The organism is Pseudomonas sp. R5-89-07 (assembly GCF_003851685.1).
Lineage (GTDB): Bacteria > Pseudomonadota > Gammaproteobacteria > Pseudomonadales > Pseudomonadaceae > Aquipseudomonas.
This window is the reverse complement of record NZ_CP027727.1, coordinates 3,084,914-3,137,963: the sequence shown is the minus strand read 5'-3', so window position 1 is coordinate 3,137,963 and position 53,050 is coordinate 3,084,914. Positions and strand designations below refer to the sequence as shown.

The window sequence follows — 53,050 nt, the reverse complement described above, 5'->3', positions numbered from 1 at the left end:
GCCCAGATGGTTCTGGCCAAACGCCAAGCAGGTGACCGTAATGAATACCTTTGAAATGAATGACCAGCAGGTTGCCGGGCTGGCCGCCGCCATCTGCGCCACCGCGGAGGCCATGGGCCAGGAAATGAACCCGGGCACTGCCGCGATGATGGCTGAAGACCTCTGTGCGTATCCGGTGCCTGTCGTGAAAGCCGCACTGAAGGCGTGTCGCTTCGAAGTGAAGGGAAAGCTGGCGATGGCCGACATCCTGCAACGGGTCCAATCCTCCGATGGCCGGCCGGGCAAGGACGAGGCCTGGGCCATCGCCATGACTACCAACGACGAATTCGAAACCGTGGTGCTGACCGACGAGATCCAGCTGGCCCTGGCTGCTGCGAAACCCATCTTGGATGGCGGCGACAAGATCGGTGCACGCATGGCGTTCATCGATGCCTACCAAAGGTTCGTGGGCCAGGCCCGCGAGGATGCGAAACCGGTCAACTGGCACGTGTCCGTGGGCTTCGACGCCAACCGGCGCATCCAGGCAGTCACCAAGGCTGTGGAGCTGAAACGCATTCCCCAAGATCACGGCCAGAAGTACTTGGCTGACCTGAGCATTGTTCCAGTTACCGAGGATGGCCGCGCCATTGCCGGTTTGCTCACCGGCGCCGTCACCCAGCCTGCACCAGTGCTGCGCCAGAAGCTGGAACTGGTCAAAAACTCGATGCTGGAAATGCGCAAGGCCAGTGCCGAACGGAAAACCGAAATGCGGATTGAAGCGGCCAATGAGTTGGCGAACCGCCGGGCGCTGCTGATCAAGCAGGCCCAGGAATTGGAGGCACGGGCATGACCATCGACAAGCAGAAACTTCAGAAGCTGCTGTGGAGTGAAGTCGCCTCTTGGAAGGCTGACTGCGGGGAATGGAAGCAGAACGCTGAAGCGCTTGGTGAATTCCTTGGCGAGAAGACCGTGGGGGAGGTGGCGGTGGAGCTGCTGGCCGAGAACGAGCGGCTTACTGCCAACGTGAAGCTGAATCTGTGTGACCACCCCGCAGTTCACTGGGGCGACGTCGATCTTCTGGTCGCCTCGGTCTCTGGAACGTCGCAGATTGAACTGGCAAAAGTCCACGGCTGCACGCCTCCCAACATCAGCCGAAAAATTCGTCGGGTGAAAGGGCGCCTTGGATGGCGTGAAGGGATGTCCGTGGTGGAGATCCGCGCCCGCGCCGAGCAGTTGCGTGCCCTGGCGTCTCAAGGAGCGGTCGTGACCGCCGACCTCATGGCTGAGCGCGACCAGCTCAAGGCCGAGAACGAGGCGCTGCGGTCCGATATTCAATCCTGGCGCCTCAGCATCGAGGCCGAGCGCAACGTGCATAAATTGTCGCTGAAAGGCATCCAGGATGAGCTTGACCGCCTGAAGGGGCTTGGCTTCGCCGAAGAACTGGCGGTGCTGTGCAAGAGTGCCGCTCGGTATCAGTGGTTGCGCGAGGCTCGTAGCGGCTACATCGAGGTCGTGGAATGGATCGGCCCGCACGCGACAGGGATGACTGGCGAAGACCTTGACTCGCTGCTCGACGCTGCCATGGGCATGGGAGGGCGGTCATGACTGACAAGATCAGCGTCAACTGCCAGGCGAAGCTCTCTGAGGCTATCACCAAGTTGAGCGCCATGTACCGGGACAAGAAGTTTGTGGTGGTCTCCCTGCGCCCTGGTAAGGACAGGACACTCGACCAGAACCGGCTGTGGTTCGGGATGTACAAGCGAATCGCCGATATGACACAGATCGGTGACCCGGCCGACGCCCGCCGGTACTGCAAGCTTCACTTCGGTGTGCAGATTCTGCTGAACGAGGACGCTGGGTTCCAGGCCGAGTGGTACCGGGTGATGCGTCATCTGCCATACGAAACGAAGCTGGCCATGATGGGTGAGTGCCATTTGTTCGGGCCGGACGGCTTCCCGGTGACCAGCCTGTTCAATCGCGCCCAAGGCATCAATTACACCGACCGCATCGCCGCCTATTTCACCGGCCAAGGTGTGGTTTTCACTGATCTACTCAGCAAGGAGGCTGCATGATCGCCAAGCAACCCAAACCGAAGAAGTGCAAGAACCCCGCATGCGGCAACAGCTTCCCGCCGCAGCGCCTGGGCCAAGCTGTATGTAGCCCGAAGTGCGGCCTAGCCATCAAGGACGTGAACCAGGCGAAGGCGCGTAAGTCACTGGCCCAAGTTGAGCGCCGCGAGATCAAAGTCCGCAAGGAGAAGTTGAAGAGCAGGGCGGATCACCTGCGGGAGGCCCAGGCCGCAGTGAATGCGTACGTGCGCCTTCGCGACGCGTACTTACCGTGCATCAGTTGCGACTCGACGCCCAACGACAATGACCTCATGACCGGCAGCCGCTGGGACGCGGGACATTACCGTTCCGTGGGCGCCTGCCCAGAGCTGCGTTTCGAGCCGCTAAACATCCACCGGCAATGCGTGAAATGCAACCGCAACCTGTCCGGCAACGCCGTGGAGTACCGGATTCGCCTGGTGTCGCGCATTGGCGCCGAGAAGGTCGCCTGGCTGGAAGGTCTGCACCCAGCCTACAAGTACACCATCGAAGAGATCAAGGCCATCAAGGCCGAATACCGGGCAATGACCAGAGAACTGAAAAAGGGGATCGCGGCATGAAACTGATCAACGCAAGGCAGGTATGGACCGAAGCACAGCACGAATCGAACGCGTCGATCAGCGCTGTGGCTATCGACAAGGCCCAATCGGCACCTTTAAAGAAGGGGCAGCGTATGCGCCGCGCCGAGGCCGTGTTCGCTGCGCTGGGGGATGACAAGGAAGAGCGCATTCAGGTTGTGCGCCAGAAGATCAGCATCAGCGAGACACGCGGTACGCCCGCCGGCCGCTCCACCGCCCGCGCCGCGCACCTGGCAACCATCGGCAAGGTGCTTCGAGCCATCGACACACTCCCGTTCCAGGTGCAGCAGTTCGGGCACTACCTGTACCACCCGACGATGAACTTGAAGCACCTGTTGAACGCGGTGCTGCTGATCACCGCCAAAGCGGCGCTGCCTGACCTGACTTCGGCCAAGCGAGTGAAGGCGCAGTACCTGGTTACCCTGGCCCTGCAATCGTACAAAGGGGAGGTGGCCGGATCTGCCGAGTGGGGACCGGCGCGAGTTGCTGCCGAGATGAATGCCTTCTTTGGCGTCACCATAGACCCCAAGAACTGGACGCGTGACTGGCTCGACTTGTGGGAATCCCTGAAAGAAGCGATCAAAGAAGTGGATATTCAGGCACAACAGCCATTGTGGCAGGTGATTCACGCAGAAAAAGATCAAGAGGCGGCATAATCATATTGACATGACGGGGTTTTGAGCGTACTTTTCCCATAGTGCACAAGTGACGCGAAACGCACACGAAACCTTAAACCCGGCCAAGCGCCGGGTTTTTATTGCTTGTTCGGCCGGCTCTGTTATTTAATCCAGTTATATTTTGGCTGCCGGATCGAATCGAGAATAATGCGCTCACTCAATGTTTTGATGCTGCTGTTAGTTTTCTCGACCGCCAATGCTGCCAGTGATAGGCCAGGGCCGTACGATGTGTATCAGTACAAAAGTGAAAAAGACGCTGAATTTCTTGACACAATGAAGGCTTGCTTTATTGATGGCCGCCCTTACTCGGATGGCATGATTGCCGTGATCGACGGTAGGCACTTTAAGTGCCTGCGCAAGGTTAATTCTTTTGGTGATCGCTCCGGCAGTCAAGCGCTGGAGTGGGTAGAAGAGGGGAAAGCGCCATAGCTCATATCTGTTGTTGTCCATGTCGGCGGCACGGAACAGAATCAGTCCCCGCGCTGCAAATGGCCGGGCAAGGAAACGAGTACTGTAGGACGCAAAGCAACGCGGGATCAACCCAGCTCATAAGGCTGGGTTTTTTATTGCCTAAGTTTCCCAAAGCCCTCAGAGCCTCTGACTTGTCACGCTGATGAGGGACCTATTCAGGGCCTCTGCACTCGCAGGGGCTTTTTCGTTTGAGGAGGTTCGGTATGGGCCTTAAAAGACTCGAAGATACGAAGGCGTTCGTCGTGGCAGATGCCATCGTTTGCATTAACTGGGCGCGCGTTGATCCCGCCATCATCGAAAATGCAAAGCCGGCCGACCCGATTACGCCAGAGCAAAGTCTGTTCCTGAAGGGGCTCACGTTCGGCCCTATCAATCGTTAATTCATGGCCTCGGCATTGGACGAGGCCTTTTCGTTTTCGGCCCCGCCACACCCTTCGCTTTGAGCAGGGAGTGCCGCCGGGGCTGACCTATTTCAAACATGCCCCACGGAGTCGAGCGCATGGAGTACCTACAGCGCCTGCTCGACAAGATCGACAGGTTCGAATTGTTGATTGCGGGCCTCATTGGGGCCGTTGTTGCGAGCTGGTGGCACAAGGACGACTTGTCCGACTGGCGAGCCTGGATGGTGTTCTTGGTTACCGGTGTGGCCTGCTCGCTGTATTTGACGAGCATGGTCAGCGCGTACCTGAATGTCACCGAGCCCAAGATCGTCGCCGGCATTGGCTTCTTGCTGGGCACGTTCGGCGGCTCGCTCCTGGCAGCAATTAACCGAGCCATCAAAGCCGCTGACCTTTGGGCGCTTATTCGCCAGCGGTTCGGGGGAGGCAATCCACCATGAATCTTGAACTGATCAACTCCATTGCCTGCGGCCTTATCGCGCTGTGGGCAGCCTGGTGCGTACTGAGCGGAAAGGTGAGGGACGGCATTCTCGGGAAGCTGATCTATTCGGCTATCGCGATCAGCGGCTTTGTTCTGATGGTGCGTAGCCAAAACATCTTCTTCGGCCCGACCACTGCTGGGCTGACGTTTCACTTCGCTCTGGCTCTGGCCGGTGTACGGCACGTCTTCATGGTCACGTACTGGCAGCGGGTGAAGGTCTGGTTGTGCCGGATGCTGAACTGCGAGCACTGCATGGGCTGTCCGGAGGCGCCGGAAGGCATTGAGCGCCGGAAGCAGTAATCCGCGCCACGTTTTCGAATGTGCCAAATCGTGGCGCGAGGTTTTGCAGATGAGCAACGTCACCCGCCTGCGTCATGCGCTTCCGTTGGGGCAAGACATCAACGCAGCCGTGACTGCGCTCGACAAGGCCATTGCCGATGCTGTGGATGCTGCCAAGACCGCCGGACTGCCTCAGGGCCTAGTCGTCAGCCTGCTCCACGGCCACGCCCATGCACAAACACATCAGATGGTGACCGTATGACGACCATTGCCTACAAAAACGGCGTGATTGCTTATGACTCCCGAGTCACACGTGGCTCGCTCATCGACCACGACGACTACGAGAAGCTGATACATAGGAGTGGGCATCAGTTTCTGTTTACGGGATGCGGTGCAGACTTTGCCGCCCTGATGGACGAGTTCTTCGGTATGAAGTCCAACGATAAGCCGCTCGACGCGAACGGGCTGGTCGTCACCAATGGCAGGCTTTGCCAGATTGGTCGTGATACCGAGAGCGGGTTCTGGCTGGACGAGGTGTGGATGGATCGTCCGTTTGCCATCGGTAGCGGGCGCGACTTCGCACTCGCCGCGATGGATATGGGCGCAACCGCTAAGGAAGCTGTCGAGGCAGCGGCCAAGCGAGATGTCTACACCGGCGGCACGATCCGCACATTGATCATTGACGAGGGTATGGCTGATGCAAAGACCATTACCCCCGGCGTCACTGCTTGAGCTGTCCGACCTGAGCGACTTCGGCATCCGCCTTGTTCCTGCGCCTGAGGTGTGGGAATGGCTCCAAGCCGAGATCCTTGCCGACACCGGCACCATCCACAACGAAGACCATGCACACTTGTTGGATGCAGACATCCGTGTCATGTGGGCGTCGTCGAGCTTCGAGAAGCAGGGTAGGACAGTACTAGGCCAGGCCGAACAGGTAGCGTTCCGCGCCGGCGGCTGGCAGAAAGCCCGGATGGAGCAACAGATGCGTGATTGGTTCGGCGACGTGCCGGCCTTCATCATCACGCTGGCTGCCGACTACTGCGCCCAGTGCAGCGACCTTGAGTTCTGCGCCCTGATTGAACACGAGCTGTACCACCTGGCTCACGCGACCGACAAGTACGGTCAACCAGCATTCACCCAAGACGGTGCGCCGAAGATCAAGCTGCAGGGCCACGACGTGGAAGAGTTCGTCGGTGTCGTCCGCCGCTACGGCGCAAGCCCTGACGTTCAAGCGTTGGTGGATGCAGCAAACAAACCCGCCGAGGTGGGGAAATTGAACATTGCGAGGGCCTGCGGAACCTGTCTGCTCAGATTGGCCTGACCCCTGACAGACCTAAGACGGAATTTACCCTATGGCAGCCCTGAACAATGAGGTGAAAGGCTTCATGGTTCAGGCCTTGGCGTGCTTCGACACACCATCCCAGGTTGCGGCAGCTGTCAGAGAGGAATTCGGTCTAGAAGTGACCCGTCAACAGTGCGAGGCTCAAGACCCTACCAAGCGCGCTGGGCGAGATCTGGCGAAGAAGTGGGTGACCCTGTTCCACGATACCCGGAAGCGGTTTCGCGAAGAGACAGCTGATATCCCGATTGCCAACCGCGCCGTCCGCCTTCGCGCCATGAACCGTTTCGTGGAGAGGGCCGAGTCGATGAAGAACATCGGCTTGGCGATGCAGATCCTCGAGCAGGCTGCGAAGGAAACCGGCGACATCTACGTCAACCGGGCCAGGAAGGAAGAAGCCGGCGACGAGCCAGTGATCCCGACCCGCATCCAGGTCGATGTAGTGGATGCGAGGAAGTCGAATGCCGAGCCTTAATGTTCCACAGGCTCAGTTCCTCACGCTACCCCACAAGTTCCGTGCGTTCGTTGCCGGGTTCGGCTCAGGCAAGACCTGGGTGGGATGCTCGGCGCTGAGCAAGCACTTCATGGAGTGGCCTGGCGTCAACGCTGGCTACTTCGCACCGACTTACCCGCAGATTCGGGACATCTTCTATCCGACGATGGATGAGGTGGCCTACGACTGGGGACTGAAGACCAAGATCAACCAGGCGAACCATGAGGTTCACATCTACAGCGGCCGGCAGCACCGCGGCACTGTGATTTGCCGATCTATGGAGAAGCCGCAGACGATTGTCGGTTTCAAGATTGGCCATGCCCTGGTGGATGAGCTGGACGTGCTGACCGCCATCAAGGCACAGCAGGCCTGGCGCAAGATCATCGCCCGGATGCGCTACAACCTGCCCGGGCTGAAGAACGGGGTAGACGTCACCACGACGCCGGAAGGCTTCAAGTTCGTCTTCCTGCAGTTCGTGAAGCAGCTTCGCGACAAGCCTTCGCTCAAGGAGATGTATGGCCTGGTGCAGGCCAGCACTTTCGACAACGAGCTGAACCTGCCGGATGACTACATCGCTTCGCTGATGGAGTCGTATCCGCCACAGCTGATCATGGCGTATCTCAAAGGCCAGTTCGTCAACCTGACGTCCGGCACGATCTACACGGCCTACGACCGCAAGCTCAACGGATGCTTCGATACCGTGCAGCCCGGCGAGCCGCTATTCATCGGGATGGACTTCAACGTCGGCAAGATGGCGGCGATCACTCACGTCAAACGCGACCAGGGGTTGCCCAGGGCGGTGGATGAGCTCATCGACGGCTACGACACTCCCGACATGATCCGCCGCATCAAAGAGCGGTACTGGCAGCACGATGGAAACGACTTCAAGAAGACGTGCGAGATCAGGATCTACCCGGATGCCTCGGGCGACTCTCGCAAGTCTGTGAACGCCAGCATCACCGACCTTGCCATGCTCAAGCAGGCCGGGTTCGCGGTCATCGCTCCCGCGGCAAACCCGCCAGTGAAGGACAGAATCAACGCAATGAACGCCGTCTTCTGCAATGCGCAGGGCGAGCGCCGCTACCTGGTCAACCCGTTCACATGCCCAACCTACGCCGACGGCCTGGAGCAGCAGGTGTGGGGGGCGAACGGGGAGCCAGACAAGACCGCCGGCATCGATCACGCGAACGACGCTGGCGGCTACTTCATCCACCGCGAGTACCCGATCATCAAACCGGTCACCGCTATCAAAATGGGATACGCCCGATGAGCAACGACGTCTCCTTCAAGCGGGCGGAATACACGGCAGTGCTGGACCGCTGGGCGACCGTTCGCGACGTCTGCGCCGGCCAGCACCGGGTTGTCGATCGGCTGCCGTACATCAATGCGCACGACAAGTCGCCGGAAAATCAGGACCGGAATCGGGCTTACCGCGAGCGCGCGGTGTTCAAGAACGCCACAGGCCACACCCGAAACGGTTTGCTCGGCCTGGCGTTCCACAAAGATCCGACACTTAAGGTGCCGAAGAAGCTGGAGTACCTGCAGGACAACGCCAACGGCTCCGGGGTGAGCATTTATCAGCACTCCCAGGGCACGCTGGAGAAGGTGCTCGAGGCTGGCCGGCATGGCCTGTACGTCGACTATCACCAAGATGATGGTATCGGCGGGCACGCGGTGATCCTCACTTACTGCGCCGAAGAAATCATCAACTGGCGCACAGGCATGGTTAACGGTCACAGCGTGCTAACGCTGGTGGTGCTGAAGGAATCGCCGGAAATCCCTGATGGCTTCGGTTTCAAGACGGTTGAGCAGTACCGGGAACTGGCCTTGGAGGAAGACGGCTTCGTTTGTCGAGTATGGCGCCGGTCAGGGCCAGAGACTGGCGGGCCACTGGCGGTTACCGAAGAATTCCGGCCTACGGGTGCCGGCGGCCGGCTGAAGGAGATTCCGTTTACCTTCGTTGGTGCCCAGAACAACGACCCGAGCATCGACGAATCGCCGCTTTACGATATCGCCATGATCAACCTGGGCCATTACCGGAACAGCGCTGACTACGAAGACAGCGTGTTCTGGTGCGGGCAGACTCAGCCTTGGATCAGTGGACTCGACGAGTCCTGGCGCGACTGGATGGAGAAAAACGGCATTTACGTCGGCTCCAGGGCCCCGATGATGCTGCCCGTTGGTGGCGCGTTTGGTTACGCGCAGCCCACGCCAAACACGCTGGTCAAGGAGGCCATGGCCGACAAGAACCAGATGATGATTGAGCTGGGCGCGCGGATGGTTGTGGCTTCACTTGCCACCAAGACAGCTACCGAGTCGCGCGGCGATCAGTCGGCATCGACATCAGTTCTTGCCGGGTGCGTGGCGAACGTCAGCGAAGCCTACACACGAGCCATCATGTGGTGCTGCACCTACATGGGCATCACCGACAACAAGGTCGCCTACCAGGTGAATCAGGAGTTCGTCGAACTGACTGCAGATCCGCAGATGATCACGGCCTTGGTTGGCTTGTGGCAGAACGGCGGATTCGCCAAGGCGGACTTGCGGGCTTACCTGCGAAAGCTTGGGCTGATCGCACCAGAGCGCACAGACAAGCAGATCGACGGCGAGCTGGAAGAGCAGGGCGATGGCCTAGGCCTGGACGATGAGGAAAAACCAAATGGCGGTAAATCCGGCAGTACTTGATGCCACGATCCGGCACGCGGTCTTCCTCGAAAAGCTGAAGGCTGGGGAGGTTGGCAAGTTCGCTCCCTTCCTCAAGGAGATTGACCGCTCGATCCGGGATCGGCTCACCCAGTCGGACCTCACTGAGTACAACGTCAAGCGCCTTGAAGCGTTGCTGAAGGAAGTGGATAGCCTGCTGCTGGGCATCTTCGATCGCTACAGCGCGCAACTGAATCTCGACCTGGTGGATATCGCCAACTACGAGGCTGAGTTCGAGGCGACCAGCCTTGCCAGGTCGGCGCCGGTTGGCGTTTCGCTGGATGTGGTCGCGCCGACGGCCGCTGCAATCCGTACCGCAGTGCTGACAAATCCGCTCAGCGTGCGCGGCACCGGTGGTGGGAAGCTGCTGAAGGCTTTCATCAAGGGTTGGACCAGCGCTGAGCGTGAACGCGTCACCGGCACCATCCGGCAGGGCTTCTTCGAAGGGCAGACGAACTTCCAGATCATCCGCAACATTCGCGGCACCAAGGCGGCAGTGTACAAAGACGGCATCCTGGCGACCACCAACCGCAATGCCAGTACGGTCGTGCACACCGCGATTCAGCATGTGTCGTCCCAGGCACGCATGGAGGTCGCCAAGGCGAACACGGATATCGTGCGAGAGATCCAGATGGTGGCCACGCTGGACAGCAAGACTAGCCAGCCATGCCGCTCGATGGACAAGCGAAAGTTTCCGGTGGATACCGGCCCACGACCGCCGTTCCATCCAAACTGCCGCACCACCTTCATTCTGTTGACCAAGCTGAGTGCGATGTTCGCCAAGGGCGCAACGCGTGCCTCGGTGGGTGCTGATGGCGGACAGCAGGTCAGCGCTGACCTTGATTACTACCACTGGCTTCAGCAGCAGCCAGCCGCGTTCCAGGACGAGGCTATCGGTCCTATGCGGGCCAAGCTGTTTCGCGAGGGTGGCTTGAGTGTTCAACGCTTCGCGGAACTGCAGCTTGATCGCAACTTTGCGCCATTGACTCTGGCGCAGATGAAAATACTGGAACCATTAGCATTCCAGAGGGCAGGTGTCGGCCCGAATTGATACTAAGGCGTCTGATATCAAGCCCCACGCCTCTCTGTACTGTTCAAGCTCGGGTAAGTGCTTCAGATCCACCTTGTTCCAACCCTCCGAGCGAGGAAGCGCCTGGATCGTTGCTACTGGCAAGACATAGTAATGCGGTGGGATAGGTTGCTTTTTGCCATCTGGAGATCCGCGATTGAGGAATACCGCGACCACAAACTCACAATCGAAGTTTTTGATGGGGAATCCAGTCGCACCTGTTCTCCAGCGGCTTTTTACTTGAACTCTAACGGAAGAGTTTTGCTCAGCGTCGGTAGCCACGATGTCGTATCCAGGCATGTTGGTATAAGTCTTGTAAGCGGCGATTTTGTGAATCAGCAATTGCCCTAGAACAAGAAATTCAGCTCCTTCGCTTTCCAGTCTTGTGTCCATCCGCGCCATAACTTTCACCATTTTTTATCGCCCCTGAAATAGGGACGCGATTTCATTCGCCTGCGAGGCAGGCTAATCCAAACCCAAGGGGTGTATCAACGTGGCAGAACAAAACGAAATCGACCTGGAAAACCCGGCAATCAAGGCCGCTATCGCGACTGCCGTTGAAGCATCCGTTTCCGGATTGAAAACCAAGAACTCGGAGCTGCTGGGCAAGCTGAAGGAAACCTCCGGCAAGCTGACTCAGTTCGAAACTCAGTTTGAAGGTATCGACATCGACGCAGTCAAAGGTCTTCTCAGTCGGGCTGGCCAGGACGAGGAAACCAAGCTGCTGACTGAGGGCAAGGTTGACGAGGTCTTCAATAAGCGCACCGAGCGCTTGCGTGGAGAGCATGACAAGCAGTTGAAGACGCTCGCCGGTCGCGCTGAAAAGGCTGAAGCCTTCGCCGCCAAGTTCCAGGGCAAAGTCCTGGGCGACTCGGTGCGCGGTGCAGCACTGAAAGCCGGCGCACTGCCGGAAGCAACCGACGACATCATCTTGCGCGCCAAAGGCGTGTTCTCACTGAACGAAGAGGGCGAAGCCGTCGCTGTTGACGAGAATGGCCAGACCATCCTCGGCAAAGACGGCAAGACCCCTCTGACTCCGCTCGAATGGGCCGAGTCTCTGCGCGAAAGTGCACCCCACCTGTGGCCAAGGGCTTCAGGGACACATGCCCCGGGCGGGGGCGGCGGCCAGGCTGCATCGAAGCGCTCCGAAATGACCTCCGAGCAGAAGCGCAATTTTCAGCGCAAGCACGGCCAAACCGCATATCTCGCATTGCCCAAGTAAGGGGAAAGACCCATGGCTACAACTGTCAACAGCGACCTGATCATCTACAACGATGAGGCGCAAACTGCTTACCTGGAGCGCATCCAGGATAATCTGGACGTGTTCAACGCCTCGTCCAACGGCGCGATCGTCCTCGACAACGAACTGATCCAAGGCGACTTCCGAAAACGTGCTTTCTACAAGCTCGGCGGGGGTCTTGAGCATCGCGATGTCAACTCCGACGGCAAGGTCACCGCCAAGAAAATCGGCGCTGGTGAAGCTGTAGGCGTCAAGGCACCGTGGAAGTACGGCCCGTACCAGACCACTGAAGAGGCGTTCAAGCGTCGCGGCCGTGCCGTAGATGAGTTCTCCCAGATCATCGGCGCCGACGTAGCTGATGCAACAATCGAGGGCTTCATCGAGTACGCCACCGGCGCGCTCAAGGCTGCCATCGGTTCGAACGCCGCAATGGTGGTGTCTGCCAACATCGAAACCGACGGCAAGAAGACCCTGACCCGCGGCATGCGCAAATTCGGCGACAAATTTGGCCGCATTGCGCTGTGGGTCATGCACTCGTCTGCCTATTTCGACATCGTTGATGAAGCGATCGCGAACAAGGTCTACGAAGAAGCGGGCGTCGTGATCTACGGCGGCCTGCCTGGCACTCTGGGCAAGCCGGTGCTGGTGACCGACAAGGCGCCAGTGGATGCGATCTTCGGCCTGCTGCCGAATGCCGTGGTGATCACCGAGTCCCAGGCTCCGGGTTTCCGTTCTTACGACGTGAACGACGAGGAAAACCTGGCTATCGGTTACCGCGCCGAGGGCACCGTCAACATCGACGTGCTGGGTTACAGCTGGAAGGAAACCACGGGCGGTACCAACCCGACTCTGGCCGCCGTCGGCTCTGCTGCGAACTGGGTCAAGCACTCGGACAGCAACAAGGTCACCGCTGGCGTGATGATCAATCTCACCACCACGCCACCAGTCGGCGGCTGATAATCAACCCAGGAAGCGGCCAGCGATGGCCGCTACGGAGATTCCGATGGAACTCGTTTATACAAACCAGCTTGACGGCTTTGAGCCTGGTAAGCGTTACCGCGTCCCGGGCCTGTTCCGCAGTATTGAACGCGATGCAACGGCAGTGACCGTGGTAGGTGACTATCCCGAGATCGTCACGGCATACGAAGATGCCGGTGTCGACGTTGAGATTGTCGAGTTACCGGCGCCTGTTGTTGTCGGCACGCAGGCGATCGCATCTGGTGAACTGTCCAAAGTGCTTGCCGATCTGCAAAGCGAGAGTGGCGCAATGGTTCTGCTGATCGATGGCCTAGAGGCTGGCGAAATCCACCGCCCAGAGTCAGGCGAACTGGCACTGCGCTTGTTTGAAGTGCTGGGCACCATCCATGCCTCGGTTGGAGAGCTGACCACTGAGCGTGACGGCCTGGCCTTGACTGTCGACGCACTGCGCGGCGAGGTTGAAGCGCTGAAGAAGGCGGCCCTCGCGCCGCCGACGGACGAGGCTGGTGAAATCGCAGCGCTGAAAGCAAAGCTCGACGACGCCAAGGTCCAGTATCGGGCAAACGCCTCCAAAGAATCCCTGGAAAAGCTCCTCGCCGAGCTGACCAAGGAGTAATACTGCTGGCTGTCGGTGATCCGGCGGCCAATCTTCAAACCATACCAGCGAGTTGAAGCATGATGCTCATCATTGAGGACGGCACCGGCAAGCCAGACGCCGAAAGCTACGCGAGCGCTGAGGACCTGGCCATATATGCCGTGAAATTCGGAACGGTCCTCCCTGCAGGCGTCCCGGAGCAGGAAGCGTTGCTGCGCCGGGCCGCCTTGGTGATGGATGGCATGACCTGGAAGGGTCGCAAGTCGAATAGCGAGCAGGCCCTGTCCTGGCCGCGCCGGGAAGTGCTGCTGGATCAGGAGATCAAGCCGAACAACTATCTGCCGGCGCGGATCCAGTACGGGCAGATGGCCCTGGCCGCTGAGATTCATCAGGACGATATCGACCCGGTGGAGAAGCGCAAGGGTGCAGTGTTGCTAGACCGTGTTGAGGGAGCTGTAACGCGGCAGTACGCCGCCATCCCCAGCACCAGTAACCGGCTGCTGCCAGCGGCTCCGGATCGACCGAGTGCTACGCAGTTTGCCGACTACCTACAAAAGCGCGGGTTGTTTGCTGTTCGGGTCTGAGTTAGCGTTGATCACTTATCCAAAGGAGTATCAACATGACACAGATGGAAGCTTGGGCGCATTTTGCCGGACAGGCATTGTCGGGAATTCTCGCTGGCAAGGAAGGGTCATCTTCTCCAGGTTACGCTTCGGCACGGGCTGCTGAGCATGCCGATGCATTGCTGGAGTTTTACATTGCTAAGTGCCAGGAAATTGCGGGGCAGGATCCAAAACAACTTTGATTAAATGGGGACATCATGGCCACCTTCTACGACGAAATGGCCGTGATGGCTCTGGAGCTGATCACAGAGTTCGGCAAGCCCGTGACCATCAGCAAGACCGGGCCGGGCGAGTATGACCCGGAGACGGGTGGTGAAGCTCCAGGCGCAACCGTCGAGCAAACCGCCCAAGGCATCCTGCTCGACTTTACCGGCCAAGAATTCCAGAACAACAGCCTCATCAAGCAGGGCGACAAGAAGCTCAAGATCGCCGCGCAGGGCTTGGTCTGGGTGCCGGGCCTGCTCGACAAAGTCGTGGCCCAGGGCCGCACCTGGTCAATCGTCCCGCCGCTGAAAGAGGTGAACCCCGCCGGCACGCCTATCCTGTATGAATTACAGGTGCGGTCGTGAGCCGGGCAGGCGCCGGACAGTCTGGCAGGTTCGCCATGAGCCTGGCTGAGTTCGCCGCGCAGACCAGCGAAGCCATCGACGCCAGCGTCCGTGAAATCATCATCGAGGTCGGCAGCAGCCTGATTCGCATGTCTCCCGTGGGTAACCCGGAGATCTGGGCGCAGAACGCCGTGGCGACCCAGTACAACAAGGCCGTCGACGATCACAACAGCCCGCTGCGTAGCGATCCTGCCAACCTCACAAAGGCGGGCAGGTTGAAGCCGGGCCGCAAGCTCAACGACGGCATGGACATCAAGGCGCCTGATGGCTATGTCGGCGGCCGGTTCCGTGCGAACTGGCACATCTCGCTCGGCGTGATTGAGAACGTCACCTTTGACGAGCTAGACCCGAGCGGCGCCGAAACCACTGCATCGCTGGTTGCTGCGATGAGCGACTTCACCGCCGGCCAGATGGCCTACATCATCAACAATTTGCCCTACGCGATCCCGCTGGAGTTCGGTCATTCCACCCAGGCTCCCGGCGGTATGGTCCGGGTAACCGTGGCTCGCTTCCAGCAGATCGTGCTGGAGGCCATTAGGAACAACCAGGTATGAGTCACGCAATCATCGCCTCGATCTACGAGGCCAAGCTCATCGCCTGGAACGCTGCCAGGTCGGAGAAGCTGAAGATCGTTTTCGAAAACACGGCCTACACGCCGGCGGCGGGCGAGACCTACCTGCGAGCCTTCACTATCCCGGGCGATACGGCGAGCAACACGCTTGGCGGCGATCACCGGCTGTTCACCGGCGTGTTTCAGGTCAGCATCATCGCGCCGGCGGGTACCGGGAAGGCCAAGACGAACCCAATCGCCGCCGAGATCATCGCGCTATTCCCGCTGTATGTGCGCGACGTGAAAAACGGCTTCGTTGTCACGCCGATGACTCCCGTAGATGTCGGCCCAGGCATTACTGGCGATTCAGCCTATACGGTACCTCTGTCGTTCTCTTACCGGTCCGACACCACGCCATAATCCGCCCGTTGGGCAAATCCTAACCCGCCATCGAGCGGGTTTTGTCATTTCTGCATAGAGGAAAACCCATGTCTGTCTATTTCCCCAACGGGGCAACGCTTTCGATTTCCAGCGGGTTCGCTGCCGCCAAGCTGATCTCCGCAATCAGCAACGCGAACCCCGGTGTCGCCACCAGCGCCGCAAACGGCTTTGCGAATGGCGACATTCTGCTCGTCACGTCCGGCTGGGAGGACATCAACGAGCGCGCTGTGCGGGTATCCAACGCCGCCGCTGGCGCATTTACCCTGGAAGGCATCGACACATCCAATGTTGCTTTCTTCCCGGACGGCATCAGCGGCGGCACTGCCAAGAAAGTTACCGGCTGGGTAGCGGTCAACCAGGTGATCGGCAACTCCATGTCTGGCGGCGAGCAGCAATATTGGACTTACGCGCCGCTCGAAGCGCGCCGCGACAAGCAGATCCCGACCACCAAGAACGCGCAAGCCTTCGCCTTCCAGCTGGCCGATGATGACAGCCTGGCTTGGTACGAAGAGCTCGATAAGGCTGACCGCGAGAAGGAAGTACGCATCCTGCGTATGTCGCTGCCCAACGGCAAAACGATCTACTACGCCGGTTATGCTTCCTTTAACAAGACGCCGACGCTGGTGCGCAACGAAGGCGCGGCCGTCTCCTTCGGCTTCACCATCAACGCCGAGATCACCGCGTATCGCGCGCCTGTTGCTGCAGGCGGCGGAGCTTAATCATGGCGAAATTCAAGATTGCCCAGGCGCCGACGTTTCTGGGCGCGGTAATGATCCCCGTCGTTGGCCAGGAGCCAGTGAAGGTTGAATTCACGTTCAAGTATCGAAACCGTATCGAATTGGCAGCCCTGTTCGATGAGTGGAATCAGCGGCGCAAGGACGGCCATGAGCGCTTTGGTGAAAAGCCAACGGTATCGGAAATTATTGCCGTGGATACCGAAAACCAGATGCAGCAAATCAAGGATCTGGTAGTAGGCTGGGAGTTCGACGACAAGTTCGATGACGAGAGCATCAAGGCTTTGGTGACTTCGTGTCATGGGACGACCGAGGCCGTCGTGGATGCTTACCAGGCAGCTTTCGCCAAGGCTCGCACGGGAAACTGATCCGCGCCGCCCGCGCCCTGTATGAGTCCCCGCCGGATGCCGAGCAGATCGCGGCTTTCGGCTGGGACGCAGAGGACATGGAAGAAGAGTTTGATGTTTGGCCGTGCCTTTGGCCAGCCTTCCTGCTGTTCAATCGCATGTCCACCCAATGGCGGGCAGGTGCCGGCGGCGCGATCGGTCTCGACTACAGCTGCATCCGCGACGTGGCCGGCTTCCTCGGCATTAAGAAAAAGAAACTCGCCGAAATCTTCCCAGACCTTCAGGTGCTGGAAGGCGAAGCCCTGCGCGTCATGGCGGAGGAAAGGGAAAACAGCCCGTAACCACGGGCACTTATTCAAGGTGAGTCGATGAACATTGCAGAGCTCGGCGTCAAGATCGACTCGGCCGATGCAATCCAGGCGAAAACGAGTCTGGATGAAATGGCGAAGGCCGGCGGCCGGGCCGAGCAGTCCGCCGTCTCGCTGATGAACGAAATGCAGGCGCTGGAAAAGTCGCTGTCCACCAGCGCCAAAACCACCCAGGATCTAGCTAAGCAGCGTGACGCTCTCGCCAAGCTGACCAAGACCGGCGCCTATGGCGAGGCCGAGGCGGCGAAGATCTCGGCTCAGCTCGATAAGCAGCAGATCGCCCTGGCCAAGTCTGCGATGGACGAGCAGAAGGCGCTGAACAGCCTGCTGGGGGCGATTGACCCGGCCCGCGCGGCGCTGGCAAAACTGGACAATCAGGTCGAGCAGCTCGGCAAGCACCTCGACGAGGGCCGAATCAGCCAGGACCAGTACAACAGCGCGCTGGGTAAGATCGACAAGGACTACGCAAAGCTCGAAAAAACCGCCACTGGTTTCGACAAGCTGCGCCTCGGTAGCCGTCAGGCCCAGGAAAATGTTGTTCAGCTCGGTAACGCGTTGTCTTCGGGCGACTGGGGTAGCGGTGTTCGTGCCGTCGCTCAGTTGGGTGTTGGTGCTAGCGCTGGTGCGGCTGGTCTGCTCGCCATTCTGGCTCCGCTGGCGTTGGCTACCGCTGCCGTGGGCGGCCTGGCCGTTGCGTACTACAAGGGCAGCGAAGAGCAGGACCGGTATAACAAGTCGCTGATCCTCACCGGCAATTACGCTGGCGTGAGCGCCGGGCAATTGGGCGACATGGCGCGGCAGGTCAGCGCTACCGTGGGCACCACAGGCCAGGCCGCTGAAGTGTTGGCGATGCTGGCAGACAACGGCAAGATCGCCGGCGAGAGCTTTACCGGCATCACCCAAGCCGCAGTATCGATGCAGGAAGCCACGGGCAAGGCGGTGAGCGAGACGGTTGCCGAGTTCGTGAAGCTTGCCGATGACCCGGTGAAGGCCTCGGCTGCACTGAACGAGCAGTATCACTACCTCACTGCTTCGGTTTACTCGCAGATCGCCGCACTGGAAGAGCAGGGCGACCACGCAGGGGCCGTGAAGCTGGCGACCGAATCCTACGCCGACGCCATCAACGAGCGCACTCCAAAGATTTTGGAGAACCTGAGCTTCTGGGAGAAAGGCTACAACGCCGTCGCGCGAGCTGCAGACAACCTCAAAAATATTGGCCGACCGGATATCGGCGCCGATATAGAGCAGGCCCGCCGCGACCTGGCGAGCGCTCAGTCTGGCGATGTGGGTCTGTTCCAAAACAAGCAGGTGATGGTTGATTACTACACCAATCAACTGAATATGCTGGAAGACCAGCGGGACGCCGAAGCCGACATCGCCAAGCAAGAGGGCGAGCGTGCCAAGGCGCAACAGTCCGCGATCACTTCGATGCAGAAGGTGGACGCGCTCACCAAGTCGTCGCTAACCAATGAACAGAAACGCGCCGAAGCCCTGAAGGATTACAAGCAGCAGCTCGACGACATCCGCAAGGTAGCGCCGAACGATCCGCGCCTGGCCCAGGCGGTTATCGATAAAAATATCTCCAACATCAATGACAAGTTCAAGGATCCGAAAGCCGCCGGCACCCAGATCGACCTGACCAGCTTCAACAACGCTAAAAACGACCTGGCGGCGATCACCGATACCTACAAGAACTACCAGAAGGAGCTGGACGCCGCGCAGAAAGCCGGCCTGCTATCCGAGGAAGACTACCTGCTTCGTCGCCAGGCCCTGATCGGCAACGAGCTTGATCAGGTGACGGCAGCCTACGAGGCCGAAATCTCTGCCCTGGAAGCATCCAAGGCCAAGAAGGACACCTCGGCCGCGCAAAGCATTCAACTGGACCAGAAAATCGCCGATGCGCGCGCGGGCATGGTCAAGGCGCAGAGGGACGCTGATAGTCAGCTTGAAGTACTGGCTACCAACGAGACCGGGAGACTCGCCAAGCAGGAGCGGGCAATCAGTTCCTACGTGCAGGCGCTGGGTCAGCAACAGCGGGCCCTGGAGCTGGCAGGCCAGCGCGCCGTATTGGGTGTCGGCCAGGGCGACCGACAGAACGCACTGAGCGGGCAGCTGAACAGCCAGCAAGACAGGTTTGCTCAACAGTCGCTTGAGTTGGAAAACCAGCGCTCCGACCCGTCGCGGAAAATGTCGGAGGAAGAATTCAAACGGAAATCTCAGGCGCTCACAGACGCGAATAAGGCCGCGACCGACCAGATCCGGCAGAACTACGCTGACGTCGAGAACGCCCAGGGCGACTGGACGAAGGGAGCAACTGCCGCATGGGAAAACTATCTGGACTCGGCGAAGGATATCGCCGGCCAGACCAAAAGCCTGTTTGGCAACGCCTTCAGCTCCATGGAGGACTCAATCGTCAACTTTGCCATGACCGGCAAGGCGTCGTTCTCTGACTTCGCCAAATCGATCCTAGCCGACATGGCGCGCATTGCTGCTCGACAGGCCAGCTCGGCATTGCTGGGTAGCCTGGTGGGCGCTGCAGCAAGCTACTTCGGCGGCAGTGCTGCTGGCGGCGGCAACGGACTGGCAGCGGGATCTGCCGGGGCTACGTCCTCAAACTTGGGCGCGTCCTCAGCCGGCTACTCGAGCACGTATTTCCCGCAAGCCATGGGCGGCGCCTGGTCTGGTGGTGTTCAGATGTTCGCCGACGGCGGCGCCTTCACCAACTCAATCGTGAGCAAGCCCACGGCGTTCGGCATGGCCAACGGCAAAACCGGCGTCATGGGTGAGGCGGGGGAGGAGGCGATCATGCCGCTGACCCGGACTTCCAGCGGCAAGTTGGGGGTGATGGCGATGGGCGGCGGCGGGGCTGGCGCAACGCAGATCAATGTCGAGGTGCATATCGATGGCGACGGGAACGCGTCGTCTACCGCTGATGCGCCTGGCTATGACCTGTTCGGCAAGGAGCTGGCAACCTTCGTAGAGCAGAAGTATCAAGAGCTGCGCTCGAAGGACATGCGCCAAGGCGGCGTCATCAACAAAGCAATCAAGGGGCGCTGATGGCAATCGAACGATTTACCTGGGCAACGGAGAAGGGCGCGGATGGCGATATTGCACAGCGCGTTCGCTCCAAGCAGTTCGGCGATGGATATGAGCAGTCGGTGGAGGATGGCCTGAACAACCGATCGCAATCGTGGCCGGTGACGTTTACCGGTCTGAAGCCTCGAATCAAGGACATCATGGCTTTCATCGACCGACACAAAGGGGCGAAGGGCTTCCTGTGGGAGCCGCCCCTTGGCGAGCTCGGCCTCTACAAGTGCAACGGCTACAAGTCGATTCACCGCGGCGGCCAGGTCTACGCCATCACCGCCACCTTCCAGCAAACCTTCCACCCCTGAGATAACCGCCCATGGCACTGATCACGGACATCCAGAAACTGGAGCCCGGCGGCGAAATTCGCCTGTTCGAAATCGACGGGACCGAATACGGCGCCGATTACCTGCGCTTCCACGGTCACGCAATCCCGCACACGCCAGAGGAACTGCTGGCCTACGAGCATTCGGAAGACGATCTGCCCGCCAAGTCTATTTGGTGGCAGGGCGCCGAGTACGCGGCCTGGCCTGTGCAGATCGATGGCATCTCATCGAGCAGCGACGGGACCGCCTCCCGGCCCACTTTCGCTGCTGGCAATATCAATGGGCGCGTCACAGCGCTGTGCCTGGCTTTCGAGGACCTGCTGAAGTTCAAGCTGACGGTTCGAGAGACGATGGCCAAGTATCTGGATGCGGTGAACTTCCCCGAGGGCAACCCGACTGCTGACCCGACCCAGGAAGCGCTAGAAATCTGGTACATCGACCAGAAGACCAGCGAAGACGGGGAGGCGGTGGTCTGGGAGCTGTCTTCACCTGGCGAGATCGACAACCACGGCCTGCCCGGCCGGCAGATGACGACCTTCTGCCACTGGGCAATGACCAATGGTTACCGAGGGCCAGATTGCGGCTACACCGGCGCGGCTATGTTCGACGACGAGGACAACCCTACGGATGATCCGCCACTGGACCAGTGCAAGGGCTGCCTGTCGTCCTGCAAGTTGCGGTTCGGCGAGAACAACGAACTCTCCTTCGGTGGATTCCCCGCCGTTTCCCTGATAGCACGGAGCTGAGCATGCGCAAGCACATCATTGCGGCCATCCAGGTGCACGCGGCGGCGGAGTATCCGCGTGAATGCTGCGGCCTGCTGCTGGCCGTCGGCCGCGCGCAGAAGTACTTCCCGTGCCGGAATATTGCCACGGAGCCGAACGAAGAGTTCCGGCTTGATCCCGAGGACTACGCTGCGGCGGAAGACTTGGGCGAGGTGATCGGCATCGTGCACTCCCACCCAGATGCCACCAGCAGGCCTTCACCGCACGACCTGGCCATGTGCGAGGCCACGACGCTACCCTGGCACATTTTGTCGTGGCCCGAGGGCGATATGCGCACGATCATGCCTACGGGTAGCACGCCGCTGCTCAATCGCCCGTTCGTGCATGGCGCTTGGGACTGCTGGCAGGTCTGCGCCGATTGGTACCAGCGGGAATGGGGGCTTGAATTTGAGGTCTTCCAGCGCACCGACGGCTGGTGGGAGAGCGCGGAGAGCGCGAGCCTGTACGAGCAGCACTACGAGGCCGCCGGCTTTGTTCGCGTCGACCGGCCGCAGCGCGGCGATCTGATCGTTATGCATGTGGGTCGGACGGTTCACCCGAACCATGCAGGGATCTATCTGGGCACTGATCCGGCGCTACCAGGGGAAGATTCGGGAGCGTTCGGCCCGGGTCCATTCCTGCTGCACCATTTGTACGGCAGGCCGTCCGAAATCATCGTTTTCGGCGGCCCGTGGCATGACAGAACGCGCCTGATCCTCAGGCATAACGAAGCTCAGTCCAAGCTGCCCAGCGAATAGATCGAAAATCCGTCTTTCGTTAGATGAGTGACCTCAGTCGTGCCACCAATGTAAACGCGATCCCTGGGCTTTTGGTCCTCCTGTCGCGACTGTGCACGCATGATTTCGGGCGCACACGCAGGGAACGAATTCCAGTCTATTCCCGCCATGTCTATAAGCTCTGGCTTTACGCCAAGCCCATAATCTAAACGCTCGGATTTGAAATCCGACACAGAACGGTAAGCGAATCCATGGATTTTTCCAGAATCGTCGGAGATCCCGAAGTGATAGATCGTTGCAGTTTGGTCTTGGAAGGCGGGGACATGGCGATTCAGTTCGCTCCAGAGGGCCTGAAGCTCTTGGGGCGAATGAGCGTCGACCGTATCTACATCGAGGGCAAAACCCTGGTTATTCACAAGTCCGATCCATCGACTGTAAAAAAGGGCCGATCCAGTAGCGGCAATGATCAGTCGCATGTGGGGTATCGCGATGGCTTTGCTCGCGCGGCCTGGGGGCGTGTCGATGGAATAGTGTAAAAGCGTATCTGTAACTACGATCGCTTCATTATCATCCGTGTAAAACAGTAGCGATGACATAGCTCTTCCTTGAATTGACAGTAACTACCTAAATACGCGCCTCAACACCCGGCAAACTGCACGCCTGCCGGGTTCACGAGCATTTAAGGCATCAAGACAGAGTCAACAACGTGGATTACGCCGTTGGACTGCATAACGTCTGCGATGCTGATACCCGCCTTACCGCCTTTGGCATCGACAACCCATAGCTTGCCGTCGTGCAGCTTAATATTCAGCGACTCCCCCTGAACCGTTTTCAACACAACGGTACCGCCGTTCTTCTTGGCGTCGGCCATCAGTTGGGCCGATGTGTGAGTGCCCGGCACGACATGGTAGGTCAGAATTTTAGTCAGGTCGGCTTTGTGTTCAGGCTTGACCAGAGTATCGACAGTACCTGCTGGCAGCTTAGCAAAGGCTTCGTTTGTCGGAGCGAATACGGTGAAAGGGCCTTTGCTGTTGAGCGTATCAACCAACCCGGCAGCTTTGACTGCTGCTACGAGGGTCGTGTGGTCCTGCGAGTTGACCGCGTTCTCAACGATGGTTTTGCTTGGGTACATCGCTGCGCCTCCGACCATCACAGCGTCGGCAGCAAAGCTGATGGTTGCGGTAACGGAGAGAATCGCGAAGCAGGCTGCAGCAGCAATTTTTTTGTAAAAGGCGTGCATGATGTATCTCCTTGGCTCTTATGCCCTCCGAGTGAGGGTATTGAATCTACGAGCCAGGGATCAAAGTGGATGCACCTTTCAAAAAAATAACTTTTGCAGCTCAACGCCTGTCGTTCGCGTTCACCGGCATTCCATCCACACTGGATGCCTGGACAGGTCCGGGTTACAGTCCTCTCTTTCCTGGGGAAGACAGCAATGAAAATTTGGCTGATGATTTTGGCTGTTGCGATGCTTGCGGGCTGCGCGGACAGCGGGCCGATCAAGGTCGGGCCTGACACGTACACGATTTCCACCCGTGTTCCTTTCGGCGGTCCTGCATCTGCGAAAGGGCAAGCGCTCAAAGAGGCGAACGTGTTTTGCGAGTCTCAAGGCCGAGAAATCCTGCTCGATCACATGCAAGCCAGCGAGTGCGCATTGCACGGCGGCTGCGGTGAGGCAGAGATTTATTTCTTCTGTATGGCGAAGGGCGATCCGCAGTTGAAGCGGCAAAAATACAGCCCTGATCCCACGCAGAAGATTGAAATAGATCAGCGCTGATCAGTTAGGTCTGCTTGGTCCAGCAGCTTAGCCTGGGCTACAGTCCCGCCAAACCAATAAGGGAATGACATGCGAATTTTGATAGCGGCGGTAGTGGTGGCGATGCTGGCGGGGTGTGCGACTTCTCCGATGTCTGCGCGAGATGCGAAACCAGTGCCGAGTGACGAGCTTTACGCATTTCAAAGCAAGACGCAGAATGCCACATCCCGCATCACCGTGGTCAGGGATGGCGGCTTCGTTGGCTCAGGCTGCGATCTGGTCCTATATATCGAAGGGCGCCGTGCCGCGAAGATTGGGCCAGGTCAGCGCGCCAGTTTTTATGTTGAGCCCGGACCGGTAAACCTGGGCACTGGGCTCGCAGAGTCGGGGCTTTGTGCTGGTGCGGCAATCCGAACCATCAGCGCGACTCTTAAGCCGGGCGGTGAAAGCCAGTTTCGTATCAGTGGCGATATGGGCGGTTTCTTCCTGGCCCCTTACGTTGATTACGGCGGCCGTTGAGGTCGTTGATCTTGGAGCTGCCTTCGGGTGGCTTTTTTATTGCTTGGAGAAAATCATGTCCGCAATCGCAATCGATTACTCGCCGCTGGAAACGGTGCGGCTAGGTGGAATGCTGCGTCAGTTTGGCAAGGAATACAGGATGGCTGTTCGCAGCCCAGCGGAGGCAATCAAAGCCCTTTGCGTGCAGATTCCAGGGTTCGAGCGATTTTTATCCAACGCCAAGTCGAGAGGCTTGGAGTTCGCGGTTTTCCGAGGGAAGAAAAATATCGGCGAGAACGAACTTTGCTATCGGGGCAGCGGTGAAATCAGAATTGTCCCCGTCATCACGGGCAGCAAGCGCGCAGGCCTGCTGCAAACGATCGTGGGGGCGGTGATGATTGTTGTAGGCGTCATTCTAATTGCCACACCTTTCGGCGCGCCATTGATCGCTGCGGGCATCGGCCTTGTTGCCGGTGGCGTAATTCAGATGTTGAGCCCCCAGGCCGGCGGCCTAAAAACCAGCGCTGCGCCCGAGAACACCCCCGGCTACGCCTTCGGCAGTGCCAAGAACACCACTGCATCCGGCAACCCGGTTCCACTTTGTTACGGCAAGCGGCGCGTAGGCGGCGCAATCATCAGCGCCGCTATTTACGCCGAAGACCAGATGTAGCGATCAACCGCAGCACAGCAGCCGCCCATGAGGCGGTTTTTTATTGTCTGGAGGAAAGCATGGGCGCAGCAAGCAAGATTGATATCCACGGCGCCAAGGGCGGCGAAGAGAAGCCGAAAACTCCAACGGAAGCCCCGGATAGCCTGCGCTCGGTCGCTATTGCCAAGATGCTCATAGCTATTGGCGAGGGTGAATTCGAAGGTACGCCAACGGCGCGCGACATCTACCTCGACAACACTCCGCTGCAAGATCCCCAAGGAAACATGAACTTCCCGAACGTGAAGTGGGAATGGCGCACCGGGGCGGTGGACCAGACCTATATCCAGGGAATCCCTTCTGTTGAGAACGAAACCACCATCAACACTGAGCTACGCAGCGGTACGCCTTGGGTCCGGGCGATCAGCAACACCCAGCTTTCCGCCGTGCGTGTTCGCTTTGCCTGGCCGGCACTGCAGGCGGTCGATGCGGCCAACAACATAAATGGTTACCGGATCGAATATAAAGTCGAGGTGGCTACTGACGGCGGCTCCTATCAGCAGGTGCTGTCTGAGGCTGTGGATGGCAAGACTACGACTGTGTACGAGCGCACTCGCCGAATCGACCTACCCAAAGCCACCACAGGCTGGCTGATGCGAATCACACGACTGACGATCAACCAAAACAACAACAAAATCTCGGACACCATGCAGATCGCCGGCTTTACCGAGGTGATCGACGCGAAGATCCGCTACCCGAACACCGCGCTGCTTTATATCGAGTTCTCCGCCGAGCAGTTCCGCAGCATTCCGGCCGTAACAGTCGAGACCAAGCTGAAGAAGGTGCAGGTACCGAGCAATTACGACCCCGTGGCGCGCTCGTACAGCGGAGTGTGGGACGGCACCTTCAAGCAGGCCTGGACCGACAACGCGGTCTGGATGACCTACGACATTACTACCGCTGACCGCTTCGGCCTTGGCCGCCGCATCAAGCCTTGGATGGTCGACAAGTGGGAGCTGTATCGGATATCGCAGTACTGCGACCAACTGGTACCGGACGGGAAGGGCGGCCAGGAGCCGCGCTTCATCTGCAATTTGAACCTGCAGAGCAAGGCTGATGCCTGGTCGCTGCTGCGCGATATCTCGGCGATCTACCGGGGCATGACCTACTGGGCCCAGGGCCAGGTCTTCACCCTTTCGGATATGCCGCGCGCAACCGATTTTGACTTCGCCTACACCCGCGCGAACGTGATCGACGGGAAGTTCACTTACTCAAGCGCTTCAGAGCGCACCCGCTATACCCGCGCCCTGGTCAGCTACGACAACCCGCTGAACAACTATGACACCGACGTCACGGCGGTGACCGACCAGAAACTTCAGCGGCGCTACGGCGATAACCCGCTGGAGATCAGCGCCATCGGTTGCACCCGCGAATCCGAGGCTCAGCGCCGCGGTAAGTGGGCGCTACTGACCAACTCCAAGGACCGGGCGGTTACTTTCAAGGTCGGCCTGGACGGGCGTATCCCGCTGCCTGGGTATGTGATCCCGATCGCTGATGAACTGCTGGCCGGCCGACCTGTGGGTGGGCGCATCTCGGCGGTGAACGGTAAGGTCATCACTCTGGACCGCGACACCCAGGCAAAACCAGGCGACCGACTGATCCTCAACCTGCCAGACGGCAAGTGCGAGGGGCGCACCGTGCAACTGGTCAGCGGCCGGCAGGTCACCGTCACTGTGGCCTATTCGGTTACGCCTGAACCTGAGCTGGTGTGGGCGCTGGATGCTGACGACCTGGCCATCCCGCTGTACCGCGTGGTGAGCGTGGCCCGGCCAGAGCCTGGCGTGTTTGAAATATCAGCTGTTCAGTACGACCCGAGCAAGTTTGCGCACATCGACACCGGCGCGCGCCTGGAAGAGCGCCCGATTAGCGTTATCCCTATCACCGTAGTACCCGCGCCGGCCAGCGTCACGCTCACGTCGAGCTATGCCATCAACCAGGGCATTGCCATCAGCACCATGAACATCTCGTGGCCCGCTGTCACTGGCGCTGTTGCGTATGAAGCGGAGTGGCGCAAGGACAACGGGAACTGGATCAAGGTGCAGCGCACGGGCTCGACGAGCGTGGATGTCACTGGCATCTACTTGGGTGCATACCTGGCCCGAGTGCGAGCAGTCAGCGCCTTCGAAATCTCGTCGGTGTGGAAAAACTCCATGCTGACCAACCTGGAAGGGAAGGTTGGCTTGCCACCTGCGGTGTCGTTCCTGACCACCACCAGCGAACTGTTCGGCATCGGCATCAAATGGGGCTTCCCTGCTGGTGCCGAGGACACCCAGCGCACTGAGCTGTGGTATGGCCCGGCGAACAGCTTGCCGGCGGCAACGAAGCTGGCCGACCTGGCATATCCGCAGGCCGATTACCGTATGCAGCAACTGCTGGCGGGCGCCACGCTGTTCTTCTGGGCGCGCCTGGTCGACCGTACCGGCAACATCGGTCCTTTCTATCCGGTGGTCAATGGGGTGATGGGCCAGGCAAGTTCGGACGCCGGGCCGATTCTCAACATGCTGGCCGGTAAGATCAGCAAAACTCAACTCGGTCAGGACCTCATCACCGAACTGGATGGCCTGCAGGACCAGATCGACGAACTGGATGCCCTGGGTGGCTACGTTCCCACTCAGGTCTACCTAAAAGGGCAGATGGTGGTGGAGGCGGATCGCATCTACCAGGCGAAGGTGCAGGTTCCTGTCAACAACCCGCCGCCCAACACCACTTACTGGCTGGACGTGGGTCAATCGGTGGAGACAGTCAGCGGACTGGCCCAGCAGGTCAACACCAACACCACCGACATTACCGAGCTGGACGGCTTGGTTACCGCCCAAGCCAGCACCACCAATGCATTGCGGGCTTCTGCTCGCGAGGACAGTGGTAGTGGGGCGAAGGCAGATGCACTGAAGGGCTGGTCCAGCACTGCGGCGATCGTGCAGGAAAGCAAGGTCAGGGCGACGGCGATCGAGGCTGAGGCAACGAAAACGACAAAGCTGGAAGCAACTGTCGGGCAGAACACCTCCGCCATTCAGGAGACGTCTTCAGCGCTGGCCAACACCAACGGGAAATTGCAGACCTTGTGGTCGGTGAAGATGGAAACCACCTCTGGTGGGCAGAAGTACGCCGCTTCGTTTGGTCTTGGCCTACAGGTCGACCCATCCGGTGTGTCGTCGCAATTCGTGGTCAGGGCTGACACGTTCATGTTGCTGAACCTCGCCAATGGTTCGCCGGTGTCGCCGTTCGCCGTGTCGGGTGGGCAGACCTTCATAAGTTCTGCATTTATCCAGGACGGGACGATTACTAACGCAAAAATTGGCAACTACATCCAGTCGAACAATTACGTGGCGGGCACTTCCGGTTGGAAGTTGTTCTTCGACGGAACCTTTGAAATCAACGGCGTGGTGCCGGGGCAGGGCAGATCGATGATGACAAATCGGTCGTTGCGGTTCTGGGATGTAGCTGGTGTTAAGCGCGTGCAAATAGGAGACCTGACCGAATGAGTTCTGGGATGCGAGTATGGGACGCATCCGGCAGGCTGCAGCTGGATGAAACGTCTTTCACGATGCGCGTGGTTTATACAGCCGTTATATCGCCTTCAACGTGGGGAACGGCAAAGTATATGGATATAGCTGTGGCAGGCATAACGCCTCAGAATGCGGCCGCATTCCCAACACCAATTGGTGCAGTAGGCACAATTAATAATGCCCAAGTTGAGCCTGAAATTCTAAGCGGCGTCGTCAGAGTTTGGAGGCCAATACGTGGCGACCCCTACGGGAACTCAGCCCTCACTAATTTCCAGCAGCGAATTACAGTTGTGAGGTTTAAGTAATGGCTGATTCCTATGGCTTTCTTCTTACTGCTGGCGATGATAATAGGGTTGTGGTTGATTCTGAGTTCTCGCGGATGTCCACGCTGTACAAAGGTACGTATGTTGCTAATGAATCAAGCGGTGCGTCATCGCTAACTTTGTTTCCAGCCGCAATAACGACGCAAGAGCAGCCGCTTGTATTTATAAGGCCTAATAGCGCCAATGGCATTATAGGGATGAGCAACCTTGAAATTTTGGGCGTTCCCGGTAATTGGACTGGCTTCAGGGTGCGCCAGTTTAACCTGTACACCATTCAACCCAACGGCCGATGGTTTGTCGCCAACTTTGTGACGCAGCCACTTGCGTCATATGGCGCTCGATTTTGGAATTCTGCCGGCACTCCCATTTTCGATTCCGCGTCACCTCCTGCTATTTTTGTTAGGTCAAGTAACAGCTGGACGTACACGGGTAGCGGTCAGGACGGACAGGGGCAATCAATAAGTTATTTCAGCGCACCTTTCAATATGGAGGAGGACGAATACTTTATGATCAATAACTTTGTTATGTCGGCGGTCTCGGGCACGTCTGGCATAGGCACAAGGCAGATCGCTGCCATGTGGGACTACCCAGCGAGGCTTATCAGGATAGGCCTCATAACTAATGCCGGTAATACAGTAGCTACTGGTTTAACAGTAATGGTTGGAAAAACCATTCAGTAAATTACGCTGAGCCTTTGTTAGGAGATTGATATGTCGTGGTATAGAACCGGGGCAGTAACTGTTACGCTGAACTCAAGTGTGGTAATTGGGATCAGTACAGAGTTTGTTGCAAATTGTCGGGTAGGCGATGCGTTCCTTGGGCCAGATGGTGGATGGTACGAGGTATCTAATATCGCAAGTAATACCGCGCTTTCCATTATCCCCAACTATAGAGGCCCGACAAACTCCCCTGCTGCCTATGCAATAACCCCAGTGCAAGGCTACGACAAATTGTTGTCAGATGGCTTTAACTCGCTGGTCAACCAGTTCGGTACTAAGCTTGCGGCGCTGGGCACTACCGGCAATTACGATATCTTGCCACTGAACAAGGGCGGTACCGGCGGCACAACGCAAGCGGATGCACGTGCTGGGCTTGGTCTCGGATCAGCAGCAACCGCCACAGTTGGGACAGCCGCCGGCAACGTCATGCCTGTAGGTGCATACGGCCTTGGCGCAGTATCCGCACCTGTTTCAGCGTCTCCATCCACGGTCGGGTTCAGCGTCACCTCTGGCGGCGGCGCCGATCAGACCCCATCGACAGGTTCTGGCGGGTCACGCATCACCATGAACACGGGTGGACTTCTGTTCAACGAAATAGTTATCGCCGCAAACAGCGCGACCAGCCCGACAATGGGATATCGCCAGTTCAACAGCAACGGCGTTCCCGGCCCATGGAACGTTGTTTATACGAACCAAAACACCACTCGTGCGCAAGACGGCACACTCAAGGCGATCTGATCATGGCAAGAGCGGCAATCAATATTGTGGGCGCGACTGGCGCTATGTTTGATATCACCTCACTTGGAAGCGATGAGGTTGACAGCTACCGATCTGGCGTGGGGGTTTACTGCATCACGGGCACCCAGGGCATGGTGCCATTCCCACCTACTGATCAAGGGTGGGGATACTCATTGCATCCTTCTGAACATTCCGCGCAGGTCGGTATCGATTTTACCGAGGGTCTTCTAACCGTAACGGTAACGATGGGAGGTGAACCCTGCGACCTCAAGACAATGATCACGCTTCACGTCCTGGTTCCGGATCTGCCCCATGAAGAGATTCCGCCGACACCTCCGATCATCAGTAGCCCGCTTGATTACGCCCGTGCTGAGGTCCAGAGGCTTCGAGCAATCGCGGATTACGCTGTTGCGCCGCTTCAGGATGCCGTAGATGTGGACGAAGCTACGGAGGCGGAGGTGCTGCTGCTCAAAGCCTGGAAAAAATATCGCGTTGCCCTGAACCGAGTTCAGGATCAGCAGCAATACCCGGACGTCATCGAGTGGCCTGTCGCCCCAGCGTAACCTGCACAGCCTGACCAATACCCGCCGTCGAGCGGGTTTTTTATTGCCTGGAGAAAGCCATGCCAATCACTGAGCAGCAGTTGCTGCAGATCCTCCCGAACGCCGGCCGCAATGCCGGCGTTTTTGTTCCTGCCCTGAACACGGCCATGAGTCGCTACGGCATCGTGGGCACCGCGCGCGTGGCGGCTTTCATTGCCCAGGTCGGGCACGAGTCCGGCCAGTTGCGCTGGGTTCGCGAGATCTGGGGGCCAACGGCGCAGCAGCTCACGTACGAAGGCCGGGCCGATCTAGGTAACACCGTGAAGGGTGACGGCTCGAAGTACCGTGGCCGCGGCTTGATCCAGATTACTGGCCGGGCCAATTACGCAGCGTGCGGCGAGGCGCTGGGCCTGGACCTGATCAACAAGCCTGAATTGCTTGAGTTGCCCCAGCACGCCGCCATGTCTGCTGCCTGGTTTTGGTCGACCAAGGGCCTGAACACGCTGGCGGACCAAGGGCAATTCGTGAAGATCACTCGGCGCATTAACGGCGGCCTCACCGGCCAGGCCGACCGCCAGGCGCTGTACGACAAAGCGCTGAAGGTTCTGGCATGACGCCGGTTCAGAAGTTGGCCGGCCTGGTGGCGCTGATCCTGCTGCTGATGGCCGGTGCCGCCGGCGTGACGTGGCAGGTGCAGGACTGGCGCATGGGCAAGAAACTGTCTGAGCAGCTATCGGCGCAGAGTGCCGCGCACCAGGATCAGCTCGACGCCATCACCAACGAGGCGTGGCGGCAGCAGAGGGCCGAGCAGAACAAGCGCTTGGCCACCGAGCAGCAGCTCGCCACCCAGGACCAACAACACATCAAGGAACTATCCGATGCCCAACGCAACCAAGCTGCTCTGCGCGATCGCCTTACCACTGCTGATGTCCGGTTGTCAGTCCTCCTTGCCGAAGATCCAGCCAGTGGCTGCAACGTGCCTGCCTCCGCCGGCGCCGTCGGCTTGGTTCATGCAGCCCGTCGAGCCCAGCTTGACCCAGCGCATGCTCAAAGAATTATCCGCATCACCGACGACGGCGATAACGCCATAATCGCCTTGCGTGCCTGTCAGGCGTACGTCAGGGCCGTGGCTCGCTGATGGGCTGAATTAAATCCAGACCCTGGTTCCGCACGTTGCCCACGGCCTTGTCGACCTTGAACCATTCGAACACCTCGGATGGCTCTCCCTGGTGCAGCGCCATCTGCTCGGCGCGCTCCTTGGGTGTAGCCGGATCGAGCCATTCCCGAGCCAGCTCAGGCGCCAGTACCACGGGCCGCCGGTCGTGTACATCCACCATTCCGCCGGCGCTGTCGGCGGTGATGATCACAAAGCCGTCGTGCTCGCCCGGGCCCTCGTCGGCGTCCGGCAGTTGACCAATGGCCGCACAGAATATCGGCGCACGGTCCCGCCGGCGGATCAGGTAGGGCTGCTTCTTGTGCCCACCTTCATCCACCCACTCAAACCAATTGTCTATCGGCGTGATGGCGCGGTGCGGCCAGATGGCCCGGAAGAACGGGCCGTGGGCGACCTTCTCGACGCGGGCATTGATTGGAGCTGCCCGGTCTTTCGCCCAGTGCGGCCGCCATCCCCAGCGCACCGGATCGGCGTTCAAGAGATCACCCTGCAGGTGCAGCAACCCAACCGCGGTAGTGGGTGCCACGTTGTACCGCTCAATCGGTTGATCGCCCACGGAGTTCACCAGGACGTTGGGCATGCTCAGGGCTGCAACGAAGTCGTGAATGCCGCTGTACTGAGAAAGTCGTCCACACATACAAATCTCCACTCGTCGGTGCCCGTGAACAGGCGAGCTTGGGCAGTTTCTATAAAGTAGACACTAGCAAAGAGGATTGGTCATGAGGGCCGATGTTCAGTATTCCAAGGCCCGAGAGGCTAGAGGTGGGGAATCCCATAGACCTTCTTTTTTTTCGGCGACGCCTAGAGACCGATACGAGTTTCGCCTCTTGGTGGCCGATTATCTTAAGCTCCGAGGTCTGATCAAATACCGCGAGTGGTGCCGTCGTGTAAACGAAGCGGTCGCGGCTTACGCTGACGAGCTAGGTTAGCGGCTGCTTATAAATGTTCGCATCCAGCAGCAACCGCTTTCTCCCCCTCTGGGCAAGTGGTCGCGCGGGCCCGCAACGACAGCTCATTCCTCCCGGGCGAGCCCCGCGACATTCCCCCGCAGCCTATGTACATGCGCCGGTCTCAGCCAGTTCATCCACGAGCAGGGCGTGGATCCTGCTGTACTGCGAAAGCCTTCCACACATGGCAACCTCTCCGTCTGTCGAAATCCCCTACAGACAAATTGACCGCGAGTCGCCTGCAAAGTTAACTGTACATTCGTACAGTGCACGTAGAAGGCTGCATCATGAGCTTTACCATTTTAGGTCCTATATCCGAAGGCGGCACGAAGCTGCCTTTTTGCTCGTTTCGGGTTCCTGCTGGGTTTCCATCACCTGCAGCCGACCATATCGAGCAGCACATCTCATTGGATGAGGTCCTAAATATCAGGGCGCCGCACGTCTACCTGATCGCTATCACCGGCGAAAGCATGCAAGGCGCCGGCATCTTCGAGGGCGACCTGGCTGTCGTGGACCGTTCTATTGAGCCGGCTCACGGTCATATAGTGGTCGCTTTGCTCAATAACGATCCCATGTGCAAGCGCCTCTGCAAGCGTGGGAGCGAGGTGATCCTGCTTTCAGAAAACCCGAAATACCCAGCGCGGTACGTCTTGGAAGGCGACGAACTGTCGATTTGGGGCGTGATCACCAGCACGGTGCGGAGTCATGTCTAATACGCCTGTTTTCGCGCTGATCGACTGCAACAGCTTTTACGCGAGCTGTGAACGGGTGTTTCGTCCCGACTTAGCCAAAACGCCCATTGTGGTGCTGAGCAATAACGACGGGTGCGTGATTGCCCGGAGTTATGACGCCAAGCCCTTTATCAAGATGGGCGAGCCGTATTTCCAGATCAAGCACAAGCTCAAGCAGCACGGCATCGTTCCCTTCTCATCGAACTATGCACTTTATGGCGACATGAGCGAACGGGTGATGACGCTGATTGAATCGATGGTGCCTGCCGTCGAGATTTACAGCATTGATGAAGCCTTCGCCGACCTCACGGGAATACCAGGGCTGGATGCCCTTGGGCGCCAGATCAGGGCACAGGTATTGCGCGGCACCGGTATTCCCGTTGGGGTCGGCATCGCGAACACCAAGACCCTGGCAAAGCTGGCCAACCACACAGCAAAGCGACTCCAGGCTCAAACCGGCGGTGTGGTGAATATCACCCATCCGGTCAAGCGCGATTGGGTGTTGCGCAATACCGACGTCGCAGAAGTGTGGGGCGTGGGCCGGAAGATGAAACTTCACCTCGACGCCATGGGCATCAAGTCCGCGATGGACTTGGCCAAGGCCGATCCCTGGACGCTGCGCAAGAAATTCAGCGTGGTGATCGAGAAAACTGCGCGGGAGCTGGCCGGCACGTCGTGCCTGGAGCTGGATGAGCCAGACCCGCCGAAGCAAGAAATCTGCTGTAGCCGGATGTTCGGCAAGCGCCTTACCGAGTTGCCCCCGATCAAGGAAGCGGTGGCCACCTACATGATGCGGGCCTCCGAAAAGCTCCGCGCGCAAAACTCGCTGTGTAAGAAGGTCCGCGTTTGCATCCGCACCGGGATGTTCAACCCGGAGGAGGCGAAGTATGCCAACGGCGTTGTGGTCGATATGCCGTATCCCACTGACGACGTGCGCTTGCTCACCAAGGCGGCGGTTGATTCGCTCGATAGGATCTTCCGACCGGGGTTCAATTACAGCAAAGCCGAGGTGATGCTGCTCAACCTGTGCCAGCCAGGCGAATACACCGACGATCTTTTCGCAGTTTCACAGCCGGCCGAGTCAACTCGGGTTATGACGGTGCTGGACCAGATCAACGGTCGGTGGGGAAGGGGCACGCTTCGATCTGCCAGCGTGCCCACTAACCCCGACTGGGGTATGCGCAGGGAGATGATGAGTCAAAGCTATACCACCAAGCTGGACCAGTTATGGACCGTTGCCTGCAAATAGAGCTCATTCCGGGGTCTGCAAAACTGCCAGGGTCATTTTTATGAATTCTTCGTTGTGGCCGATGGTGAAAAGCGCGCCGCGGACGTTATCAGCCACCTCGGCAGAACCGTGCTGACCCACCCAATTCGACAGTTCTAAAATGGCGGCTTCGAGGGCGAGTTGGTTCTCGTAGAGTTTGGAAAGCAGGGAAGGGAGTAAATCTGTGTTCGGCATCGTTGTTCCTCCTTGAAGAGGACAGCGTAGCAGCTTAAAAGGATTTTTTGAGGTCGGCAGAACGCCAGGAAGGGGTTGGGTTAATCGCCCTGCAGCAGCGCAGGGCGATACCACGTTTCACTTACCGAGTTTTTTACGAACGTCGTCGACCATGGGGCCGACAGCTTTCACCGCGTCTTTGAGCTGCTGTTCAGTTACGCCGAATTCCTTCGTCCAATGCTTCACTTCCCAGGCTTCTGAAGTGTTCACTCGAGCACGGTCTTGAGGGCCGCGGTTGTTCAGATCGTCAGACATATTCAGCTCCATGCGGTTTGGCCTGGAAATGCCCAGGTTTCTCCTGATAGAGCCTTAGGATGCGCGCGTAGTTCGCTTGATTTTTGGTAGTGGTAATTCGGTCAGCAGGACGCCGGAGAGGGGGAATTGCGGAACAGCTTGTGAAATTGCGGAACAGAAAAGATAAGGGCCTGCTCAGGTTTCCCTGGCAAGCCCTTGATATCTGTGGTGCCCGAACCCGGAATCGAACCGGGACGCCCTTACGAGCGGGGGATTTTAAGTCCCATGCGTCTACCAGTTTCGCCATTCGGGCGGTAGCGCGGTGCAGCAGGGGTGCGAATATATAGATCAAGGCGCTTCGGCGCAACCTCGATACACGCTTTCCTGCACAAAGATTCATCTGAAAAAACCTGTCAGATCAGTGGTCTACGCGGCCTTCTCGTCTGTTCAAACGATATAGGCCCAGCCCAGGAACAAGTCCTCCAAATGACAGTCATGGCGATATGCCATCTCGGCAGTTCGCTAAGGAGTCAGTTGATGCGCAAGGTCCGTATGCAGTCTTGGATGATAGCTGCAGGCATGGTGGGGCTGTTGGGCGCTGCGATAATCGCTCCGGCGCAGGCGGGGGTTGCGGTGAAGTGGGGGGAGTTCGAGGCGTCGAGGGGGGACGCGTTGACCGGTGCCTCGGCGGATGGGGACGATAGATATGTGTTGAGACCGTCGAGTATTAAAGTCAGGGATATCGAGGCGTTGCAGGAGGCCCAGAAGGTTGGCCTCAGCGAATTGCAGAGCCTCAAGAGCAAAGTAGAAGGCCAAGACCGCGCTTTCGAGGAATTCAAACGCAAGGATGGCTCCAGCACCAGCAGCAATGACAGTCAGGTTGCCAGCCTCAAGCGCGCATTGGAGGAGCAGAAAACCACCATAGATCGGCAAAAAGGCGAGATCGAGGGGCTCAAGCGCAGCCTGGATGATTTGAAGCGCAATGTGGACACGTTGAGCAGCAAGGTGAAGTGATGAATCGCTACGACGCACGGTCGTCACTGCGCTGACAGCGGGTGTAAGGTGGGGCGTGTAACGCTTGGAAATCTCAGGAAACGGAGGTGACTATGAGCGCTCCACTGCTGAAAAAACTGCACCTGAATGGGTACGAGGTCGTGCAGGTCAACTACGGTCCGTGGCGGGTGTGTACCCATAAGGACCGGTTGGCGTCGTTCAATTCCCGCGAGCAGGCGCTGGCCTATGCCGCCACGCTGCCGACGCATAAGGTACGCGCCAGGCCGGTGTCCAACGACGATTGAGTAAAGTGAACGTGGGAGGGCGCAAGCGTCCTTCCACACTTTTTTGCGTCAATTGCAAACTGATGCCGCGTTCAGTCAATCAACGCGAGCAAGTCGGTATCGCCCACGTCCACACCGGCCTGACTCAACAGCGTGGTCACCTGGCCGCGATGGTGGGTCTGGTGATTGAAAAAATGCAGCAGCAGGGCGAAGAATGGTTTCTCTTGGGCTGCACCGCGCATGTTGTGATAGCGCAAGGGCTGGTCCAGATCGGTTTCCTGCAGATTGCCGGCCCAATTGAGGATCAGTTGATCCAGCCAGGCGCGATGGGCCGAGAGTTCGCGAATGTCGGCGAACGCCAGCTGCCCCAGATCCGCAGGTGTGGCGATGGTGCTCAAGGGTAGCAACGCGGTAAAACCTGCCGGGTGCTCGGCGAAGCGTTTTAGCCACACCGTGTCGCCCAGCATCAGGTGATTCAGGGTGCCGAGGATAGAGCCGAAAAACGCCTGTCGGTCGACGGCCAGCGCCACGTCGGTCAGCTTGCCGGCGGCTTCGTAGACCTTGCGATTCATCCATTGGTTGTAGTTGGCCATCAACGCAATGTGCTCGATGCGGTTCACTGTAATTTCCTTTCAGTGGCAAGGTGGCGCCATCATAAAGCTTGCCCGCCCGGCGGTCATGGTGTTCCATCAAGGGCGGACTAAGGTTGATTAACGCCACTACGCGCCCAGGAGGGCGACACCAATGAATACCAGCGATCTACTGGAACAACTGTTGCGCGGCGCAGGCCAGGGCGGCGCTTCTTCGGGCGGCGGCCTGGGCGGGCTGCTTGGCGGGCTGCTCAAAGGTACCAGTGGCGGTACCGCTGCTGGCGGCGGCGGTCTGGGGGATTTATTGGGTGGGCTTGGCGGCATGTTGGGCGGTGGCGCGGCGACGCGCCCGGCGCAAGGGCGTGCAGGCGGTATGAACTACGCCGCGTTGGCGTCTCTCGGGATGATGGCCTTCAAGGCGTACCAGGCCTGGCAGAGCCAGCAGGCGAGCCAGCCGCAGCAAGCCTTCCAGACGGCCGACCAGCTTTCAGGCGCGCAAATCGAAGCACACAGCCATGCGGTGCTGCGTGCACTGATCGCTGCCGCGAAGGCCGATGGCCGGATCGATGAGAAAGAGCAGCAGCTGATTTCCAATGAACTGGGCAAGCACACTGACGACCCGCAACTGCAGCAGTGGCTTGACGCTGAGGTCGCCAAGCCATTGGATGCTGCGGATTTCGCCGAGTTTGCCAACGACCCGGCAGTGGCGGCCGAGGTGTATCTGGCCAGTGTCATGCTGGTGGATGATCAGCAGGATGCGGAGCGCAATTACCTCGACGATCTAGCCGCCCAGTTGCAAATCGATCCGCAGTTGCAACTGCACCTGGAGCAGCAGACCAAAGCCTAGAACCTCAGCGTCGCGCCTGTGGTCAGCCACTGGTCACGCTCACCGATCAGGCTACGCCCGACCACCAGGTCCACGTCGACAAGCTTGCCGACGTGGAACCGCGGCCCGGCCTGCCATGCCTGATCGCCGCCTTCCTGGCCATAGCGCTCGGCGATCAGCGTAAGTACCTCTGCCATCTGATATTCAACCCCCGTGCCCCACGTCAGTAGGTGCTTCTGGTCGCCATTGTTGTAGGCATGATTCCAGCCCGCATTCAGGTTCACGCGCAAAGCGTCCAGGGCTTGCCACGTCAACGGAATGTTGAAGTCAGCGCCATCGAATGCGTGCTGCCTATCCAGGGCAAAGTGCGCCCCGGCGGCAATTGCCAGTTCCAGCCCGAGGTCTTGCCGTGACAGCACCTGCACCTTCAGTTGCGGGCTGACTTGAGTCTCGCCTTTTCCGTCGGCAGTCGCGCGCGACAACGCCGTCCCCCACTGCACGGATGGCAAGCCGTCAAACGTACATGCGGGTGACAGCATCTCGTTATGTGTGCCGCCATCGTGCCGGTTGGCGGTGTACCAGGCGTCGACATTGCATTCTCCAGGAGCGTTGATGGCACCATCGTCGACTACATAAGCGCCGCCTGCTGCATGCGCTTTAGCAAAGAACGCGAGCGCCAGGACAACGCCCAGGCTCACCCCGATAAACATCAGGTTACGGCGTAAGGCTCGGCGCTTGGCCGGCGGCAATAGCAGCAGGGTAGGGCGCACGTTGCGCGAATGACGCGCGCGATAGTTGGCGAACCCGTTCGCCTGCTTTGGGTTGCGTTGCTTGTGCATGATGCACCTCGCTTGAATTCAGCTTTCTACGGTCAGCACCGAAATGCCGGTGGCTTTGGCCTGACAGACCAGTTCCGAAGTGTCGTCACCGCCCGGCAGGGCGATGATCACGTCGGGGCGGCTGTCGGCCAGCATGAAGTGGTTGCGCTGGCGCTCCGCCTGCTTGCCGTGGCGCTGCCAGTTCGGCGGATACCGCACCACGTCGATCCCGATTTCGCGGGCCCATTCCTCGATGTCGCTGCCCAGGAACTGGTTGCCGCCGTGGATCAGCACCTGCACAGGGCGCAGGCGGTGGTAAGCGTCCAGCACTTGGCGGGACTTTTTTGTGTCGGCGTAATGACGACCTGCACAGATCAGCACGCGCATGAGTAGATCCTTGTGTTGCGCGGTGAAGGCCGGGCGGCCTCCACCGTTTGAACGGAGGGTGATCAGTACCACTGCTTGAAGCGGCGGATGTAGATCGTCTTCATCAGTTGGGCGACGCAGCAGTAGGCCAGGAGCGTGCCCACCAACCATGGGAAGTACGCCAGCGGCAGCGGCTGCAGGCCCACCAGGGTGCCCAGCGGCGAGAACGGCACGTAGATGCCCAGGGCAATGACGATGCAGGTCATCATCAACACCGGCCACGCGGCCGTGCTCTGGAAGAACGGGATCTTGCGGGTGCGCAACATATGCACCACCAGGGTTTGCGAAAGCAGGCCCTCGATAAACCAGCCGGACTGGAACAGGGTCTGCATTTCCACGCTGTTGGCCGAGAACACGTACCACATCAGGGCAAAGGTGGTGATGTCGAAGATCGACGAGGTCGGCCCGATCCAGATCATGAAGCGACCGATGTTTTTCGCATCCCACTTGCGCGGTTTGGCCAGGTATTCCTTGTCCATCTTGTCCCACGGCAGCGCCAGTTGGGAGATGTCGTACATCAGGTTTTGCAGCAACAGGTGAATCGCCAGCATCGGCATGAACGGAATGAACGCACTGGCCACCAGCACCGAGAACACGTTGCCGAAGTTGGAGCTGGCGGTCATGTTCAGGTACTTCATGATATTGCCGAAGGTTTCGCGGCCTTTGAGCACGCCTTCCTCCAGCACCATCAGGCTCTTTTCCAGCAGGATGATGTCGGCCGACTCCTTGGCGATGTCTGTGCCGCTGTCCACCGAAATACCCACGTCGGCATCGCGCAGCGCAGGCGCATCGTTGATCCCGTCGCCAAGAAAGCCGACGGTATGGCCGTTGGCCTGCAGCGCCTTGAGCACCCGCGATTTCTGCAGCGGCGTCAGCTTGGCGAACACCGTGCGCTCCTCCACCCGACGCAGCAGGGTGGCGTCGTCCATCGCTTCGATTTCCACCCCCAGCAGCGGCTGGCCTGGCTCGAGGCCCACCTGGCGGCAGATCTTGCTGGTGACCACCGCGTTGTCGCCGGTGAGCACTTTGACCGCCACACCGATTTCCTGCAGCGCGGCAATCGCCGGGCCGGCGGTTTCCTTTGGTGGATCGAGGAAGGTCAGGAAGCCATGGATCACCAGGTTACGTTCGTCGGCGGTGGTGTACTGCTCACGTGCCAGCGCTTTAGGGATGGTGCGAGTGGCTACTACCAGTACGCGGAAACCGTCCTCGTTGTAGTCATTGGCGATCGCCAGCAACTGCTCGCGGCGGCGCTCATCCAGAGGCACGGCGGCGCCGTCTTCCATGGTGTGGGTGCAAATGCCCAGCATCTCTTCCACGGCGCCCTTGCACACCAGCAAATGATCGCCGGCGGCGTCCTTGACCATGATCGACAGGCGCCGACGCACGAAATCGAACGGCAACTCATCGACCTTGCTGTAGGCAAACGGCACCTGGAACTTGGGGTTGCGCTCGGCGAACTGCACCACGGCCTGGTCCATCAGGTTCTTCATGCCGCTCTGGTGGAAGCTGTTGAGCCAGGCCAGGGACAACACCGCATCATCACGCTGGCCGCAGGCGTTGACGTGGTGTTCGAGGATGATCTTGTCCTGGGTCAAGGTGCCGGTCTTGTCGGTGCACAGCACGTCCATGGAGCCGAAGTTCTGGATCGCATTGAGGCGCTTGACCACCACTTTGCGCTTGGCCATGGCCGTGGCGCCCTTGGCCAGGTTGGCGCTGACGATCATCGGCAGCATTTCCGGGGTCAGGCCAACGGCGACCGCAAGGGCGAACAGGAAGGCATCGCCCCAGTCACCTTTGGAGAAGCCATTGAGGAAGAACACGATCGGCACCATCACCAGCATGAAGCGGATCAGCAGCCAGCTGACGCTGTTCACGCCGCGGTCGAACGCGGTTTGCACCCGTGAGCCGACAATCGCCTTGGCCAGCGAGCCGAAGTAAGTGCGCGGCCCGGTGGCGACCACCACGGCGGTCGCCCGGCCACTGACCACGTTGGTGCCCATGAAGCAGATGTTGGGCAGGTCCAGCAGGTTGCCCTGGCCTGCAGGCAGGGGCGATGCGGACTTTTGCGTGACATCGCCCAAGGTGTCGTATTTCTCCACCGGCAGGGCTTCGCCGGTCAGCACCGCCTGGCTGATAAACAGATCGCGCGATTCGATCAGGCGGATGTCGGCGGGAATCATATCGCCGGCCGACAGCTGCACGATGTCACCGGTCACCAGGTCGCGCATCGGCACTTCGCGCAGGGCCGGCTCGGCGCCAACCTGCTCGCGGCGCAGCACGGTGGTGGTGGTGCGCACCATGGCTTTAAGCGCCTCGGCGGATTTGGCCGAGCGGTGTTCCTGCCAGAAACGCAGCAGGCTGCTGAGCAGTACCATGGTCATGATAATGATGACCTTGGTGGGGTCGGCCTCTTCGCCGTCCTGCATGGGCAGCCAGCAGTCGGTGATGAAGCTGATGCCAGCGAGCGTCAGCAGGACATAGATGAAGGGATTGTTCAGTGCCTGCAGGAACTGCACGATGGCGTGAGGCGGCTTGTCATGCGCCACTTCGTTGTAGCCTTCCCGTTGCAGGCGCGCCGAGGCGTCCAGTTCGGTCAGGCCATCCCGGGTGGCGCGTACGTTGGCCAAGGTGGCCGACAGGCCGTTCTGGGCTTCGCGGGCGGCGCGCATCGACAGTTTGGTGCCGTCGTCGGTGGTTTTTTTCGTGTTCAGTGGCGTGTTTTTTACGGCGCTCATTGTCTGTACTCCTGTCGCCAACTCTCGACAAAACATACCCGATACTTACCTGAAGACAGGCGAGCGAAAGCATGCCGAGCCGCGAACTTCGCGATCGGTTCAAATAGAAGTCTGTGTAACTTTTCAGTGCCCGCTAGCGGTGAGTTAATTAACTTTCGCGCAGCGAGCTACGACTGGATAGGTTCATAAAGAACTCCAGAACATCAATAAGGAAGTTGCTGTTTCCAGTCAGGTCAGGCGGCGCGAGCGCTCATATAAAGAGCGAGCATCACGCCAGCTTGCGCCAGTCTGGAAACCTTGGGTCTCTGCGGGTCTTGAGGGTCGGCATGATCCCAATGCTGCACCAGCTGGCCGCTTTCAGGGCAGACACGCCAGTGCGCCAACGGGCGGGCCGGGCGTACTTGAAGGGAAGATGAGGCAAAGCCCGCACGGGCAGGCGAAAATCCTGCGGGCGCGCGGCACAGCTTGGCTCGCAGGGCTGCGGCCAGTGCAGTTACATCAGGCAAAGCAAGGGTTTTGAAGGTCATAACACACCTCGGGACCGGACAAGCGACCGGCGAGGCAGTTACGGTGGAGCATCAAGCTCTAGCGCAGCTTACCGGACCTGGAAGGCGAGTCCCGTCATGTTCTGGGTTTGGCGCCCGACGCCCGCTGAGGCGGTGCTCGGACAGCGACTAGATACTGTGTCCATTGGCTTCTTTTGTGAGGTTTAAAAAAGGCCCCAGTTGCGGGCAGAGGGAATTTACTCAGGCGATTACAGAATGTCAACGCATGGTTAATTAAATTAACCGGTGTTCAGAGTTCATTCAGTTAAGTGACTGCCCATATAACTTCAAATACCTTGCGCTGCGAGAATGGCCAGGTAGAGCAATACCACGCCGCAGGCGCCATAGCTGACGCGCTGCCAAGTCGGCGAAGCGTTCTTGCGCAATAAGTTGACCAGCGCGGCGGTCAAAAAGCATGACAACACCGATGCCAGCATGAAGCCTGCAAAAAACATCAGTGTTTGCCCATGGCTCGGGGTGGCGCCGACGATGCCTGACAACGCGCTGCCCAAGGCGCCCCAGTAAACGATGTTCTTCGGATTGGCCAGGGAGATCGCCGCGCCCACGGCCAGGGCGTTTTTTCCGGAGCTTGCAGGCGCATCCTCGGCTTGCGGTAGCTGCCAGGCATCAATCAGGCTGCGCATCCCCAGCCAGGCCAGGTACAGCGCACAGATCACCGTCAGCGGCACGCGCACCGCGTCATGCTGGATCAACAGCGCGATGCCAGTCAGGCCGATGACCGCCCACACCGCGTCGCCCACCAGCGAGCCGACCTGTACCAGCAGTGCCGGGGTGAAACCCTGGAGCAAGCCACGGCGCAGGGTCTCAGCGAGCACCGCGCCGGGGGAGAGACAAAATACAAAACCGAAAACCAGCGCGTAGAAGAAGATGGTCAGCATGCTCGCGTCCTTCCGACAAAGTGCGCGAGCATACGTCAGTGCGCAGAGGGATTTCCATGGCGTTCCCTAGACACTCAGGCGCAAGGCAAGGGCGGCGAGGGTGATCAACAGCACCGGCACGGTGAGCACAATCCCTACCTTGAAGTAATACCCCCAAGTGATGGTGATGCCCTTGCGTGCCAGGATATGCAACCACAGCAACGTGGCCAGGCTGCCGATAGGGGTGATTTTCGGGCCCAGGTCGCTGCCGATCACGTTGGCGTAGATCATCGCGTCCTTGACCACGCCCACTGCATGGCTGGACTCGATGGACAATGCGCCGATCAACACCGTCGGCAGGTTGTTCATCGCCGAGGACAACAGCGCCGTCAGCACCCCGGTGCCCATGGCCGCGCCCCACACCCCATAACCGGCGAAAGTGTCGAGCCAGGTGGCCAGGTAGTCGGTCAGGCCGGCATTACGCAAGCCGTAGACCACCAAGTACATTCCCAGGGAAAAGATCACGATCTGCCACGGTGCCTCTTTGAGGACTTTGCGCGTGGAGATCTTGTGGCCCTTGGCGGCAATCACCAACAACAGCACGGCGCATACCGCCGAAATCGCACTGATGGGAATGCCCAGCGGCTCCAGCGCGAAGCAGCCCACCAGCAATATACCCAGCACCCACCAGCCGGCGCGAAAGGTCGCACGGTCGTGGATGGCACTGGCGGGTTCTTCCAGGTCGGCCGGGTCGTAGGTGTGCGGGATATCGCGACGGAAAAACCACATTAGTACCGCCAGGGTTGCGGCGACGCTGACCAGGTTCACCGGCACCATCACGGCCGCATACTCGTTGAAGCCGATCTTGAAGTAATCCGCCGAGACGATGTTGACCAGGTTCGATACCACTAAGGGCAGGCTCGCCGTGTCGGCGATAAAGCCTGCGCCCATGACGAATGCCAGCGTTGCCGCCGGCGAAAAGCGCAGGGCCAACAGCATCGATATCACAATCGGGGTAAGGATCAACGCCGCACCGTCATTGGCGAACAGGGCCGACACCAGCGCACCCAGCAGCACCATATAGGCAAACAGTCGACGACCTCGGCCACGCCCCCAGCGCGCCACATGCAACGCGGCCCAGGCGAAGAAGCCGGCTTCATCGAGCAACAGGCTGATGATGATCAACGCAACAAAGGTACCGGTAGCGTTCCAGATGATGTGCCACACCACCGGAATATCCGCCAGGCTGATCACCCCGCATGCCAGGGCCAAAATCGCGCCCAGGGTGGCGCTCCAGCCAACGCCCAGGCCTTTGGGCTGCCAGATGACCAGCACGATGGTGAGGATGAATATTGCAATTGCGACAAGCATGAATTAACGCTCCGATGGCGCAGCAGCAGGGGCTGGCCCGTTGTGGTCTGTCGCCCATTGCATGCAGACGCAGTGCGTCGTTTGCAAGCCAGGCTGGCTGTGATCCAAGGCATGGATCAGTTCGTACACGTAAAGTTCGCCGTTGCGCAGAATCAATCACACCTACCGAACGCCAGTGGCATCGCCAGGCATTGAAGCGCGTGAAAGTACAGCCGCGGCCCTACAGCACAGTGCCCTATCTGTAAGCCAAATCCTGATTTGGTTTGACCTGGATCAACTCCCCAATGATCAACCACAAGTGATTGAAATTAAACTGAAACACGAATGTCCTAAAGTGCCCGCCCATTGCTGATGAAGGAAGACGCCGCGTGACCCGAGCCACCCGCAACCTGCGCAAGACCCTGGATTCCGTCGCGGATAATAACGAAACCGCCGCGTTTGACCTGATGCGTGCCGTCGAAAAGCTCGGCGATGAAGTGCTGCGCCAGCGCCTGCTCAACACCATTCACCGGTTGAACCAGGACGCCGACGAACTGCGCCAGGCGCGCGACTCGGTAGAGCTGGTGTCGGTAAAACTCGCCTGAGCAAGATCGTTCAAGACAAGCGCCTTTGTGCGCTGGCATGCTTGTCGACTGTTTGTCGATGAGCCCAGTTCATGCCTACCGCCCTTCCTTATAACGCGTTCGCGCGCGGCGCAATCGCTGTCATTCCATTGTCCCTGGCCTGTGCCCCCTGGGGGTTGCTCGCAGGTTCGATGGCCATCGATGCGCAGTTCACCCCGCTGCAAGCCCAGGGCTTATCCGCCATCGTGTTCGCCGGCGCTGCTCAGTTGGTGGCGATCGGCATGGTCAAAGGCGGCGCCAGCCTGATCTCCATCGTGCTGACCACCTTGCTGCTCACTTCCCAACATCTGCTCTACGGCATGCACATGCGCCCCACGCTGTCCTCGCTCAACGCCCGCTGGCGCATGAGCCTGGGGTTCCTGTTGACCGATGAGTTCTTTGCCCTGGTCAATCACTATGACCGCCAGACCTTCAATCGCTGGTACGCCCTGGGTGTCGGCCTGACTTTCTACATCATCTGGAACCTGTTCACCCTGGCCGGGATTGTGCTGGGCAAGAGCATTCCCGGCCTCGACCAGCTAGGCCTGGAGTTTTCGATTGCCGCGACCTTTATCGCGCTAATCACGCCGGTGGTACGCGACGTGCCGACCGTGGTGTGTGTCGCCGTGGCGCTGTTGTGCTCGGTGTGGCTCAGTTACCTGCATTGGGAATCGGCAGTGGTGGTCTCTGGGGTGCTGGGGATGAGCGCCGGGTTCGCCTGCAAACGCCTGGGAGTAGGGCAGCGATGATTTACCTGATGATTGTGGGCATGGGGCTGGTGGTGTTTTTCAATCGCTACCTGTTTATCGAACCGCGCCTGCCGGTGCGGCTCAATCGGGGGGCGCGGGAGTTTCTCGGGTTCGCCGTGCCGGGCATGCTCACCGCTATTTGCGGGCCGATTATTTTCATCAAAGACCACCAGCTCAACCTGAGCCCGAGCAACCCCTACCTGCTGGCCGGGATCTGTGCCGTGGCGCTGATGGTGTGGACACGCAGCGTGCTGATCACCGTGCTGGCGAGCATGGCGCTGTTTTACCTGTTGCGCTGGTGGCTCTGAAGCGCAGGCGAAAAAAAGCCCGCGGGAGGCGGGCAGAAGGAAGACTTCTTAAAATGAGCCTGGTTACTATAAGCGCCCGGTTTTGCCGTCACAGTGAAACAAAATTCATCGGCGTGTCAGCTGCGACGCAGTGGTAGAGTCACGGTTTTTCCAAGGAAGCATGGGCATGCACAAAGTGGTGATAGGCGCATTGATGCTGGCGACACTGGCCGGTTGCGCCGGTTCGAAGATGAAAGAGGCGCGCACGGGCAACCCCTATAAGACCATGACGTCGGACAAAGCCACGCTGGTGGTTGCCCAATGCATCCAGTACGGCTGGCAGGACGAAAGCGTGTTTGGCGTCGACGCCGGCGGGTTCAAGGAAGCCACCGAAGCAGGCGGCTTCACGGTGTACACCACTGGCGGTGATTACTTTGTGGATGTGCTGGGCGCGGGTGCGGGCTCCACCGTCAAGTATTACGCCGCCGAAGACACGATGCCGGCCAAGCGCCGTCTGGCTGCACTTGCCACCTGTCTGTAAAACCTCGCTTCAACCATTATTCACCAACGCCTGGCGGGACAGCTGTCGGGCGTTGGCTTATGATTCACCCGCTCGCCCGACGTGATGGCTCTTTACCGGTACACGGATGTCGAGGCTTAAACGTCGGGCGGGCACCTCGTTTACAGGCCCCCCGTTCAGCGTGGCATGTAGCCCAGCTGCCAGCGCCGGGGAATCGCCAGGGTCGCCAGGCCCAATAACCCCGCCAGGCCACCGCTGACCCAGAGTGCGCGCAGGCCGATTCGCTGCTCCAGCAACGCTCCGATCACGGCGCCGACAAACATCCCCGCCCAGGGGATCAGCTGCATGCGCCAGCCATTGCGGCGTTCGCCCAGCAGCCAGCGGCCCAGCCCACGCCCGAAACGCGAAAGCGCCCCCGTCACGTACGTAAGCCCCACCGGCACGCCGTTCACTTGTTCGACGGCCGCATTGAGCATGCCCATGGCAATAATTGCCGCCAACAGCGCCGGCAATGTATCGGCCGAGGGCAGCAGCGCCGCGCCGCAGAGCAGTGCGCCGATGCTCAGTAACAAAGGCAGCGCATGCCGCTTGCTGAGGCGGCTGACCACCACCCCCAAGGCGTTGCCAACGATGAAGGTCGCGACAAGCAGCAGCAATCGTCCGGTCAGGCCGAGGTCGCCGGCACTGATCGCCACCGCCAGGCGCGTGGTGTTGCCGCTCATGAACGAGACAAAATCGCCGCTGGCCATAAAACCAATAGCATCGGTCATGCCCGCCAGTACCGACAAACCGGCCACCAGCGCCAGGCCCACACGCCCGCGCCAGCGCTGTCGATGGGCGAGCACGGCATTGGCGTAGGGCTTGGCGGGCGAAGGCAGCATAGGGCCGGTTTCCAGTGAGATTATCCGGCCACCACCCTAGGGCGCTTTGCCCGGACGCGCAATCACCTCACACAGGCTCCAGGCGCCAACCGGTGCTGTACCAGCTCAAGTAATGGCTGGGTTCAATCGCCTGCAGGAACGCCTCATCGTGGGACACCGCCACTACGGCGCCGGTAAAACCCTTCAAGGCCTGTTCAAAAGCGATCACCGTTTCCAGGTCCAGGTGGTTGGTCGGCTCGTCCAACAGCAACAGTTGTGCCGGTGCCCCGCGCCACAATGCGATCGCCATCGCCGCTTTCAAACGCTCGCCACCGCTCAGTTGACCGGCCCGTCGGGTCACGCGCGAGGCATCCAGTTGCAGCAAGGCCAGGCGCGTGCGCAGTTCGGCTTCGAGCAGCGGCGTGTCGAGCAGGTTGAGCTGTTCGACAACGCTACGTTGATCGTCCAGCAGGGTCAGGTGTTGGTCGATATACGCGCAAGGCACCGGTACCGTGCATGTCCCGCTGACGGGTTGCCATATCCCGGCAAGCAGCTTGAGCAAGGTGGATTTACCGCAACCGTTTGGCCCGCGCACCGCCACGCGCAGGGGGCCGGCCAGCTCGAGCGTCAGGTAGCTTGAAGGTGCCAGCGGATCCAGCCAAGGCAACTGTGCGTCTTGCAGGCTAAGCACCTGCCGACCCTTGGCCACCGTCGAACCGGGTAAGGCCAGCAAGGTCGGCGGTTCGTCCACCACCCGTTCGTAGGCCTGGCGCACCTGCGCGTCGAGTGTGGCTTTGTGATGCTGCTGGGCGCTGCCCATTGTGCTGACGATTTGCGTGGCTGCGCTTTTCCATCGCGACTTGGTAAACCGGTCGACGTTGGCGGTCTCTGCATGTTTGCGTGAGCGCGCCGCGTTGCGCTGCAGGCTGTCGTGCTCCTTTTGCAAGCGTCGACGTTCGCGGCTGCGTTGCTCGCGGGCGTATTCCCAGGTTGCGATAGCCGCCTGCTGCTGCGCGTCGCGTTGCTGAACATAGGCATCGTAGTTGCCGCCATACACCTGCACGCCGAGTGGCGACAGTTCGATGATCCGGCCCATGGCGTTCAGCAGCTGCCGATCATGGCTGACTACCACCAGGCCACCGCGCCAATCGCGCAGTAGCTGCAGCAGCCAGGTACGCCCGAGACTGTCGAGGTGGTTGCTGGGCTCATCGAGGATCAGTAGCTGCGGCGCCGCGAGCCATGCACCAATCAGCGCCACCCTGGCCAACTGGCCACCGCTGAGCTGATCGGCCTGGGAAGCCGCGCCGAGCGCTGTCAACCCGGCCGCATCCAGGGCCATGCGCAGGCGTTCGGCAAGGTCCCAGCGATCATCGATCAGTTCCAGGTCACCGGCCTGGCCCGTGCCTCGAGCCATGCGGTCAAGGGCAGCCAGGCACTGCGCGGTGCCGGTGAGATCTGCAACCGTTGCACCTGGCCGAACCACCAGGTTCTGGGGAACGTAGGCCACTTCGCCTGGCGCTTTCAGCGTACCGGAGGAGGGCTGCAGCAGGCCGGCCATCAATTGGGCCAGGATACTTTTGCCGCGCCCGTTGCGCCCGACGATCCCGGTGGGCGTCTGGTCGATGGACAAATTGAGGTCGTCCAGCAGTATTTCGCCATTGGCGAACTGGAAACACAGGTGTTGCAGGCAAACCAATGCGGGCGGCCGGTTGACGTGAGTCATCAGCACCTCCAGGAAAATGTCGGACAGGCCAACAAGCGCGCCAGGCGGCTCGTTGCAGATACATTTTGGAAGGCTTAGTGGTTCACGTCGGCAATCGTCCCGTGAGTCAGAAGGAAGGCAGAGGCTAACCCGCCTTGGCGTGCGCGGGCAAGTCGGCGGTCAGTTGCTCAAGGAACATCGCCAGGGCGACTTCTTCGGCTTTGAGGCCCTTGCGTACCCGTGGCTTGGGCAGTTTGGACAACTCACCCAGGGTGAAATGTTCGAGCACCGCCGGGTGGATATAGCACTTGCGACACACCGCAGGGGTATTGCCCAACTGCCGGGCGACGTCCTTGACCATCGCCACCACATGCCGCTTGGCGTCGGACTCCGGTTGCCATGCCAGCTCGCGCAACACCGCCAACGCCATGGCCGTACCGGCCCAGGTGCGGTAGTCCTTGGCGGTGAAGTCTTCACCGGTCAGGCTGTGCAGGTAGGCGTTGACGTCCTGGGAGCTGACGGTATGGCGCTCGCCGTCTTCGTCCAGGTACTGGAACAGGTTCTGCCCGGGCAACTCCATGCAGCGCTTGACGACATTCGCCAGGCGCCGGTCCTTGACGCTGATTTGATGCTCCACGCCGCTCTTGCCGCGAAACTGGAATTTTATCTCGCTGCCCTTGATGTCCACGTGGCGGTTGCGCAGGGTGGTCAGGCCGAAGGATTTGTTGTCGCGGGCGTACTGAACATTGCCGACACGGATCAGCGTGGCATCAAGCAACATCACCACTGTGGCCAGTACCTTTTCACGGGTGAACCCAGGCTCGGCGATCTGGGCCTCCAGCTGTTTGCGCAACTTGGGCAAGGCATTGCCGAACGCCTGCAGCCGCGCGTACTTGTCGCTGTCGCGCACCTCCCGCCAGCGCGTGTGGTAGCGGTACTGCTTGCGGCCCCGTGCATCACGGCCGGTGGCTTGCAGGTGCCCGCGCGGGTCGGCGCAGATCCACACATCGGTGTAGGCGGGCGGTACCGCCAGGGCATTGAGGCGCTTGATCTCATCGGCATCGGTGATGCGTTCGCCATCGGGGCCGAAATACTGGAACTTGCCGCGCAGTTTTTTGCGGCGGATTCCGGGCTGGGTGTCGTCCACGTAATGCAGGTCACGGGGCAGATCGGCGGGCAGCGAAGAGTCGGGCATGGTGCAGGTTCCTGGGCAACGGATCAGGCCGGTATGTCTGATTGACCGCACCGCCCTGCGGTCGTGCCAAATGGTTTAGGCCAGCACCGCCACCGCCTTGATCTGCGCCCATAACACCTGCCCCGGCTGCACCTGCAACTGGTCCCGCGAGAACCGCGTGATGCGCGCCAGCAACGGTGTGCCAGCGACATCCAGGCGCACCAGCACATGAGCGCTGTTATCCGCTGCAACGTCCTGGATGACCGTCACCGGCAGGCGGTTGAGGATGCTGCTGTGTTCTTGCGCCTGGTGGCTGAGGCTCACATCCCGTGCCTGAATTTTTACCCGCAACTGTTTGCCCAATGCCATCGGCGTGTGGGCCACGCGTATCTGCAATGGGCTACCGGGCAGTTGCAGGGTGAGCAACTGATAATGAGCGTCATAGCCGATCACGCTGCCGGTGATGATCACACCGGCATCGTCGCCCCGCGCCAGGGGCAGGTCGAGCCGCGCCAGGGTTTCGCCGATTGGCCCGCTGGCCAACACCTTGCCTTCGCTGAGCAAGACCAAGTGGTCGGCCAGCCGCGCCACTTCGTCCTGGGCATGGCTGACGTACAGCACCGGGATATCCAGTTCGTCGTGCAGGCGTTCAAGGTAAGGCAGGATTTCGTTCTTGCGCTGGCTGTCGAGCGCTGCCAAGGGTTCATCCATCAGCAGCAACTGGGGGCTGGTGAGCAACGCACGGGCGATGCCGACGCGCTGGCGCTCACCGCCAGAGAGGTGTTGCGGGTTGCGCTCAAGCAGATGAGCGATGCCCAGCAACTCAGTGGCGTGAGCCATCTCCACGCGCCGCTGCGCGCGTGGGATGCGCTTGAGGCCGAACTCAAGATTGGCCCGCACCGAAAGATGAGGAAACAGGCTCGCTTCCTGGAATACATAGCCCAAGGCGCGCTTATGCGGCGGCACGAACCGCCCGTTACGGCTGTCCTGCCAGACCTCATCGTTGACCTGCACAAACCCGTCATCGGCGCGCTCCAAGCCGGCGATACCGCGCAGGCAACTGGTCTTGCCAGACCCGGACGGGCCGTAAAGCGCGGTGACACCACGGCCGGGCAATTGCAGCTCCACATCCAGCGCAAAACCGGAATATTTAAGGTGCAGGCGTACTTCAATCATCGTGATCAGCTCCAGCCCAGCTTGGTTTTACGGCTGGAATAGAGCGCCAGCAACACGAGAAACGCGAACACCACCATCGCACCGGCAAGCCAGTGAGCCTGGGCATATTCCATGGCTTCGACGTGGTCGTAGATCTGTACCGACACCACACGGGTCTTGTCGGGGATATTGCCGCCGATCATCAGCACCACGCCGAACTCGCCGACGGTATGGGCGAAACCCAAAATCGACGCGGTCACAAAACCAGGGCGTGCCAGCGGCAGGATCACCGTAAAAAACGTATCCAGGGGACCGGCGCGCAAGGTTGCGGCCACTTCCAGCGGGCGCGTGCCGATCGCCGAGAACGCATTCTGCAACGGTTGCACGACGAAGGGCATGGAATAGATCACCGAGCCGATCATCAGCCCGGCGAAGCTGAAGGTCAGGGTGCCCAGGCCCAGCCACTGGGTGAACTGGCCCACGTAGCCATGGGGTCCCATGGCCAACAGCAGGTAAAAGCCGATGACCGTCGGCGGCAGCACCAATGGCAAAGCGACTATCGCGCCGATGGGGCCGCGCCACCCGGACCGGGTGTGCGACAGCCACAGGGCAATCGGTGTACCGATCACCAACAGGATCACCGTGGTCAGTGACGCCAGTTTGACCGTCAGCCAGATCGCGGAAAAGTCAGCGCTCGTCAGCGGCATTTACAGCTCGTAACCGTAGGACCTGATCACCGCAGCGGCCTTCGGCCCTTTCAGGTAATCGACCAGAGCCTTGGCCGCAGCGCTGTCCTTGCCTTTGTTGAGAATCACGGCGTCCTGTTTGATCGGATCATGCAGCGCCGACGGTACGATCCACGCCGAACCGCTGGAAAGCTTGCCGTCCTTGTAGATCTGCGACAACGCCACGAAGCCCAATTCGGCGTTGCCGGTGGATACGAACTGATAGGCCTGGGTGATGTTCTGGCCTTCGACGAGCTTGTCCCTGACCTTGTCGGTCAAGCCTTCCCTGGCCAGCACTTGGGTGGCGGCCAGGCCGTACGGCGCGGCTTTCGGGTTGGCGATGGAGAGGTGCTTGAAGGCGTTCTGCTTGAGCACTTCGCCGTTGGCATCCACGTAACCTTCCTTGGCCGACCACAGGGCCAGGGTGCCCACCGCGTAGGTAAAGCGCGAGCCCTTGAC

Annotated in this window: 69 protein-coding genes and 1 tRNA gene (2 of these 70 cut by a window edge); 50 read left to right on the top strand and 20 right to left on the bottom strand. The window is 59.6% G+C overall.

The annotated features are described in order from the left end of the window. From C4J94_RS14330 to C4J94_RS14255, 17 genes are all read left to right on the top strand, one after another. A protein-coding gene (locus C4J94_RS14330; RefSeq protein WP_124386770.1) for a phage replication protein crosses the window boundary here: on the top strand, nt 1–54 show its 3' portion. The gene continues 924 nt to the left of window position 1, outside the view; the window shows 54 of its 978 coding nt (coding positions 925–978); its start codon lies beyond the left edge, outside the window; the stop codon is at nt 52–54. After that, nucleotides 41–829 carry a hypothetical protein gene (locus C4J94_RS14325; RefSeq protein WP_124386769.1) on the top strand — a complete coding sequence of 263 codons (789 nt, stop codon included), beginning with the start codon at nt 41–43 and terminating at the stop codon, nt 827–829. Before C4J94_RS14330 ends, C4J94_RS14325 begins: the two co-directional genes overlap by 14 nt. Then, a complete protein-coding gene (locus C4J94_RS27690) occupies nt 826–1,584 on the top strand; it encodes a hypothetical protein (RefSeq protein WP_177413454.1) in 759 nt (252 codons plus the stop codon). The genes C4J94_RS14325 and C4J94_RS27690 overlap by 4 nt, the downstream gene beginning before the upstream one ends. Then, nucleotides 1,581–2,051, top strand: a complete 471-nt coding sequence (locus C4J94_RS14315; RefSeq protein ID WP_124386768.1) for a hypothetical protein — start codon at nt 1,581–1,583, stop codon at nt 2,049–2,051. The genes C4J94_RS27690 and C4J94_RS14315 overlap by 4 nt, the downstream gene beginning before the upstream one ends. Further along, nucleotides 2,048–2,647 (top strand): recombination protein NinG, encoded by a 600-nt coding sequence (locus tag C4J94_RS14310; protein ID WP_124386767.1) that lies wholly within the window; start codon nt 2,048–2,050, stop codon nt 2,645–2,647. Before C4J94_RS14315 ends, C4J94_RS14310 begins: the two co-directional genes overlap by 4 nt. After that, nucleotides 2,644–3,321 (top strand): hypothetical protein, encoded by a 678-nt coding sequence (locus C4J94_RS14305; protein WP_124386766.1) that lies wholly within the window; start codon nt 2,644–2,646, stop codon nt 3,319–3,321. Before C4J94_RS14310 ends, C4J94_RS14305 begins: the two co-directional genes overlap by 4 nt. A gap of 168 nt (nt 3,322–3,489) precedes the next feature. Then, on the top strand, nt 3,490–3,771 hold the full coding sequence (locus tag C4J94_RS14300; RefSeq protein WP_124386765.1) for a hypothetical protein: 282 nt from the start codon (nt 3,490–3,492) through the stop codon (nt 3,769–3,771). A gap of 245 nt (nt 3,772–4,016) precedes the next feature. Continuing rightward, the gene (locus C4J94_RS27625) at nt 4,017–4,193 is read left to right on the top strand and encodes a hypothetical protein (RefSeq protein WP_164485583.1); all 177 of its coding nucleotides are present in this window, start codon (nt 4,017–4,019) and stop codon (nt 4,191–4,193) included. A gap of 119 nt (nt 4,194–4,312) precedes the next feature. Beyond that, on the top strand, nt 4,313–4,651 hold the full coding sequence (locus tag C4J94_RS14295) for a hypothetical protein (protein ID WP_003175039.1): 339 nt from the start codon (nt 4,313–4,315) through the stop codon (nt 4,649–4,651). Then, a complete protein-coding gene (locus C4J94_RS14290) occupies nt 4,648–4,992 on the top strand; it encodes a hypothetical protein (protein WP_124386764.1) in 345 nt (114 codons plus the stop codon). The genes C4J94_RS14295 and C4J94_RS14290 overlap by 4 nt, the downstream gene beginning before the upstream one ends. 49 nt (nt 4,993–5,041) lie before the next feature. Then, nucleotides 5,042–5,233, top strand: a complete 192-nt coding sequence (locus tag C4J94_RS14285; protein ID WP_124386763.1) for a hypothetical protein — start codon at nt 5,042–5,044, stop codon at nt 5,231–5,233. Continuing rightward, complete coding sequence (locus C4J94_RS14280; RefSeq protein WP_124386762.1) at nt 5,230–5,703, top strand: proteasome subunit beta; 474 nt, start codon at nt 5,230–5,232, stop codon at nt 5,701–5,703. Before C4J94_RS14285 ends, C4J94_RS14280 begins: the two co-directional genes overlap by 4 nt. Further along, complete coding sequence (locus C4J94_RS14275) at nt 5,669–6,292, top strand: putative metallopeptidase (protein WP_124386761.1); 624 nt, start codon at nt 5,669–5,671, stop codon at nt 6,290–6,292. The genes C4J94_RS14280 and C4J94_RS14275 overlap by 35 nt, the downstream gene beginning before the upstream one ends. A gap of 31 nt (nt 6,293–6,323) precedes the next feature. After that, a complete protein-coding gene (locus tag C4J94_RS14270) occupies nt 6,324–6,785 on the top strand; it encodes a DUF2280 domain-containing protein (protein WP_124386760.1) in 462 nt (153 codons plus the stop codon). Continuing rightward, entirely contained in the window at nt 6,772–8,073 is a 1,302-nt protein-coding gene (locus C4J94_RS14265) for a terminase large subunit domain-containing protein (RefSeq protein WP_124386759.1), read from the top strand. The genes C4J94_RS14270 and C4J94_RS14265 overlap by 14 nt, the downstream gene beginning before the upstream one ends. After that, entirely contained in the window at nt 8,070–9,488 is a 1,419-nt protein-coding gene (locus tag C4J94_RS14260; RefSeq protein WP_124386758.1) for a DUF4055 domain-containing protein, read from the top strand. Before C4J94_RS14265 ends, C4J94_RS14260 begins: the two co-directional genes overlap by 4 nt. Beyond that, entirely contained in the window at nt 9,463–10,557 is a 1,095-nt protein-coding gene (locus tag C4J94_RS14255; RefSeq protein ID WP_124386757.1) for a phage minor head protein, read from the top strand. The genes C4J94_RS14260 and C4J94_RS14255 overlap by 26 nt, the downstream gene beginning before the upstream one ends. Here the strand turns inward: C4J94_RS14255 and C4J94_RS14250 are convergent. Beyond that, nucleotides 10,522–10,989, bottom strand: a complete 468-nt coding sequence (locus C4J94_RS14250) for a hypothetical protein (RefSeq protein ID WP_256657523.1) — start codon at nt 10,987–10,989, stop codon at nt 10,522–10,524. The genes C4J94_RS14255 and C4J94_RS14250 overlap by 36 nt on opposite strands. 79 nt (nt 10,990–11,068) lie before the next feature. Between C4J94_RS14250 and C4J94_RS14245 the strand changes: the two genes are divergently transcribed. The 15 genes from C4J94_RS14245 (at nt 11,069) to C4J94_RS14175 (ending at nt 21,994) form a co-directional block, all read left to right on the top strand. Continuing rightward, nucleotides 11,069–11,797: a hypothetical protein gene (locus C4J94_RS14245; protein ID WP_124386755.1), complete on the top strand. Its 729-nt coding sequence runs from the start codon at nt 11,069–11,071 to the stop codon at nt 11,795–11,797. A gap of 12 nt (nt 11,798–11,809) precedes the next feature. Continuing rightward, nucleotides 11,810–12,772 carry a major capsid protein gene (locus C4J94_RS14240; RefSeq protein WP_094988698.1) on the top strand — a complete coding sequence of 321 codons (963 nt, stop codon included), beginning with the start codon at nt 11,810–11,812 and terminating at the stop codon, nt 12,770–12,772. A gap of 46 nt (nt 12,773–12,818) precedes the next feature. Beyond that, nucleotides 12,819–13,409, top strand: coding sequence for a hypothetical protein (locus C4J94_RS14235; RefSeq protein ID WP_124386754.1), 591 nt, complete (start codon nt 12,819–12,821; stop codon nt 13,407–13,409). A gap of 59 nt (nt 13,410–13,468) precedes the next feature. Continuing rightward, nucleotides 13,469–13,972, top strand: a complete 504-nt coding sequence (locus tag C4J94_RS14230; protein WP_164485582.1) for a DnaT-like ssDNA-binding protein — start codon at nt 13,469–13,471, stop codon at nt 13,970–13,972. Between the two features lie 35 nt (nt 13,973–14,007). Then, the gene (locus C4J94_RS14225) at nt 14,008–14,193 is read left to right on the top strand and encodes a hypothetical protein (protein ID WP_124386753.1); all 186 of its coding nucleotides are present in this window, start codon (nt 14,008–14,010) and stop codon (nt 14,191–14,193) included. 15 nt (nt 14,194–14,208) lie between these two features. Further along, entirely contained in the window at nt 14,209–14,580 is a 372-nt protein-coding gene (locus C4J94_RS14220) for a hypothetical protein (protein ID WP_124386752.1), read from the top strand. Continuing rightward, the gene (locus tag C4J94_RS14215) at nt 14,577–15,173 is read left to right on the top strand and encodes a hypothetical protein (RefSeq protein WP_124386751.1); all 597 of its coding nucleotides are present in this window, start codon (nt 14,577–14,579) and stop codon (nt 15,171–15,173) included. Before C4J94_RS14220 ends, C4J94_RS14215 begins: the two co-directional genes overlap by 4 nt. Beyond that, nucleotides 15,170–15,589 (top strand): phage tail terminator-like protein, encoded by a 420-nt coding sequence (locus C4J94_RS14210; protein ID WP_124386750.1) that lies wholly within the window; start codon nt 15,170–15,172, stop codon nt 15,587–15,589. Before C4J94_RS14215 ends, C4J94_RS14210 begins: the two co-directional genes overlap by 4 nt. 68 nt (nt 15,590–15,657) lie before the next feature. Then, on the top strand, nt 15,658–16,329 hold the full coding sequence (locus tag C4J94_RS14205) for a phage tail protein (RefSeq protein WP_124386749.1): 672 nt from the start codon (nt 15,658–15,660) through the stop codon (nt 16,327–16,329). 2 nt (nt 16,330–16,331) lie between these two features. Next, a complete protein-coding gene (locus tag C4J94_RS14200; RefSeq protein WP_124386748.1) occupies nt 16,332–16,712 on the top strand; it encodes a phage tail assembly chaperone in 381 nt (126 codons plus the stop codon). Next, nucleotides 16,709–17,032: a DUF1799 domain-containing protein gene (locus C4J94_RS14195; protein ID WP_372240899.1), complete on the top strand. Its 324-nt coding sequence runs from the start codon at nt 16,709–16,711 to the stop codon at nt 17,030–17,032. Before C4J94_RS14200 ends, C4J94_RS14195 begins: the two co-directional genes overlap by 4 nt. A 27-nt stretch (nt 17,033–17,059) precedes the next feature. Further along, nucleotides 17,060–20,116: a phage tail tape measure protein gene (locus C4J94_RS14190; protein ID WP_124386746.1), complete on the top strand. Its 3,057-nt coding sequence runs from the start codon at nt 17,060–17,062 to the stop codon at nt 20,114–20,116. Continuing rightward, nucleotides 20,116–20,454 (top strand): phage tail protein, encoded by a 339-nt coding sequence (locus C4J94_RS14185; protein ID WP_124386745.1) that lies wholly within the window; start codon nt 20,116–20,118, stop codon nt 20,452–20,454. The genes C4J94_RS14190 and C4J94_RS14185 overlap by 1 nt, the downstream gene beginning before the upstream one ends. Nucleotides 20,455–20,465: 11 nt before the next feature. Beyond that, entirely contained in the window at nt 20,466–21,218 is a 753-nt protein-coding gene (locus tag C4J94_RS14180; protein WP_124386744.1) for a phage minor tail protein L, read from the top strand. A 2-nt stretch (nt 21,219–21,220) separates the two neighbouring features. Then, nucleotides 21,221–21,994, top strand: a complete 774-nt coding sequence (locus C4J94_RS14175) for a C40 family peptidase (RefSeq protein WP_124386743.1) — start codon at nt 21,221–21,223, stop codon at nt 21,992–21,994. Here C4J94_RS14175 and C4J94_RS14170 read toward each other — a convergent pair. Both C4J94_RS14170 and C4J94_RS14165 read right to left on the bottom strand, forming a co-directional pair. Next, entirely contained in the window at nt 21,970–22,569 is a 600-nt protein-coding gene (locus tag C4J94_RS14170; RefSeq protein ID WP_124386742.1) for a hypothetical protein, read from the bottom strand. The two genes, C4J94_RS14175 and C4J94_RS14170, sit on opposite strands and share 25 nt — an antisense overlap. Nucleotides 22,570–22,652: 83 nt before the next feature. Next, nucleotides 22,653–23,213, bottom strand: coding sequence for a fasciclin domain-containing protein (locus C4J94_RS14165; protein WP_124386741.1), 561 nt, complete (start codon nt 23,211–23,213; stop codon nt 22,653–22,655). Between the two features lie 195 nt (nt 23,214–23,408). On the opposite strand from C4J94_RS14165, the gene C4J94_RS14160 reads away from it, so the two are divergent. The 9 genes from C4J94_RS14160 to C4J94_RS14120 all read left to right on the top strand — a co-directional run bounded on the left by C4J94_RS14160 (nt 23,409) and on the right by C4J94_RS14120 (nt 31,899). Next, complete coding sequence (locus tag C4J94_RS14160) at nt 23,409–23,750, top strand: hypothetical protein (protein WP_256657522.1); 342 nt, start codon at nt 23,409–23,411, stop codon at nt 23,748–23,750. Between the two features lie 69 nt (nt 23,751–23,819). After that, nucleotides 23,820–24,248 carry a hypothetical protein gene (locus tag C4J94_RS14155; RefSeq protein WP_124386740.1) on the top strand — a complete coding sequence of 143 codons (429 nt, stop codon included), beginning with the start codon at nt 23,820–23,822 and terminating at the stop codon, nt 24,246–24,248. A 55-nt stretch (nt 24,249–24,303) separates the two neighbouring features. Next, nucleotides 24,304–24,897 (top strand): tail assembly protein, encoded by a 594-nt coding sequence (locus tag C4J94_RS14150; RefSeq protein ID WP_124386739.1) that lies wholly within the window; start codon nt 24,304–24,306, stop codon nt 24,895–24,897. A 59-nt stretch (nt 24,898–24,956) separates the two neighbouring features. Then, the gene (locus tag C4J94_RS14145; protein WP_124386738.1) at nt 24,957–28,415 is read left to right on the top strand and encodes a host specificity protein J; all 3,459 of its coding nucleotides are present in this window, start codon (nt 24,957–24,959) and stop codon (nt 28,413–28,415) included. A gap of 328 nt (nt 28,416–28,743) precedes the next feature. Beyond that, nucleotides 28,744–29,442: a hypothetical protein gene (locus C4J94_RS14140; protein ID WP_124386737.1), complete on the top strand. Its 699-nt coding sequence runs from the start codon at nt 28,744–28,746 to the stop codon at nt 29,440–29,442. Between the two features lie 30 nt (nt 29,443–29,472). Then, nucleotides 29,473–30,219: a hypothetical protein gene (locus tag C4J94_RS28010; protein ID WP_124386736.1), complete on the top strand. Its 747-nt coding sequence runs from the start codon at nt 29,473–29,475 to the stop codon at nt 30,217–30,219. A 2-nt stretch (nt 30,220–30,221) separates the two neighbouring features. Then, nucleotides 30,222–30,782 (top strand): tail fiber assembly protein, encoded by a 561-nt coding sequence (locus C4J94_RS28005; RefSeq protein ID WP_124386735.1) that lies wholly within the window; start codon nt 30,222–30,224, stop codon nt 30,780–30,782. A 59-nt stretch (nt 30,783–30,841) separates the two neighbouring features. Beyond that, the gene (locus tag C4J94_RS14125) at nt 30,842–31,375 is read left to right on the top strand and encodes a glycoside hydrolase family 19 protein (protein ID WP_124386734.1); all 534 of its coding nucleotides are present in this window, start codon (nt 30,842–30,844) and stop codon (nt 31,373–31,375) included. Then, on the top strand, nt 31,372–31,899 hold the full coding sequence (locus C4J94_RS14120; protein WP_124386733.1) for a lysis system i-spanin subunit Rz: 528 nt from the start codon (nt 31,372–31,374) through the stop codon (nt 31,897–31,899). The genes C4J94_RS14125 and C4J94_RS14120 overlap by 4 nt, the downstream gene beginning before the upstream one ends. On the opposite strand, the gene C4J94_RS14115 is transcribed toward C4J94_RS14120, so the two are convergent. Then, nucleotides 31,880–32,572 (bottom strand): SOS response-associated peptidase family protein, encoded by a 693-nt coding sequence (locus C4J94_RS14115; RefSeq protein WP_124386732.1) that lies wholly within the window; start codon nt 32,570–32,572, stop codon nt 31,880–31,882. The genes C4J94_RS14120 and C4J94_RS14115 overlap by 20 nt on opposite strands. A 597-nt stretch (nt 32,573–33,169) precedes the next feature. Between C4J94_RS14115 and C4J94_RS14105 the strand changes: the two genes are divergently transcribed. Together C4J94_RS14105 and umuC are read left to right on the top strand one after the other, a co-directional pair. After that, a complete protein-coding gene (locus C4J94_RS14105) occupies nt 33,170–33,595 on the top strand; it encodes a LexA family transcriptional regulator (protein ID WP_124386730.1) in 426 nt (141 codons plus the stop codon). Beyond that, nucleotides 33,588–34,862 (top strand): translesion error-prone DNA polymerase V subunit UmuC, encoded by a 1,275-nt coding sequence (gene umuC / locus C4J94_RS14100; RefSeq protein WP_124386729.1) that lies wholly within the window; start codon nt 33,588–33,590, stop codon nt 34,860–34,862. Before C4J94_RS14105 ends, umuC begins: the two co-directional genes overlap by 8 nt. A 3-nt stretch (nt 34,863–34,865) precedes the next feature. On the opposite strand, the gene C4J94_RS14095 is transcribed toward umuC, so the two are convergent. The 3 genes from C4J94_RS14095 to C4J94_RS14085 form a co-directional block, all read right to left on the bottom strand. Then, complete coding sequence (locus C4J94_RS14095; RefSeq protein ID WP_122560948.1) at nt 34,866–35,075, bottom strand: hypothetical protein; 210 nt, start codon at nt 35,073–35,075, stop codon at nt 34,866–34,868. Nucleotides 35,076–35,192: 117 nt separating this feature from the next. After that, the gene (locus C4J94_RS14090) at nt 35,193–35,369 is read right to left on the bottom strand and encodes a DUF3606 domain-containing protein (RefSeq protein WP_124386728.1); all 177 of its coding nucleotides are present in this window, start codon (nt 35,367–35,369) and stop codon (nt 35,193–35,195) included. A 205-nt stretch (nt 35,370–35,574) separates the two neighbouring features. Then, nucleotides 35,575–35,661: transfer RNA gene (locus C4J94_RS14085), tRNA-Leu, on the bottom strand. A 224-nt stretch (nt 35,662–35,885) separates the two neighbouring features. Here C4J94_RS14085 and C4J94_RS14080 point away from each other — a divergent pair. Together C4J94_RS14080 and C4J94_RS14075 are read left to right on the top strand one after the other, a co-directional pair. Next, nucleotides 35,886–36,362, top strand: coding sequence for a hypothetical protein (locus C4J94_RS14080; RefSeq protein ID WP_124386727.1), 477 nt, complete (start codon nt 35,886–35,888; stop codon nt 36,360–36,362). Between the two features lie 92 nt (nt 36,363–36,454). Next, on the top strand, nt 36,455–36,646 hold the full coding sequence (locus C4J94_RS14075) for a DUF2188 domain-containing protein (RefSeq protein WP_124386726.1): 192 nt from the start codon (nt 36,455–36,457) through the stop codon (nt 36,644–36,646). A gap of 71 nt (nt 36,647–36,717) precedes the next feature. Here the strand turns inward: C4J94_RS14075 and C4J94_RS14070 are convergent, their stop codons facing one another. Then, complete coding sequence (locus tag C4J94_RS14070; protein ID WP_124386725.1) at nt 36,718–37,245, bottom strand: DinB family protein; 528 nt, start codon at nt 37,243–37,245, stop codon at nt 36,718–36,720. A 124-nt stretch (nt 37,246–37,369) separates the two neighbouring features. Between C4J94_RS14070 and C4J94_RS14065 the strand changes: the two genes are divergently transcribed. After that, the gene (locus tag C4J94_RS14065) at nt 37,370–38,062 is read left to right on the top strand and encodes a tellurite resistance TerB family protein (protein WP_124386724.1); all 693 of its coding nucleotides are present in this window, start codon (nt 37,370–37,372) and stop codon (nt 38,060–38,062) included. Here C4J94_RS14065 and C4J94_RS14060 read toward each other — a convergent pair. From C4J94_RS14060 to C4J94_RS14035, 6 genes are all read right to left on the bottom strand, one after another. Then, nucleotides 38,059–38,880, bottom strand: a complete 822-nt coding sequence (locus C4J94_RS14060; protein WP_124386723.1) for a hypothetical protein — start codon at nt 38,878–38,880, stop codon at nt 38,059–38,061. The two genes, C4J94_RS14065 and C4J94_RS14060, sit on opposite strands and share 4 nt — an antisense overlap. A gap of 18 nt (nt 38,881–38,898) precedes the next feature. Next, a complete protein-coding gene (locus C4J94_RS14055; protein WP_124386722.1) occupies nt 38,899–39,246 on the bottom strand; it encodes a DUF2493 domain-containing protein in 348 nt (115 codons plus the stop codon). A gap of 62 nt (nt 39,247–39,308) precedes the next feature. Next, a complete protein-coding gene (gene mgtA, locus C4J94_RS14050; protein WP_124386721.1) occupies nt 39,309–42,023 on the bottom strand; it encodes a magnesium-translocating P-type ATPase in 2,715 nt (904 codons plus the stop codon). A 233-nt stretch (nt 42,024–42,256) separates the two neighbouring features. After that, nucleotides 42,257–42,550: a hypothetical protein gene (locus C4J94_RS14045; RefSeq protein WP_124386720.1), complete on the bottom strand. Its 294-nt coding sequence runs from the start codon at nt 42,548–42,550 to the stop codon at nt 42,257–42,259. 305 nt (nt 42,551–42,855) lie between these two features. Continuing rightward, nucleotides 42,856–43,467: a LysE family transporter gene (locus C4J94_RS14040; RefSeq protein WP_124386719.1), complete on the bottom strand. Its 612-nt coding sequence runs from the start codon at nt 43,465–43,467 to the stop codon at nt 42,856–42,858. Nucleotides 43,468–43,533: 66 nt separating this feature from the next. Continuing rightward, complete coding sequence (locus C4J94_RS14035) at nt 43,534–44,817, bottom strand: arsenic transporter (RefSeq protein WP_124386718.1); 1,284 nt, start codon at nt 44,815–44,817, stop codon at nt 43,534–43,536. Between the two features lie 368 nt (nt 44,818–45,185). Between C4J94_RS14035 and C4J94_RS14030 the strand changes: the two genes are divergently transcribed. The 4 genes from C4J94_RS14030 (at nt 45,186) to C4J94_RS14015 (ending at nt 46,996) form a co-directional block, all read left to right on the top strand. Then, the gene (locus C4J94_RS14030) at nt 45,186–45,401 is read left to right on the top strand and encodes a hypothetical protein (RefSeq protein WP_124386717.1); all 216 of its coding nucleotides are present in this window, start codon (nt 45,186–45,188) and stop codon (nt 45,399–45,401) included. A 71-nt stretch (nt 45,402–45,472) separates the two neighbouring features. Continuing rightward, the gene (locus C4J94_RS14025) at nt 45,473–46,168 is read left to right on the top strand and encodes an AzlC family ABC transporter permease (protein WP_124386716.1); all 696 of its coding nucleotides are present in this window, start codon (nt 45,473–45,475) and stop codon (nt 46,166–46,168) included. Then, the gene (locus tag C4J94_RS14020; protein WP_124386715.1) at nt 46,165–46,476 is read left to right on the top strand and encodes an AzlD domain-containing protein; all 312 of its coding nucleotides are present in this window, start codon (nt 46,165–46,167) and stop codon (nt 46,474–46,476) included. Before C4J94_RS14025 ends, C4J94_RS14020 begins: the two co-directional genes overlap by 4 nt. A gap of 166 nt (nt 46,477–46,642) precedes the next feature. After that, nucleotides 46,643–46,996, top strand: coding sequence for a hypothetical protein (locus tag C4J94_RS14015; protein WP_124386714.1), 354 nt, complete (start codon nt 46,643–46,645; stop codon nt 46,994–46,996). 155 nt (nt 46,997–47,151) lie between these two features. Here the strand turns inward: C4J94_RS14015 and C4J94_RS14010 are convergent, their stop codons facing one another. From C4J94_RS14010 to modA, 6 genes are all read right to left on the bottom strand, one after another. Next, on the bottom strand, nt 47,152–47,856 hold the full coding sequence (locus C4J94_RS14010) for a YoaK family protein (protein WP_124386713.1): 705 nt from the start codon (nt 47,854–47,856) through the stop codon (nt 47,152–47,154). A 67-nt stretch (nt 47,857–47,923) separates the two neighbouring features. Next, entirely contained in the window at nt 47,924–49,558 is a 1,635-nt protein-coding gene (locus tag C4J94_RS14005; RefSeq protein WP_124386712.1) for an ATP-binding cassette domain-containing protein, read from the bottom strand. 124 nt (nt 49,559–49,682) lie between these two features. After that, the gene (locus tag C4J94_RS14000) at nt 49,683–50,732 is read right to left on the bottom strand and encodes a DNA topoisomerase IB (RefSeq protein WP_124386711.1); all 1,050 of its coding nucleotides are present in this window, start codon (nt 50,730–50,732) and stop codon (nt 49,683–49,685) included. A gap of 75 nt (nt 50,733–50,807) precedes the next feature. Further along, nucleotides 50,808–51,887, bottom strand: a complete 1,080-nt coding sequence (modC, locus tag C4J94_RS13995; protein ID WP_124386710.1) for a molybdenum ABC transporter ATP-binding protein — start codon at nt 51,885–51,887, stop codon at nt 50,808–50,810. Between the two features lie 5 nt (nt 51,888–51,892). Beyond that, nucleotides 51,893–52,573, bottom strand: a complete 681-nt coding sequence (gene modB / locus C4J94_RS13990) for a molybdate ABC transporter permease subunit (protein WP_124386709.1) — start codon at nt 52,571–52,573, stop codon at nt 51,893–51,895. Then, nucleotides 52,574–53,050, bottom strand: partial view of a molybdate ABC transporter substrate-binding protein gene (modA, locus tag C4J94_RS13985; protein ID WP_124386708.1) — the 3' portion only. Its footprint extends 276 nt past the window's final position; only the last 477 of its 753 coding nucleotides appear in the window; the start codon falls outside the window, past its right edge — the gene reads right to left on this strand; its stop codon occupies nt 52,574–52,576.

Coding starts and splice junctions, on each gene's coding strand:
- umuC (WP_124386729.1), top strand. CDS start 33,588: ATGTCTAATACGCCTGTTTTCGCGCTGATCGACTGCAACAGCTTTTAC.
- C4J94_RS14075 (WP_124386726.1), top strand. CDS start 36,455: ATGAGCGCTCCACTGCTGAAAAAACTGCACCTGAATGGGTACGAGGTC.
- C4J94_RS14220 (WP_124386752.1), top strand. CDS start 14,209: ATGGCCACCTTCTACGACGAAATGGCCGTGATGGCTCTGGAGCTGATC.
- C4J94_RS14035 (WP_124386718.1), bottom strand. CDS start 44,817: ATGCTTGTCGCAATTGCAATATTCATCCTCACCATCGTGCTGGTCATC.
- C4J94_RS14275 (WP_124386761.1), top strand. CDS start 5,669: ATGCAAAGACCATTACCCCCGGCGTCACTGCTTGAGCTGTCCGACCTG.
- C4J94_RS14160 (WP_256657522.1), top strand. CDS start 23,409: ATGAAAATTTGGCTGATGATTTTGGCTGTTGCGATGCTTGCGGGCTGC.
- C4J94_RS14310 (WP_124386767.1), top strand. CDS start 2,048: ATGATCGCCAAGCAACCCAAACCGAAGAAGTGCAAGAACCCCGCATGC.
- C4J94_RS14210 (WP_124386750.1), top strand. CDS start 15,170: ATGAGTCACGCAATCATCGCCTCGATCTACGAGGCCAAGCTCATCGCC.
- C4J94_RS14250 (WP_256657523.1), bottom strand. CDS start 10,989: ATGGTGAAAGTTATGGCGCGGATGGACACAAGACTGGAAAGCGAAGGA.
- C4J94_RS14040 (WP_124386719.1), bottom strand. CDS start 43,467: ATGCTGACCATCTTCTTCTACGCGCTGGTTTTCGGTTTTGTATTTTGT.
- mgtA (WP_124386721.1), bottom strand. CDS start 42,023: ATGAGCGCCGTAAAAAACACGCCACTGAACACGAAAAAAACCACCGAC.
- C4J94_RS14045 (WP_124386720.1), bottom strand. CDS start 42,550: ATGACCTTCAAAACCCTTGCTTTGCCTGATGTAACTGCACTGGCCGCA.
- C4J94_RS14060 (WP_124386723.1), bottom strand. CDS start 38,880: ATGCACAAGCAACGCAACCCAAAGCAGGCGAACGGGTTCGCCAACTAT.
- C4J94_RS14115 (WP_124386732.1), bottom strand. CDS start 32,572: ATGTGTGGACGACTTTCTCAGTACAGCGGCATTCACGACTTCGTTGCA.
- C4J94_RS14125 (WP_124386734.1), top strand. CDS start 30,842: ATGCCAATCACTGAGCAGCAGTTGCTGCAGATCCTCCCGAACGCCGGC.
- C4J94_RS14020 (WP_124386715.1), top strand. CDS start 46,165: ATGATTTACCTGATGATTGTGGGCATGGGGCTGGTGGTGTTTTTCAAT.
- C4J94_RS14270 (WP_124386760.1), top strand. CDS start 6,324: ATGGCAGCCCTGAACAATGAGGTGAAAGGCTTCATGGTTCAGGCCTTG.
- modC (WP_124386710.1), bottom strand. CDS start 51,887: ATGATTGAAGTACGCCTGCACCTTAAATATTCCGGTTTTGCGCTGGAT.
- C4J94_RS14205 (WP_124386749.1), top strand. CDS start 15,658: ATGTCTGTCTATTTCCCCAACGGGGCAACGCTTTCGATTTCCAGCGGG.
- C4J94_RS28010 (WP_124386736.1), top strand. CDS start 29,473: ATGTCGTGGTATAGAACCGGGGCAGTAACTGTTACGCTGAACTCAAGT.
- C4J94_RS14265 (WP_124386759.1), top strand. CDS start 6,772: ATGCCGAGCCTTAATGTTCCACAGGCTCAGTTCCTCACGCTACCCCAC.
- C4J94_RS14225 (WP_124386753.1), top strand. CDS start 14,008: ATGACACAGATGGAAGCTTGGGCGCATTTTGCCGGACAGGCATTGTCG.
- C4J94_RS14300 (WP_124386765.1), top strand. CDS start 3,490: ATGCGCTCACTCAATGTTTTGATGCTGCTGTTAGTTTTCTCGACCGCC.
- C4J94_RS14025 (WP_124386716.1), top strand. CDS start 45,473: ATGCCTACCGCCCTTCCTTATAACGCGTTCGCGCGCGGCGCAATCGCT.
- C4J94_RS14095 (WP_122560948.1), bottom strand. CDS start 35,075: ATGCCGAACACAGATTTACTCCCTTCCCTGCTTTCCAAACTCTACGAG.
- C4J94_RS14200 (WP_124386748.1), top strand. CDS start 16,332: ATGGCGAAATTCAAGATTGCCCAGGCGCCGACGTTTCTGGGCGCGGTA.
- C4J94_RS14080 (WP_124386727.1), top strand. CDS start 35,886: ATGCGCAAGGTCCGTATGCAGTCTTGGATGATAGCTGCAGGCATGGTG.
- C4J94_RS14185 (WP_124386745.1), top strand. CDS start 20,116: ATGGCAATCGAACGATTTACCTGGGCAACGGAGAAGGGCGCGGATGGC.
- C4J94_RS14255 (WP_124386757.1), top strand. CDS start 9,463: ATGGCGGTAAATCCGGCAGTACTTGATGCCACGATCCGGCACGCGGTC.
- C4J94_RS14165 (WP_124386741.1), bottom strand. CDS start 23,213: ATGCACGCCTTTTACAAAAAAATTGCTGCTGCAGCCTGCTTCGCGATT.
- C4J94_RS14260 (WP_124386758.1), top strand. CDS start 8,070: ATGAGCAACGACGTCTCCTTCAAGCGGGCGGAATACACGGCAGTGCTG.
- C4J94_RS14180 (WP_124386744.1), top strand. CDS start 20,466: ATGGCACTGATCACGGACATCCAGAAACTGGAGCCCGGCGGCGAAATT.
- C4J94_RS14000 (WP_124386711.1), bottom strand. CDS start 50,732: ATGCCCGACTCTTCGCTGCCCGCCGATCTGCCCCGTGACCTGCATTAC.
- C4J94_RS27625 (WP_164485583.1), top strand. CDS start 4,017: ATGGGCCTTAAAAGACTCGAAGATACGAAGGCGTTCGTCGTGGCAGAT.
- C4J94_RS14175 (WP_124386743.1), top strand. CDS start 21,221: ATGCGCAAGCACATCATTGCGGCCATCCAGGTGCACGCGGCGGCGGAG.
- C4J94_RS14290 (WP_124386764.1), top strand. CDS start 4,648: ATGAATCTTGAACTGATCAACTCCATTGCCTGCGGCCTTATCGCGCTG.
- C4J94_RS28005 (WP_124386735.1), top strand. CDS start 30,222: ATGGCAAGAGCGGCAATCAATATTGTGGGCGCGACTGGCGCTATGTTT.
- C4J94_RS14150 (WP_124386739.1), top strand. CDS start 24,304: ATGTCCGCAATCGCAATCGATTACTCGCCGCTGGAAACGGTGCGGCTA.
- C4J94_RS27690 (WP_177413454.1), top strand. CDS start 826: ATGACCATCGACAAGCAGAAACTTCAGAAGCTGCTGTGGAGTGAAGTC.
- C4J94_RS14285 (WP_124386763.1), top strand. CDS start 5,042: ATGAGCAACGTCACCCGCCTGCGTCATGCGCTTCCGTTGGGGCAAGAC.
- C4J94_RS14155 (WP_124386740.1), top strand. CDS start 23,820: ATGCGAATTTTGATAGCGGCGGTAGTGGTGGCGATGCTGGCGGGGTGT.
- C4J94_RS14235 (WP_124386754.1), top strand. CDS start 12,819: ATGGAACTCGTTTATACAAACCAGCTTGACGGCTTTGAGCCTGGTAAG.
- C4J94_RS14120 (WP_124386733.1), top strand. CDS start 31,372: ATGACGCCGGTTCAGAAGTTGGCCGGCCTGGTGGCGCTGATCCTGCTG.
- C4J94_RS14325 (WP_124386769.1), top strand. CDS start 41: ATGAATACCTTTGAAATGAATGACCAGCAGGTTGCCGGGCTGGCCGCC.
- C4J94_RS14005 (WP_124386712.1), bottom strand. CDS start 49,558: ATGACTCACGTCAACCGGCCGCCCGCATTGGTTTGCCTGCAACACCTG.
- C4J94_RS14315 (WP_124386768.1), top strand. CDS start 1,581: ATGACTGACAAGATCAGCGTCAACTGCCAGGCGAAGCTCTCTGAGGCT.
- C4J94_RS14305 (WP_124386766.1), top strand. CDS start 2,644: ATGAAACTGATCAACGCAAGGCAGGTATGGACCGAAGCACAGCACGAA.
- C4J94_RS14280 (WP_124386762.1), top strand. CDS start 5,230: ATGACGACCATTGCCTACAAAAACGGCGTGATTGCTTATGACTCCCGA.
- C4J94_RS14105 (WP_124386730.1), top strand. CDS start 33,170: ATGAGCTTTACCATTTTAGGTCCTATATCCGAAGGCGGCACGAAGCTG.
- C4J94_RS14055 (WP_124386722.1), bottom strand. CDS start 39,246: ATGCGCGTGCTGATCTGTGCAGGTCGTCATTACGCCGACACAAAAAAG.
- C4J94_RS14145 (WP_124386738.1), top strand. CDS start 24,957: ATGGGCGCAGCAAGCAAGATTGATATCCACGGCGCCAAGGGCGGCGAA.
- C4J94_RS14090 (WP_124386728.1), bottom strand. CDS start 35,369: ATGTCTGACGATCTGAACAACCGCGGCCCTCAAGACCGTGCTCGAGTG.
- C4J94_RS14015 (WP_124386714.1), top strand. CDS start 46,643: ATGCACAAAGTGGTGATAGGCGCATTGATGCTGGCGACACTGGCCGGT.
- C4J94_RS14010 (WP_124386713.1), bottom strand. CDS start 47,856: ATGCTGCCTTCGCCCGCCAAGCCCTACGCCAATGCCGTGCTCGCCCAT.
- C4J94_RS14140 (WP_124386737.1), top strand. CDS start 28,744: ATGGCTGATTCCTATGGCTTTCTTCTTACTGCTGGCGATGATAATAGG.
- C4J94_RS14170 (WP_124386742.1), bottom strand. CDS start 22,569: ATGTCATCGCTACTGTTTTACACGGATGATAATGAAGCGATCGTAGTT.
- C4J94_RS14065 (WP_124386724.1), top strand. CDS start 37,370: ATGAATACCAGCGATCTACTGGAACAACTGTTGCGCGGCGCAGGCCAG.
- C4J94_RS14190 (WP_124386746.1), top strand. CDS start 17,060: ATGAACATTGCAGAGCTCGGCGTCAAGATCGACTCGGCCGATGCAATC.
- C4J94_RS14230 (WP_164485582.1), top strand. CDS start 13,469: ATGATGCTCATCATTGAGGACGGCACCGGCAAGCCAGACGCCGAAAGC.
- C4J94_RS14295 (WP_003175039.1), top strand. CDS start 4,313: ATGGAGTACCTACAGCGCCTGCTCGACAAGATCGACAGGTTCGAATTG.
- modB (WP_124386709.1), bottom strand. CDS start 52,573: ATGCCGCTGACGAGCGCTGACTTTTCCGCGATCTGGCTGACGGTCAAA.
- C4J94_RS14240 (WP_094988698.1), top strand. CDS start 11,810: ATGGCTACAACTGTCAACAGCGACCTGATCATCTACAACGATGAGGCG.